General features: G+C 64.4%; 51 protein-coding genes, 3 tRNA genes and 3 rRNA genes (3 of these 57 cut by a window edge). 21 read left to right on the top strand and 36 right to left on the bottom strand.

Going from position 1 to position 56,373, the window contains the following annotated elements; all coding sequences use genetic code 11:
• Nucleotides 1-61: the beginning of a LolA-related protein gene (locus I6J77_RS16900; RefSeq protein ID WP_204109939.1), read on the bottom strand. It extends 596 nt beyond the left edge of the window; only the first 61 of its 657 coding nucleotides appear in the window; it begins with the start codon at nucleotides 59-61; the stop codon falls past the left edge of the window.
• Nucleotides 1-944 carry the 5' portion of an acyltransferase gene (locus tag I6J77_RS16905; RefSeq protein ID WP_204109940.1) on the bottom strand. It extends 13 nt beyond the left edge of the window, so only the first 944 of its 957 coding nucleotides appear in the window; the start codon lies at nucleotides 942-944; the stop codon falls past the left edge of the window. Before I6J77_RS16905 ends, I6J77_RS16900 begins: the two co-directional genes overlap by 74 nt.
• Nucleotides 941-1,246, bottom strand: a complete 306-nt coding sequence (locus I6J77_RS16910) for a hydroxymyristoyl-ACP dehydratase (protein ID WP_204109941.1) — start codon at nucleotides 1,244-1,246, stop codon at nucleotides 941-943. The genes I6J77_RS16905 and I6J77_RS16910 overlap by 4 nt, the downstream gene beginning before the upstream one ends.
• Nucleotides 1,243-1,959: a xanthomonadin biosynthesis protein gene (locus tag I6J77_RS16915; RefSeq protein ID WP_204109942.1), complete on the bottom strand. Its 717-nt coding sequence runs from the start codon at nucleotides 1,957-1,959 to the stop codon at nucleotides 1,243-1,245. The genes I6J77_RS16910 and I6J77_RS16915 overlap by 4 nt, the downstream gene beginning before the upstream one ends.
• Nucleotides 1,960-2,215: 256 nt before the next feature.
• Nucleotides 2,216-2,485: a phosphopantetheine-binding protein gene (locus tag I6J77_RS16920; protein ID WP_056715942.1), complete on the bottom strand. Its 270-nt coding sequence runs from the start codon at nucleotides 2,483-2,485 to the stop codon at nucleotides 2,216-2,218.
• Nucleotides 2,486-2,577: 92 nt separating this feature from the next.
• On the opposite strand from I6J77_RS16920, the gene I6J77_RS16925 reads away from it, so the two are divergent.
• Nucleotides 2,578-3,570, top strand: a complete 993-nt coding sequence (locus I6J77_RS16925) for a pteridine-dependent deoxygenase (RefSeq protein ID WP_204109943.1) — start codon at nucleotides 2,578-2,580, stop codon at nucleotides 3,568-3,570.
• 39 nt (nucleotides 3,571-3,609) lie between these two features.
• Here the strand turns inward: I6J77_RS16925 and glmU are convergent, their stop codons facing one another.
• From glmU to I6J77_RS16995, 14 genes are all read right to left on the bottom strand, one after another.
• Entirely contained in the window at nucleotides 3,610-4,977 is a 1,368-nt protein-coding gene (gene glmU / locus I6J77_RS16930; RefSeq protein ID WP_204109944.1) for a bifunctional UDP-N-acetylglucosamine diphosphorylase/glucosamine-1-phosphate N-acetyltransferase GlmU, read from the bottom strand.
• Between the two features lie 71 nt (nucleotides 4,978-5,048).
• Nucleotides 5,049-5,579, bottom strand: a complete 531-nt coding sequence (locus I6J77_RS16935; protein WP_204109945.1) for a hypothetical protein — start codon at nucleotides 5,577-5,579, stop codon at nucleotides 5,049-5,051.
• Nucleotides 5,580-5,816: 237 nt separating this feature from the next.
• Nucleotides 5,817-6,242, bottom strand: coding sequence for a F0F1 ATP synthase subunit epsilon (locus I6J77_RS16940; protein WP_056715927.1), 426 nt, complete (start codon nucleotides 6,240-6,242; stop codon nucleotides 5,817-5,819).
• 124 nt (nucleotides 6,243-6,366) lie between these two features.
• Nucleotides 6,367-7,779, bottom strand: coding sequence for a F0F1 ATP synthase subunit beta (atpD, locus tag I6J77_RS16945; RefSeq protein ID WP_056715925.1), 1,413 nt, complete (start codon nucleotides 7,777-7,779; stop codon nucleotides 6,367-6,369).
• Between the two features lie 82 nt (nucleotides 7,780-7,861).
• Nucleotides 7,862-8,779 carry a F0F1 ATP synthase subunit gamma gene (gene atpG, locus I6J77_RS16950; RefSeq protein ID WP_056715922.1) on the bottom strand — a complete coding sequence of 306 codons (918 nt, stop codon included), beginning with the start codon at nucleotides 8,777-8,779 and terminating at the stop codon, nucleotides 7,862-7,864.
• Between the two features lie 111 nt (nucleotides 8,780-8,890).
• Nucleotides 8,891-10,441, bottom strand: coding sequence for a F0F1 ATP synthase subunit alpha (gene atpA / locus I6J77_RS16955; RefSeq protein ID WP_204109946.1), 1,551 nt, complete (start codon nucleotides 10,439-10,441; stop codon nucleotides 8,891-8,893).
• 117 nt (nucleotides 10,442-10,558) lie between these two features.
• On the bottom strand, nucleotides 10,559-11,092 hold the full coding sequence (locus tag I6J77_RS16960) for a F0F1 ATP synthase subunit delta (protein ID WP_204109947.1): 534 nt from the start codon (nucleotides 11,090-11,092) through the stop codon (nucleotides 10,559-10,561).
• A gap of 3 nt (nucleotides 11,093-11,095) precedes the next feature.
• Nucleotides 11,096-11,566 (bottom strand): F0F1 ATP synthase subunit B, encoded by a 471-nt coding sequence (locus I6J77_RS16965; RefSeq protein ID WP_056715917.1) that lies wholly within the window; start codon nucleotides 11,564-11,566, stop codon nucleotides 11,096-11,098.
• Nucleotides 11,567-11,670: 104 nt separating this feature from the next.
• Nucleotides 11,671-11,964, bottom strand: a complete 294-nt coding sequence (gene atpE, locus I6J77_RS16970; protein ID WP_007807016.1) for a F0F1 ATP synthase subunit C — start codon at nucleotides 11,962-11,964, stop codon at nucleotides 11,671-11,673.
• 68 nt (nucleotides 11,965-12,032) lie between these two features.
• Nucleotides 12,033-12,851 carry a F0F1 ATP synthase subunit A gene (atpB, locus tag I6J77_RS16975; protein ID WP_056715915.1) on the bottom strand — a complete coding sequence of 273 codons (819 nt, stop codon included), beginning with the start codon at nucleotides 12,849-12,851 and terminating at the stop codon, nucleotides 12,033-12,035.
• A 3-nt stretch (nucleotides 12,852-12,854) separates the two neighbouring features.
• Nucleotides 12,855-13,220 (bottom strand): ATP synthase subunit I, encoded by a 366-nt coding sequence (locus I6J77_RS16980; protein ID WP_056715914.1) that lies wholly within the window; start codon nucleotides 13,218-13,220, stop codon nucleotides 12,855-12,857.
• Between the two features lie 261 nt (nucleotides 13,221-13,481).
• Nucleotides 13,482-13,868, bottom strand: coding sequence for a phasin family protein (locus I6J77_RS16985; protein WP_204109948.1), 387 nt, complete (start codon nucleotides 13,866-13,868; stop codon nucleotides 13,482-13,484).
• Nucleotides 13,869-14,095: 227 nt separating this feature from the next.
• Nucleotides 14,096-14,452 carry a 6-carboxytetrahydropterin synthase QueD gene (gene queD, locus I6J77_RS16990; RefSeq protein WP_204109949.1) on the bottom strand — a complete coding sequence of 119 codons (357 nt, stop codon included), beginning with the start codon at nucleotides 14,450-14,452 and terminating at the stop codon, nucleotides 14,096-14,098.
• Between the two features lie 217 nt (nucleotides 14,453-14,669).
• Nucleotides 14,670-14,746, bottom strand: a tRNA-Met gene (locus I6J77_RS16995).
• 179 nt (nucleotides 14,747-14,925) lie between these two features.
• Here I6J77_RS16995 and I6J77_RS17000 point away from each other — a divergent pair.
• The 9 genes from I6J77_RS17000 to ampE all read left to right on the top strand — a co-directional run bounded on the left by I6J77_RS17000 (nucleotide 14,926) and on the right by ampE (nucleotide 20,755).
• Entirely contained in the window at nucleotides 14,926-15,483 is a 558-nt protein-coding gene (locus I6J77_RS17000) for an RNA pyrophosphohydrolase (protein WP_056715907.1), read from the top strand.
• 90 nt (nucleotides 15,484-15,573) lie between these two features.
• Nucleotides 15,574-15,771: a (2Fe-2S)-binding protein gene (locus tag I6J77_RS17005; protein ID WP_040673053.1), complete on the top strand. Its 198-nt coding sequence runs from the start codon at nucleotides 15,574-15,576 to the stop codon at nucleotides 15,769-15,771.
• A gap of 133 nt (nucleotides 15,772-15,904) precedes the next feature.
• The gene (bfr, locus tag I6J77_RS17010; protein WP_056715904.1) at nucleotides 15,905-16,375 is read left to right on the top strand and encodes a bacterioferritin; all 471 of its coding nucleotides are present in this window, start codon (nucleotides 15,905-15,907) and stop codon (nucleotides 16,373-16,375) included.
• Between the two features lie 100 nt (nucleotides 16,376-16,475).
• On the top strand, nucleotides 16,476-17,231 hold the full coding sequence (locus tag I6J77_RS17015) for a DUF6776 family protein (protein WP_204109950.1): 756 nt from the start codon (nucleotides 16,476-16,478) through the stop codon (nucleotides 17,229-17,231).
• Nucleotides 17,218-17,655: a polymer-forming cytoskeletal protein gene (locus I6J77_RS17020; RefSeq protein WP_204109951.1), complete on the top strand. Its 438-nt coding sequence runs from the start codon at nucleotides 17,218-17,220 to the stop codon at nucleotides 17,653-17,655. Before I6J77_RS17015 ends, I6J77_RS17020 begins: the two co-directional genes overlap by 14 nt.
• Before the next feature lie 46 nt (nucleotides 17,656-17,701).
• Nucleotides 17,702-18,070 (top strand): iron-sulfur cluster insertion protein ErpA, encoded by a 369-nt coding sequence (gene erpA / locus I6J77_RS17025; RefSeq protein WP_007806944.1) that lies wholly within the window; start codon nucleotides 17,702-17,704, stop codon nucleotides 18,068-18,070.
• 11 nt (nucleotides 18,071-18,081) lie between these two features.
• On the top strand, nucleotides 18,082-19,056 hold the full coding sequence (gene nudC, locus I6J77_RS17030) for an NAD(+) diphosphatase (RefSeq protein ID WP_204109952.1): 975 nt from the start codon (nucleotides 18,082-18,084) through the stop codon (nucleotides 19,054-19,056).
• Between the two features lie 66 nt (nucleotides 19,057-19,122).
• Nucleotides 19,123-19,815 carry a hypothetical protein gene (locus tag I6J77_RS17865; protein WP_239309082.1) on the top strand — a complete coding sequence of 231 codons (693 nt, stop codon included), beginning with the start codon at nucleotides 19,123-19,125 and terminating at the stop codon, nucleotides 19,813-19,815.
• 70 nt (nucleotides 19,816-19,885) lie between these two features.
• Complete coding sequence (gene ampE, locus I6J77_RS17040) at nucleotides 19,886-20,755, top strand: regulatory signaling modulator protein AmpE (RefSeq protein ID WP_204109953.1); 870 nt, start codon at nucleotides 19,886-19,888, stop codon at nucleotides 20,753-20,755.
• A 9-nt stretch (nucleotides 20,756-20,764) separates the two neighbouring features.
• On the opposite strand, the gene I6J77_RS17045 is transcribed toward ampE, so the two are convergent.
• On the bottom strand, nucleotides 20,765-22,639 hold the full coding sequence (locus I6J77_RS17045; RefSeq protein WP_204109954.1) for an MFS transporter: 1,875 nt from the start codon (nucleotides 22,637-22,639) through the stop codon (nucleotides 20,765-20,767).
• Nucleotides 22,640-22,888: 249 nt separating this feature from the next.
• The gene (locus tag I6J77_RS17050; protein ID WP_204109955.1) at nucleotides 22,889-25,930 is read right to left on the bottom strand and encodes a TonB-dependent receptor; all 3,042 of its coding nucleotides are present in this window, start codon (nucleotides 25,928-25,930) and stop codon (nucleotides 22,889-22,891) included.
• Between the two features lie 981 nt (nucleotides 25,931-26,911).
• Between I6J77_RS17050 and I6J77_RS17055 the strand changes: the two genes are divergently transcribed.
• Nucleotides 26,912-27,478, top strand: a complete 567-nt coding sequence (locus tag I6J77_RS17055; RefSeq protein ID WP_204109956.1) for a helix-turn-helix transcriptional regulator — start codon at nucleotides 26,912-26,914, stop codon at nucleotides 27,476-27,478.
• A gap of 52 nt (nucleotides 27,479-27,530) precedes the next feature.
• On the opposite strand, the gene glyS is transcribed toward I6J77_RS17055, so the two are convergent.
• Together glyS and glyQ are read right to left on the bottom strand one after the other, a co-directional pair.
• Complete coding sequence (glyS, locus tag I6J77_RS17060) at nucleotides 27,531-29,678, bottom strand: glycine--tRNA ligase subunit beta (RefSeq protein ID WP_204109957.1); 2,148 nt, start codon at nucleotides 29,676-29,678, stop codon at nucleotides 27,531-27,533.
• Nucleotides 29,675-30,598, bottom strand: a complete 924-nt coding sequence (gene glyQ, locus I6J77_RS17065; protein WP_204109958.1) for a glycine--tRNA ligase subunit alpha — start codon at nucleotides 30,596-30,598, stop codon at nucleotides 29,675-29,677. The genes glyS and glyQ overlap by 4 nt, the downstream gene beginning before the upstream one ends.
• 93 nt (nucleotides 30,599-30,691) lie before the next feature.
• Here glyQ and I6J77_RS17070 point away from each other — a divergent pair, with 93 nt between their 5' ends.
• Complete coding sequence (locus tag I6J77_RS17070) at nucleotides 30,692-32,512, top strand: GspE/PulE family protein (protein ID WP_204109959.1); 1,821 nt, start codon at nucleotides 30,692-30,694, stop codon at nucleotides 32,510-32,512.
• Nucleotides 32,513-32,536: 24 nt separating this feature from the next.
• On the top strand, nucleotides 32,537-33,265 hold the full coding sequence (locus tag I6J77_RS17075) for a glutamine amidotransferase (protein ID WP_204109960.1): 729 nt from the start codon (nucleotides 32,537-32,539) through the stop codon (nucleotides 33,263-33,265).
• A gap of 4 nt (nucleotides 33,266-33,269) precedes the next feature.
• Here I6J77_RS17075 and I6J77_RS17080 read toward each other — a convergent pair whose 3' ends face one another.
• The 7 genes from I6J77_RS17080 to tyrS all read right to left on the bottom strand — a co-directional run bounded on the left by I6J77_RS17080 (nucleotide 33,270) and on the right by tyrS (nucleotide 41,209).
• Complete coding sequence (locus I6J77_RS17080) at nucleotides 33,270-33,953, bottom strand: rhomboid family intramembrane serine protease (protein WP_204109961.1); 684 nt, start codon at nucleotides 33,951-33,953, stop codon at nucleotides 33,270-33,272.
• 257 nt (nucleotides 33,954-34,210) lie between these two features.
• A 5S ribosomal RNA gene (gene rrf, locus I6J77_RS17085) occupies nucleotides 34,211-34,324 on the bottom strand.
• 195 nt (nucleotides 34,325-34,519) lie between these two features.
• A 23S ribosomal RNA gene (locus I6J77_RS17090) occupies nucleotides 34,520-37,401 on the bottom strand.
• Nucleotides 37,402-37,612: 211 nt separating this feature from the next.
• Nucleotides 37,613-37,688 (bottom strand) — tRNA-Ala (locus I6J77_RS17095).
• 18 nt (nucleotides 37,689-37,706) lie between these two features.
• A tRNA-Ile gene (locus I6J77_RS17100) sits at nucleotides 37,707-37,783 on the bottom strand.
• A gap of 197 nt (nucleotides 37,784-37,980) precedes the next feature.
• Nucleotides 37,981-39,525, bottom strand: a 16S ribosomal RNA gene (locus tag I6J77_RS17105).
• The 16S, 23S and 5S rRNA genes sit together here with 2 tRNA genes alongside, the layout of an rRNA operon.
• Before the next feature lie 472 nt (nucleotides 39,526-39,997).
• Nucleotides 39,998-41,209 carry a tyrosine--tRNA ligase gene (gene tyrS, locus I6J77_RS17110; RefSeq protein WP_204109962.1) on the bottom strand — a complete coding sequence of 404 codons (1,212 nt, stop codon included), beginning with the start codon at nucleotides 41,207-41,209 and terminating at the stop codon, nucleotides 39,998-40,000.
• Between the two features lie 181 nt (nucleotides 41,210-41,390).
• Between tyrS and I6J77_RS17115 the strand changes: the two genes are divergently transcribed.
• Complete coding sequence (locus tag I6J77_RS17115) at nucleotides 41,391-42,836, top strand: OapA family protein (RefSeq protein ID WP_204109963.1); 1,446 nt, start codon at nucleotides 41,391-41,393, stop codon at nucleotides 42,834-42,836.
• A gap of 11 nt (nucleotides 42,837-42,847) precedes the next feature.
• Nucleotides 42,848-43,981 (top strand): anhydro-N-acetylmuramic acid kinase, encoded by a 1,134-nt coding sequence (locus I6J77_RS17120; protein WP_204109964.1) that lies wholly within the window; start codon nucleotides 42,848-42,850, stop codon nucleotides 43,979-43,981.
• On the opposite strand, the gene I6J77_RS17125 is transcribed toward I6J77_RS17120, so the two are convergent.
• The 3 genes from I6J77_RS17125 to I6J77_RS17135 form a co-directional block, all read right to left on the bottom strand.
• Nucleotides 43,951-44,253, bottom strand: coding sequence for a hypothetical protein (locus I6J77_RS17125; protein ID WP_235577737.1), 303 nt, complete (start codon nucleotides 44,251-44,253; stop codon nucleotides 43,951-43,953). The genes I6J77_RS17120 and I6J77_RS17125 overlap by 31 nt on opposite strands.
• Before the next feature lie 157 nt (nucleotides 44,254-44,410).
• Nucleotides 44,411-45,649 (bottom strand): MFS transporter, encoded by a 1,239-nt coding sequence (locus I6J77_RS17130; protein ID WP_056764552.1) that lies wholly within the window; start codon nucleotides 45,647-45,649, stop codon nucleotides 44,411-44,413.
• A 67-nt stretch (nucleotides 45,650-45,716) separates the two neighbouring features.
• Entirely contained in the window at nucleotides 45,717-46,487 is a 771-nt protein-coding gene (locus I6J77_RS17135) for an exodeoxyribonuclease III (RefSeq protein WP_204109965.1), read from the bottom strand.
• Between the two features lie 152 nt (nucleotides 46,488-46,639).
• Between I6J77_RS17135 and pyrE the strand changes: the two genes are divergently transcribed.
• Both pyrE and I6J77_RS17145 read left to right on the top strand, forming a co-directional pair.
• Nucleotides 46,640-47,287 carry an orotate phosphoribosyltransferase gene (pyrE, locus tag I6J77_RS17140; protein WP_204109966.1) on the top strand — a complete coding sequence of 216 codons (648 nt, stop codon included), beginning with the start codon at nucleotides 46,640-46,642 and terminating at the stop codon, nucleotides 47,285-47,287.
• 126 nt (nucleotides 47,288-47,413) lie between these two features.
• A complete protein-coding gene (locus I6J77_RS17145) occupies nucleotides 47,414-48,058 on the top strand; it encodes a DUF4124 domain-containing protein (RefSeq protein ID WP_204109967.1) in 645 nt (214 codons plus the stop codon).
• A gap of 48 nt (nucleotides 48,059-48,106) precedes the next feature.
• On the opposite strand, the gene I6J77_RS17870 is transcribed toward I6J77_RS17145, so the two are convergent.
• From I6J77_RS17870 to coaBC, 3 genes are read right to left on the bottom strand one after another with little or no spacing between them, the layout of a single operon-like run.
• Nucleotides 48,107-50,452: a phosphomannomutase/phosphoglucomutase gene (locus tag I6J77_RS17870; RefSeq protein ID WP_239309084.1), complete on the bottom strand. Its 2,346-nt coding sequence runs from the start codon at nucleotides 50,450-50,452 to the stop codon at nucleotides 48,107-48,109.
• A 60-nt stretch (nucleotides 50,453-50,512) separates the two neighbouring features.
• Nucleotides 50,513-50,971, bottom strand: coding sequence for a dUTP diphosphatase (gene dut, locus I6J77_RS17155; RefSeq protein ID WP_056715797.1), 459 nt, complete (start codon nucleotides 50,969-50,971; stop codon nucleotides 50,513-50,515).
• Nucleotides 50,968-52,173 carry a bifunctional phosphopantothenoylcysteine decarboxylase/phosphopantothenate--cysteine ligase CoaBC gene (gene coaBC, locus I6J77_RS17160; protein ID WP_204109968.1) on the bottom strand — a complete coding sequence of 402 codons (1,206 nt, stop codon included), beginning with the start codon at nucleotides 52,171-52,173 and terminating at the stop codon, nucleotides 50,968-50,970. Before coaBC ends, dut begins: the two co-directional genes overlap by 4 nt.
• Nucleotides 52,174-52,271: 98 nt before the next feature.
• Here coaBC and radC point away from each other — a divergent pair, with 98 nt between their 5' ends.
• The 4 genes from radC to I6J77_RS17180 all read left to right on the top strand — a co-directional run.
• The gene (radC, locus tag I6J77_RS17165; protein ID WP_204109969.1) at nucleotides 52,272-52,943 is read left to right on the top strand and encodes a DNA repair protein RadC; all 672 of its coding nucleotides are present in this window, start codon (nucleotides 52,272-52,274) and stop codon (nucleotides 52,941-52,943) included.
• Nucleotides 52,944-53,455: 512 nt separating this feature from the next.
• Nucleotides 53,456-55,144, top strand: coding sequence for an arginine--tRNA ligase (gene argS, locus I6J77_RS17170; RefSeq protein WP_204109970.1), 1,689 nt, complete (start codon nucleotides 53,456-53,458; stop codon nucleotides 55,142-55,144).
• Nucleotides 55,144-55,842, top strand: coding sequence for an SPOR domain-containing protein (locus tag I6J77_RS17175; protein ID WP_204109971.1), 699 nt, complete (start codon nucleotides 55,144-55,146; stop codon nucleotides 55,840-55,842). The genes argS and I6J77_RS17175 overlap by 1 nt, the downstream gene beginning before the upstream one ends.
• Before the next feature lie 22 nt (nucleotides 55,843-55,864).
• Nucleotides 55,865-56,373 carry the 5' portion of an SDR family NAD(P)-dependent oxidoreductase gene (locus I6J77_RS17180; RefSeq protein WP_204109972.1) on the top strand. Its footprint extends 247 nt past the window's final position, so only the first 509 of its 756 coding nucleotides appear in the window; it begins with the start codon at nucleotides 55,865-55,867; its stop codon lies off the right edge, out of view.

Raw genomic sequence — 56,373 nt, forward strand, 5'->3', positions numbered from 1 at the left:
CGCTCGCGCACAGCGTCAGCAGCAGGCTCGGCAGCAGGAGGTGCGTCTTGCCAGAAATCATAGAAATTGAACCAGTTGTAGGGAGCGACGTGAATGTAGTGTTCCAGTCGTTTCGCGTAGCGGGCAATCAGCGCATCGAGCGCCGGGCCCCGATCATGCCGCGGAATCTCCACCCGTTCGCTGAATGGCTCGAACACCAGCCGATAGCGGTTGCCGCCCAGATACAGGCCAAAGCACAGTACCACCGGCACCTGCAGCGTATGCGCCAGCAGCCACGGGCTGATCGGGAACGGCGCCGACGAGCCGAGGAACTCGGTACGACGCAGCACCTCATGGCCGCGACCGCGATCGGCCAGCATCGCCACCAGCGCACCGCTGCGGCAGGCTTCGGCCATCGCCAGCGCGATGCTGGTGCCATCCTGCGCCGCATCGATCACGCACTTGCCCACTTCCGGCGCCAGCTCTTCCAGCAGCTCGGTCATCGCCGGCGTCTTCTGCTTGTCCAGCACCACCCGCAACGGCATCCCGGGCCTGCGCGCACCCACCGCGCGCAGGGCTTCGAAACTGCCCTGGTGCGAACCGAACAGCAGCACGCCATGACCGCGCGCGTAGCGCTCGTCGAGCAGCTCCAGGCCTTCGGTCTCGATCTCGAACGGCTGCTCGCCATGCGCGAGCAGGAAGATCCGGTCCAGGATCGTGGCGGCGAAGCAATGGATGTGTTTCAGCACCTGCCATGACGACACCGGGCCGCCCAGCGCGCGCTCCAGGTACTGCCGCGAGGCCAGCCGCTCGGGTCCGCGACGCAGGTAGAAATACAGCGTGATCGGATACAGGCACAACCGACCCAGCCGGCGGCCGCCGTACAGCGCGATGCTGCGGATCAGCCAGATCGCAAAGCGGCCGCCGCCCTCGGGCCGGCTTTGCCAGTGTTCGTTGGTGCTCATGCAGATCCCTCGACCACGCCGCGCGCCAGCAAGCAACCGTCGCGACGGATTTCGAAACGGGCCCGCGAGCCTTCCGGCGCGGCCCCGGTCAGACACAGCGTGGCCGTTTCATCGGGCAGCAACGGTGCCACGAATTTCGCCTCGAGCACCCGCGCCAGACGCTGCCCGCGCCAGCGCCCCAGCGCCAGCGCGACCTGTTCCAGCAAGACCACGCCGGGAACCAGCGGATGGCCGGGGAAGTGCCCCGGCAATGCCGGATGCCCGGCGTCGATGCGCACAGGCTGTTCGAAGCGCCCGCTCATGACGGCATCACCCGCTTGCCGCGCACCAGTTGCGGCCAGTGCAGCGCCAGTTGCAGCATCATGTCGTGCAGGCCCGGATGACTGAGGTGGCGCAGGCGCCAGCGCCGGTAGAGATACTCCAGCAGGAACGCCACGCCCAGCAGCGCGTAGCAACCCAGGTGCAGCCATGCGGCCGCCCAGCGCTCGGGCACCTGCAGCGGCGAGGCGACGCCGAAGCGCTGCAGCAGGCCGCCGTGATCGGCACACAGCAACAGCACGGTCAGCAGCAGCGCCTGCGCGCCGAGCAACAGGGTCCAGAACCAGGTGAGCTGTCGCGCATAGGCCGCGACACCCGGCTGCTGCAACCGCTCGGCCCCTTCGATGGCGATGATGAAGCGTTCCACCAGCGGCTCGGTGGTGGCCAGGGTACGGCCGAACCAGATCGCCAGCAGCACATTGATCAGCACCGGCACCGCTTCCAGCAGCAGGCCGGCGAATCCGCGCATCCAGACCAGCAGCAAGCCGCCCAGCACGGCGCACCACGACAGCCATGCCACCCCTCGTCGCGCCAGCATGGCTGGCAGCAGCAGGACGGTAAGCAGCAGCGCCAGCGCCAGCAGCGCGAAAATCTGTCGATGGCTCAGCGCACCGGCGATCGCCAGCAGGGGATACGCCGGCAGCAGGCACAGCGCAAGACGCCGCGCATGGTCGGGCGATGGAGAGGATGCCGTCATGCCAGGTTCCGCGTGAGCTTCATCCGGATGGCCACCCTGCCATCCCCGCGGGAAGACCGCGTGACGAGACCATGGCGGGTGCGACCGCGGACGTCGGCCAGCCTCAGAGCCTGTGAAGAAAACCGCTTCTTGTGGTGTTCTTCTATCGCACGTCCGGCACATGCCCGGAGGTGCTCACGTGAATCAGTCACTTGCGTGACCGATTCACGTCCGGCCATCCATGGCCGGGCTTCGAGGTTGAAGAAATCACAACCTCTCAGCCGGCGCGATGCTGCTCGACGTGGTCGGACAGGCTGCGCAGGCTGGTGAAGATCTGCCGGTTCTCCGGGTTGTCCGAGCGCAACTGAAAACCGTAGTGCTTGGACACGGCCAGGGCGATCTCCAGCGCGTCGATCGAATCCAGCCCCAGTTCGCCGCCGAACAGCGGTGCATCCGGCTCGATCTGCTCCGCCGTGACGGACTCGAGGTTCAGGCATTCCACCACCAGGGTGGCCAATTCGTGTTGCGCTGCGGTCTGCTCTGCCATGCTCGATTCCGTACGGTGTTTTCATTGCCTCCCCCCGGTGGCAGTGGGCGCGGAGTGTAACATAGCGCCCTTGTCGTCCCCGGTTGTCGAGAATGGTTCAGGGAAGTGAAAACCCGCAAATCGACTCGCTGGCGCGCCGCGCGCCGCGGGTTTCCTATCGCATGGCCGAACCCGCCGCGGTGCTTGCCGAACCCGGCACGCTGGCGGTGTTCGGCTTCGGCGAACACGCCCCGCGCAGCGGGGATCCGCGTTATCTGCAGGTACCGCTGGAAGCGTTCGATGGCCCGGCACCGCTGGAGCTGTGGCAGGTCGATGCGCCGGTGAGCAGCGGTCGCGAGGGTGCGCTGCACTGGGCGGCCGGCGGTGGCTGGCTGTTTGCCTCGATCGAGCTGGACGAGCGCGAGCATGGCGGCGCCACGGCCACCGCGGAGCTGGCCTATCGGCAGCTGCACCAGCTGGTAGCCGCGCGGGCGGAGCATCACGTGCAGCGCGTGTGGAACTACCTCGGGGCCATCAACCACGGTGATGGCGACGCCGAGCACTACAAGCACTTCTGCGATGGCCGCGCCAGCGGCATGGGCGATTTCTTCAGCGAAGGTTTTCCGGCCGCCACCGCGATCGGTCACCACGGCGACGCGCATCGCTTGCAGGTCTACCTGCTGGCCTGCGACCGCCCCGGCCAGAAAGTCGAGAACCCGCGCCAGGTCAGCGCCTGGCGCTACCCCCGCCAGTACGGTCGGACCCCGCCCAGTTTCGCCCGCGCGATGAGCCTGCCGGCCGGTGATGTGCTGGCCATTTCCGGCACGGCCGCCGTGGTCGGCCATGCGTCGGCGCACCAGCACGACCTGGACGCCCAGCTCGCCGAAACCATGGTCAATCTGGACGCCTTGCTGGCCAATGCCGGCATGGCCGGCGGATTCGACAGCCACTCGCCGCTGAAGGCGTATGTTCGCCATCGCGGCGACGCCGCCCGCGTGCGCGAGTTTCTCGGCAGCCGGCTGCCCGGCGTGCCGGTGCTGCTGTTGCACGGCGACATCTGCCGCAGCGAACTGCTGTTCGAGATCGACGGCTGGCGGTACGTCTGAGGAACGGGGAAACGACCAGAACATCCCCGTTCCGACCGACTACCGCTTCACCGGCCGCTTCCAGCCCTCATAAGTCTGCTGCTTGCCGCGCGCCACGGTCAGCTCGCCATCGGGCGCGTCGCGGGTGATCACCGAGCCGGCGCCGATGGTGGCCTGGGCGCCGATCGACACCGGCGCGACCAGCGAACTGTTCGAGCCGATGAAGGCGCCGTCCCCGATCCGCGTGAGGTGCTTGTTCACGCCGTCGTAGTTGCAGGTGATGGTGCCGGCGCCGATGTTGACGCCACGGCCCACCTCGGTGTCGCCGAGATAGGTGAGGTGGTTGGCCTTGCTGCCTTCGCCGAGACGGGTCTTCTTGGTCTCGACGAAATTGCCCACGTGCACGCCGGCATCCAGTTCGGTGCCCGGGCGCAGCCGCGCAAACGGGCCGATCGTGCAGGGACCGCGGGTGACCACGCCATCGAGGTCGCAGTGCGACTGCACCACGGTGCCGGCCGCCAGCTGCACGTTGCGCAAGCGGGTGAAGGCGCCGATGCGCACGTCGTCGCCCAGCGCGACGTCGCCTTCGAGGATCACGTCGATGTCCAGCTCCACGTCGCGCCCGGCCGTGACCACGCCGCGAACGTCGATGCGCAGCGGGTCGGCCAGCCGCACGCCGTCGGCCAGCAGGGCGTGCGCGGCGCGCTGGCGGAAAGCGGCCTCCAGTTCGGTCAGCTGCAGCGGATTGTTGGCGCCGGCGGCCTCGACCGGATCGGCGCACTCCACGCTCAACGCGGGATGGTTCTCCTCGGCCGCCATGCGGAAGATGTCGGTGAGGTAATACTCGCCTTGCGCGTTGTTGCGATCGAGCCGCCCGATCCAGCCGCGCAAGGCGCCGGCCCCGGCGATCAGGATGCCGGTGTTGACCAAGTTCACCGCACGCTGCACGTCGTCGGCGTCCTTTTCCTCGACCACCGCCCGCACGCGGGCATTGCCGTCGCACAGCACCCGGCCGTAGCCGCGCGGCTCGGCCAGCCGCATGGTCAGCAGGCTGAAGCCGCCCTCGGCTTCCACCAGTTGCCGCAGCGTCTCGACGCGGGTCATCGGCACGTCGCCATACAACACCAGCACGCGCGCGTCGTCCGGCACCTCGCCCAGCGCCTGCTCCACCGCGTGGCCGGTGCCCAGGCGCTCGGCCTGCAGTGCCCAGCGCAGGTCGGCCTGGTCGGCGAACGCCGCCTGCACCTGCTCGCCGCAATGACCGTAGACGATGTGCAACGCTGCCGGCTGCAACGCCCGCGCGGCCTCGATGACATGCGCCAGCAACGGCCGGCCGGCCAGCGGCATCAGCACCTTGGGGCGGCTGGATTTCATCCGCGTGCCGGCGCCGGCCGCAAGGATGATGACGTGGAGGGGTGCGTGATTCATGCTGTCGGCCCTGACGTGTTTCGATCGAAAAGCATAGCAGCCGGTTCGGCGCCATTGCCGGCAAGCATGACTCAGGGCTGCGCCGCCGCGGCCGAAACCGTGGACTGGCCCGCGTGGCATTCGAAGCGGAAGACGTAGGTGAGGCTGAATGGCCGCGTGCCGCTGTCCACCACATGGCTGTTGCCCTCGGCATCCGCGGCCCAGCGGCTGATGCTCAGCGGCTGGAACTGCCACTGCCGCGCGGCGGCACGCACCGCATCGATGAAGGCGTGCCGGCTCGCATCGGCCTGCCGCTCGCCGCTCACGCGCACCTCGGCCACCGCGCCCTGGTCATCGATGATCAACAGCGCCGGCACCTCCTGCGGCGGCGGGCAGATGGCCAGCAAGCCCGGCGGATACGCCGGTTTCACGCGCCGGAACGGCGTCGCGCCGCTGGACACCTCGCCCATCGCCAACTGGTAACGCACCGTGCCGGGCGGCGCCACCATCCGCCATGAGGCATCGCCACTGGGCGGCGGCGGCGCAATCCGGGACGTGCTGGCGCAGCCGGCAAGCGATGCGGCCAGAACGGCCAGTGACAACCTGCGCGCGAATCGGATCATGATGAGCTCTTGCCATGGACGAGGCCTCGGAAGCTATCAGATTACACGCGTAATATGTACTGGCGCCACCACGCCGTGGCTGTCCCGGAAACCATCTGTTCCACACGCGAAAACGCCGGCACGAGGCCGGCGTTCGCAGTTCGCAATGTCCATCGAAGCAACCGCTTCATCCGCGGGTGCGGCCATGGACGGGCGCTTCTTGATCCTGGCTCTGCGCTCATGGACGAGCGCACAAACTCAGTGCTTCAGATTCTTGCGCAGACGTTCCAGTGCCTGCAGCTGGGTCATCGCTTCGGCCAGCTTGGCCTGCGCCTCGGCAATTTCCATCGCGTCGGTGCGATTGGCCAGGGCCGCCTCGGCTTCCTGCTTGGCGCGCTGCGCGGAGGCCTCGTCCAGATCGGCGGCGCGGGCCGCGCTGTCGGTCAGCACGGTGACCACCTGCGGCTGCACTTCCAGGATGCCGCCGGAGACCCAGAACTGCTGGCGCTCGCCGCCGTCCAGCAGCACGTCGACGTGACCGGGTTTCAGGCGGGTGATCAGCGGTGCGTGGCGCGGCGTGATGCCGAGCTCACCGAGCTCACCGGTGGCAACGACCATCGTCGCGTCGCCGGAGAAGATCTCGGCTTCGGCACTGACGATGTCGACGCGAATGGTTTGGGTCATGGCTTTTCTCGCTACGCTCGAAGGGAATGGGGGATCGGGAATGGGGAATGGTCAGGAGCGGAAGGAACCGGCGCTTTTGCTTTGCCGATTCCCCGTTCTCTGTTCCCGATTCCCCAAAGCCGCCTCAGGCGGCTTTCTTGGCGCCCATGTCCTCGGCCTTCTTGATCGCCTCGTCGATGCCGCCGACCATGTAGAACGCCTGCTCCGGCAGGTGGTCGACGTCGCCGTCCACGATCATCTTGAAGCCGCGGATGGTTTCCTTCAGCGACACGTACTTGCCCGGCGAGCCGGTGAACACTTCGGCCACGTGGAACGGCTGCGAGAAGAAGCGCTCGCACTTGCGCGCACGCGACACCGCCTGCTTGTCCTCTTCGCTCAGCTCGTCCATGCCGAGGATCGCGATGATGTCCTTCAGTTCCTTGTAGCGCTGCAGCGTGCCCTGCACGCGGCGGGCGACGTTGTAGTGCTCTTCGCCGATCACCAGCGGATCGAGCTGGCGGCTGGTCGAGGCCAGCGGATCCACCGCCGGGTAGATGCCCAGGCTGGCGATGTCGCGCGACAGCGCCACGGTCGAGTCCAGATGCACGAAGGTGGTGGCCGGCGACGGATCGGTGTAGTCATCGGCGGGCACGTAGACGGCCTGGATCGAGGTGATCGAGCCGGTCTTGGTCGAGGTGATGCGCTCCTGCAGCACGCCCATTTCCTCGGCCAGGGTCGGCTGGTAACCCACGGCGGACGGCATGCGGCCCAGCAGCGCGGACACTTCGGTACCGGCCAGCGTGTAGCGGTAGATGTTGTCGACGAACAGCAGCACGTCCTTGCCCTTGCCGGTCTCGTCCTTCTCGTCGCGGAAGTACTCGGCCATGGTCAGGCCGGTCAGCGCGACGCGCAGGCGGTTGCCCGGCGGCTCGTTCATCTGGCCGTACACCATCGCGACCTTGTCCAGAACGTTGGAGTCCTTCATCTCGTGGTAGAAGTCGTTGCCCTCGCGGGTACGCTCGCCCACGCCGGCGAACACGGACAGACCCGAGTGCGCCTTGGCGATGTTGTTGATCAACTCCATCATGTTGACGGTCTTGCCGACGCCGGCGCCGCCGAACAGGCCGACCTTGCCGCCCTTGGCGAACGGGCAGACCAGGTCGATGACCTTGATGCCGGTTTCCAGCAGGTCGGTCGCCGCCGCCTGCTCGTCATAGCTGGGCGCTTCGCGGTGGATGACCCACTGGTCCTGCTCGCCGATCGGGCCGGCTTCGTCGATCGGGTTGCCGAGCACGTCCATGATGCGGCCGAGGGTCGCCTTGCCGACCGGCACCTTGATGCCTTCGCCGGTGTTGCGCGCCTGCAGGCCGCGCTTCAGGCCTTCGGTGGAACCGAGCGCGATCGTGCGCACGATGCCGTCGCCGAGCTGCTGCTGGACTTCCAGCGTGATCTCGGTGCCGTCGATCTTCAGTGCGTCATACACCTGCGGCACCTGATCGCGGGGGAATTCCACGTCGACGACCGCGCCGATGATCTGAACAACTTTGCCCTGGCTCATGCTGATAGCTCCGGATGAATCTCTTTAGGTTTGTTGCGGCGCCGCTTCGCGTCGCCATGAATTTTTTCAAGAGCTGCCGCGGTTACACCGCAGCAGCTCCTCCAACGATTTCGGAAATTTCCTGGGTGATCGCGGCCTGGCGGGCCTTGTTGTAGACCAGCGTCAATTCGCCGATCACCTTGTTCGCGTTGTCCGACGCGCTCTTCATCGCGACCATGCGGGCGGCGTGCTCGCTGGCCAGGTTCTCCAGGGCCGCCTGATACACCACGGACTCGATGTAGCGACCCAGCACGTGCTCCAGCACGGTCTGCGCGTCGGGCTCGTAGATGTAGTCCCAGTCGTGGCTCGCTTCCAGCTTCACGCCAGCGTAAGCCGACTCGCCGGCCGCCTGATGGGCTTCCATTTCCGTGGCCACCAGCGGCAACGGCAGCAGCGCGTCGATGGTCGGCTTCTGCGTCATGGTGTTGACGAAGTCGTTGTAGGCGAGGAACACGCGATCCAGACCGTTGGACGTATAGGCGTCCATCATCACCTTGATCACGCCGACCAGCTGCTCCAGCTTGGGCTTCTCGCCCAGATGGGTCACGCTGCCGATCAGGTTGACGCCCTTGAGCCGACGGAAGAACGCCACCGCCTTCTGGCCCACCGCGACCACGTCGACCTGCACGCCCTGCTTCTGCCACTCGACGATCGCCGGCAGCAGGCGACGGAACAGGTTGGAGTTGAGGCCGCCGCACAGGCCGCGATCGGTCGACACCACGATGAAACCGACCCGCGCCACGTTGTCGCGCTGGGTCAGGAACGGATGGCTGAAATCCGTGCTGGCCTGGGCCACGTGCGCGATCACCTTGCGCATCGAGCGGGCGTACGGACGCGAAGCCTTCATCAGGTCCTGCGCACGACGGATCTTCGCGGCAGAGACCATTTCGAGCGCGCGCGTCACCTTGCGCATGTTCTGCGTGCTCTTGATCTTGGTTTTGATTTCGCGTCCGCTGGCCATGCTTTACTCGCTCGCTTTGCTCACATCGGGGAACGGGGAACGGGGAACGGGAGGATCAGTTGCGGAACGGGCGCGCTCTTGTACCGCGCTCCCTGTTCCCTGTTCCCTGCGTCACCAGCTACCGGTCTTCTTGTACTCGTCCAGCGAGGCCTTGAAGGTGGCTTCGATGTCGCCGTTCCAGTCGCCGGTGGCCACGATCTTCTTCATCAGCTCTTCGTGGTTCTGGTGCATGAAGGCGTGCAGGCCCTTCTCGAACGCCAGCACCTTGTTCACCGGCAGGTCGTCCAGATAGCCCTTCTCGGCCGCGTACACCGACAGAGCCAGCTCGGCGATCGACAGCGGCGCGTACTGCGCCTGCTTCATCAGCTCGGTCACGCGCTGACCACGGTCCAGCTGGGCGCGGGTGGCCGGGTCCAGATCCGAAGCGAACTGCGCAAACGCGGCCAGCTCGCGGAACTGCGCCAGCGCCAGCTTCACACCGCCGGACAGCTTCTTGACGATCTTGGTCTGCGCGGCACCGCCGACGCGGGACACCGAGATACCGGCGTTCACGGCCGGACGGATACCGGCGTTGAACAGGTCGGTTTCCAGGAAGATCTGGCCGTCAGTGATCGAGATCACGTTGGTCGGCACGAACGCCGAAACGTCGCCGCCCTGGGTCTCGATGATCGGCAGCGCGGTCAGCGAACCGGTCTTGCCCTTCACTTCGCCGTTGGTGAACTTCTCGACGTATTCCTCGGACACGCGCGATGCGCGCTCGAGCAGACGCGAGTGGAGATAGAACACGTCGCCCGGATACGCTTCGCGGCCCGGCGGACGCTTCAGCAGCAGCGAGATCTGGCGATACGCCACGGCCTGCTTGGAAAGATCGTCGTACACGATCAGCGCGTCTTCGCCGCGATCACGGAAGTATTCGCCCATCGCGCAACCCGAATACGGCGCCACGTACTGCAGCGCAGCCGACTCGGAGGCCGAGGCGACCACCACGATGGTGTGCGCCAGCGCGCCGTGCGCTTCCAGTTTGCGCACCACGTTGGCCACCGACGAGCGCTTCTGGCCGATCGCCACGTAGATGCACTTAATGCCCGAACCCTTCTGCGCGATGATCGCGTCGATCGCCAGCGCGGTCTTGCCGGTCTGGCGGTCGCCGATGATCAGCTCGCGCTGGCCACGACCGACCGGGATCATCGCGTCGACCGACTTGTAGCCGGTCTGCAGCGGCTGGTCGACCGACTTGCGCCAGATCACGCCCGGCGCGACCTTCTCGACTTCGGCATTGAGCTTGGCGTTGATCGGACCCTTGCCGTCGATCGGGTTGCCCAGCGCGTCGACGACGCGACCGAGCAGCTCGGGGCCAACCGGCACTTCGAGGATGCGGCCGGTGGTCTTGGCGGTGTCGCCTTCGCGCAGGTGCTGGTATTCACCCAGCACCACCGCGCCGACCGAGTCGCGCTCGAGGTTCAGCGCCAGTGCAAACGCGTTGCCCGGCAGTTCGATCATTTCGCCCTGCATCACGTCGGCCAGGCCGTGGATGCGCACGATGCCGTCGGACACGCTGATGATCGTGCCCTCGTTGCGCGCTTCCGCGCCGAGCTTGAACTGCTCGATGCGGCTCTTGATCAGTTCGCTGATCTCGGACGGATTCAGTGTGGTGCTGGACATGGTCATCTATCCCAAAAATCTAGAAATGAGTTAAGAGGAACGAGTGGTGAGCAAGAGCGGCGGCGTGGTCAGGTATATGCCACTCGTTTCTCACTTCTCTCCACTTTATTTCTGCTTTCAATTTGCCAGGGCACCGGCCAGCTGCGCGAGACGTCCGCGCGCCGAACCGTCGATCACTTCCGTGCCGGTATCGATCACCACGCCGGCCAGCAGCGAGGCATCGACCGAAGTTTCCAGTTCGATCTCGCGCTTGAAGCGGCGCTTCAGCGACGCCTTGAGCTGTTCGGACTGCGCCGCATCCAGGGTCATCGCGCTGGTCACCTTGACCAGCAGCTGCGATTCGGACTCGCGCTTCAGCATCTCGAACAACTCGGCCACTTCGGGCAGCAGAACCAGGCGGCGCTGCTCGGCCATCTCGGTCAGGAACTGGCCGAACGGCGCATCGACCGCCATGCCGGCCGGCAGATGCAGCGCCACCAGCTGAGCCGGCAGCACCCGCGGATCATTGCCGAGGCCGGCCACGAGCGCATCGCCCGCCACCGCCGCAGCAAACGCCAGCGACTGCGACCACGAAGCCAGCGTGCCGGACGCGTGCGCCACCTCAAAGGCGGCGCGGGCGTACGGACGGGCGAGGGTGATTGCCTGGGCCATCGATCAGATCTCGGCCGCAAGCTGGTCGAGCAGGGCCTTGTGCGTCGAGGCATCCACCTCGCGCTGCACGATCTTGCTGGCACCCTGCACCGCGAGCGCACCGACCTGCTCACGCAGCTGGTCGCGTGCACGCTGCGCCATCGACGCAATGTCATCCTGCGCCGCGGCCTTCAGACGGTTGATCTCGCTGATCGCTTCGCCACGGGCCTTGTCGATGATCTGATTGGCCTGCTGCTGGGCCTTGTCGATGATCTCCGACGCCTGCAGGCGGGCCTGCTTGATCTCGCCAGCCACCTTCACGTCCGCGCTCTTCAGCTCGGCATGGGCGCGCTCGGCGGCATTCAGCCCTTCGGCGATCTTGACCTGGCGATCTTCGATGGCCTTGTTGATGTGCGGCCAGATGAAGTGGACGCTGAACCAGATCAGGATGGCGAACGAAATCATTTCGCCAATCAAGGTCGCGTTGAAATCCATCGCTGCGTTACCTGTAAATACGGAACAAGACAAACGCGGGAATCAGGGAAACCCGCGCCAGATACGCGATGGCGCCTCGATGGGCGCCATCGCGAGGGTGCTTCTTACTGACCCGCGCCGGCGGCGGACAGCACCTTGCCCAGCAGCGGGTTGGCCACGGCGAAGTACATCGCCAGCGCCACGCCGATCAGGAACGCGGCGTCGATCAGACCAGCCAGCAGGAACATGCGGCCCTGCAGCAGCGGCACCAGCTCCGGCTGACGCGCGGCGGCTTCAAGGAACTTCGAACCCATGATGCCGATACCGATACAGGCGCCGAGCGCACCAAAACCGATGATCAGGCCGAGCGCGATGGCGGTGAAGCCCTGGATTTGTGCAAACTGGACGAGATGTTCCACGGTAGTCTCCTGAGAAATTCAAACTGGAATAGACAAAGCGGTTGCAGCAGATGATTCGAGAACGCCGATCAGTGGTGATCGTGCGCCATCGAGATGTACACGATCGTCAGCACCATGAAGATGAACGCCTGGATCGAGATGATCAGGATGTGGAAGATGCCCCACACCGTGTAGCCGATGATGCCCGCACCATACAGCGCCCAGCCCGCCAGGCCGGCACCGGCGCTGAACAGGCCGGCGATCAGCATGAACACCAGCTCGCCTGCATACATGTTGCCGAACAGTCGCATCGCCAGGCTCACAGGCTTGGAGGCGAGCTCGACCAGGTTCAGCGCGAAATTGGGAATCCACAGCAGCGGGTGCTTGCCGAACGGTGCGGTGAACAGCTCGCTCATGTAGCCGCCGGCGCCCTTGGCCTTGAAGCTGTAGAAGATGATCAGCACGAACACCGTCAGCGACATCGCGAACGTCATGTTGATGTCGGCGGTGGGCACGGCGCGGAAGTGGCCGATGCCGAACTTCTCGGTGATCCACGGCAGCAGGTCGACCGGCAGCAGGTCCATCGCGTTCATCAGGAAGACCCAGACGAACACGGTCAGCGCCAGCGGCCCCAGCACGCGGCGATCGCCGTGGAACACGTCCTTGACCTGGCCATCGACGAACTCGAGGATGATCTCGACAAAGGCTTGGCCCTTGCCCGGCACGCCGGCCGTGGCCTTGCGCGCCTTCAGCCAGAACCACAGGCAGAACAGCACGCCCAGCACCAGCGACACGGTGACCGAGTCGACGTGCACCGCCCAGAACCCGCCCTCGCTGGTATGCGGGGTCAGGTGCTTGAGATGGTGCTGGATGTATTCGGTAAGACCGCCAGTCGGCTCGCTTGCCATGGATCAACCCTTGAATCTGAACGCCAGCAGATAAACCGCGTAAGCCGCCGCCAACCCCGTGATGGCGGCCAGCGGTGGCAACTTGAGTTGGAACAGGATCACGATCAGCCCTCCGACGATCACGATCCATTTCAGGAACACGCCCGTCAGCAACCGGCCCAACGCCTGACCCGCGCCCGTCACGCCGCTGAAGAATCGCGCCGACATCAGCGCGGTACCCAGCGCCACCATCGTCGCGCCCGCAGCAGCCGAAACCGCTTCACGCGGTCCCAATGCGAGAAACACGAGGCCGACCAGCAACGCCACCAGCAACTGCAGCAGGACAATGCGCAGCGCGATGCGTCGACCGGAGGCAAGACTGTTGAGCAACGTAGCTTCTCCGCGCGGCCTGCAGCAGGCGGCACCGATACAGCTGCGGGCCACGATCCAATCCGTAAAAGTATAGCAGTTGAAAAGTTGCCGGGACAAGCCGTGGAAGCTGCGACATCGTGTCCCGCGGCACGCTTAACGCATTGAATTGTGGAGCCCGCGCGGGCCATGCCACAAAATCTTTCGAGACCACATGCAAACAGGGCCGGAACGAAGTCCGGCCCTGTTTGGGTCACGCCGAGCGCAACTGATGCCGCTGGATTACTTGGCGGAAGCCTTCTTGGCGGCGACCGGCGCGGCGACCGCGTCATTGGCAGCCTGACGCTGCTCCTGCACGAGGGCATTCAGCGACTCGGCGGTCTTCTGGGTCACGGCGATCACTTCCTGCGAAACGGCCACGGCGCGCTCGGCATTCTCGCGGCTCAGGCTGCTGCCCTTTTCCCACAGGCTGCGCAGACCATCCATGTCGCGGGTTTCCATCGCCTCGGCGACGAACTGGGCGGAGACCTTGGACTGCTCCTCGAGCGCCTTGAGCTGCAGCTCGGCGACCGTCTCCAGGCCCTTCAAGGCCAGCGACTGCGCCTTGAACGCACTGTCGGTGAACTGCTTGGTGAAAGCGAAAAGCTGGTTGTTGAACTGCTGCGTCATGGCTTGGTCCTCGTTGAGGATGGGGTAGTGGCAGCCATTCTAGCGAAAGATTTTGTGCAGTGCAATATATATTTCCGGACGACAACCAGACCAGCGGGGAAATATTCAGGAAAAACGATCTGTTGGAGTCGCCATGGACCACGTCGCGCCGCGTCAAAGCGATCATCCCGAGCCCAGCCCCGACCGAAGACTGCAGAGCCTGGCGCGGACCCGATGACGGGGTCGGCTCACATGCCCCGGTATCGACATCCCGACGTGCAGGTTTCATGCACCACCACTTCGGAAAGCAGCGGCAGCGCGGGCTTCAGCCGATCCCAGATCCATACCGCCAGCCGCTCGCTGGTCGGATTCTCCAGCCCCTCGATGTCATTGAGATAGTGATGATCGAGCTGATCGTAAATCGGCTGAAACACCGTTTTGACGTCGCCAAAATCCATCACCCAACCCGACTCCACCCCGAGCTCGCCGGTCAGATGCAACTCGACCCGGAACGAATGCCCATGCAGCCGCGCGCACTTGTGCCCCTCCGGCACGTTGGGCAGGCGGTGAGCCGCTTCGAGGGTGAAGACTTTGAAGATGTTCATCGGCGGATTGTACAGCCATGGGAAAGTCGCCCAGCATCAGTAGAAGGACGACATTCCGAACCCGCCTGGCGCTGCCACGGCCTCGCAACCATGCGCCACTTTTCACCAAACAGCATGACTGGTCGGAACGCAGGTAGAACACGCAGGCGCCAGGGAAGTCGGGCACCTTGGCCGTGCAAGGTCTGCGATCGACTTCCGCGGTTTGCAAAGAGGCGTTTGGTGGCTATGGGTGGACTCGAACCACCGACCCCAGCATTATGAGTGCTGTGCTCTAACCAGCTGAGCTACATAGCCTTGAGGAATTCCGCCGGGCTGGATCGGAACGATCACGGGCGGGGCGCGGAAGTGTAGTGGGCCGGGGGCGAAGGTTCAAGCCTGTGGCTTGCCGCTGCTTTGCGGGCTGTGGTTGAATCGGCTTCAGGAATTCGGCGTGGCGTGCAGGAAAACTGCGTCGTTCGGCTCCAGGAGGCGACATGATTGATGTAGATGGCTACCGTCCGAATGTCGGCATCGTGCTGCTGAATGCAGACGGGCAGTTGTTCTGGGCGCGCCGGGTCAATCGTGACGGCTGGCAGTTCCCGCAGGGCGGCATGCGCTCGGACGAGACGCCGCTGGAGGCGATGTATCGCGAACTGGAAGAGGAAACCGGGCTGGCGGCGCATCACGTGGAAGTGATCACCGCCACCCACGGCTGGCTGAAGTACCGCCTGCCGAGTCGCTACGTGCGGCACCACCAGCGGCCGACCTGCATCGGTCAGAAGCAGGTGTGGTTTCTGCTGAAGCTGGTCGGCGGCGAGGAAGCGTTGAAGCTGGATGCCTGCGAAAAGCCGGAGTTCGACATCTGGCGCTGGGTGGATTTCTGGTACCCCGCGGCGCACGTGGTGAACTTCAAGCGCGACGTGTACGCACGGGCGCTGCGCCATTTCGCGCCACTGGTGGAGGACTTGTTCAGCGTGCAGCTGGGCACCCTGCCGCCGCGCGACGAGCCCGACACACCCTCCAGGCCGCAGGGCGGTCGCGCGGTGGCCTGAACCGGTTGAACGGGCGCTCGGCTGAATTCCGGGCAATCGGCGCCGACCCACTTGTTGACAATCGTTCGCATTCGCGTTCTCATACGCGTCATGTATATCTGCATGTGCAATGCCGTCACCGATCACGACATCCGCCGCGAGGCGGCTGCCGGCGTACAGACGTTCGCCGAGTTGCAGGCGCGTACCGGCTGCTCGGACTGCTGCGGCTGCTGCGATGCCGAGGCACGCGCCACGTTCGACCAGGCGCGCTCGCAGGTGATCTGCCAGTTGCCGCTCGTCACGGCCTGATTCCCCCTTCGTTTCATGCGCAACCCGGCCGGAGTCCGCTCCGCACGCCGGGCAAAGGCGTTCCATTCTCATTCCGTCGCCGCCAACGCGGAGTTTGTATAGTCGGGACTGATTTTCGAGAGGAGTGGAAGCCATGAAAGGTGATGCGAAGGTCATCGAATTCCTCAACAAGGTGCTCTACAACGAGCTGACCGCGATCAACCAGTATTTCCTGCATTACCGCATGCTCAAGGACTGGGGCTATGGCGAACTGGCCGCGCATGAATACAAGGAGTCGATCGAGGAGATGAAGCACGCCGATCACCTGATCGAGCGCATCCTGTTCCTCGATGGCCTGCCGAACCTGCAACACCTGGGCAAGCTGCGCATCGGCGAGAACGCGATCGAGTCGATGCAGGGCGACCTGGACCTGGAACTGGCGGCAGTGAAGGACCTGCGCGAGGCCATCGCCTACAGCGAAGGCATCGCCGATTACATCAGCCGCGACCTGTTCAAGGACATCCTGCACGACGAGGAAGAGCACATCGACTGGCTGGAGACCCAGTTCAGCCTGATCAGGGACATCGGCGCGGAGCGTTATCTGCAGAACAAGATGACCAGCTGACGCCGCCACACCGGACGAGCCGCCGCCCGATTCGTGCTGCCGTTCCTTGACGCTTTCATCACGCCGGGGCTATACCTTGGGTTTTCCCCGGAACAGCCGCATGGGTTCACGACCGCCACCACGTTTCGTCGTGCGCCGCCACGACGATACCGGCCATCGCCGACGCTGGTGGTGGCTGGCCCTGGCATGGCTGGCCAGCCTGCTGGTGGTGGGCCTTGTCGTAGCCTTGTTCGGCCGGCACGCCAACGCACCGGCTGTGGTGGACAACCGGCAACAACGCGCCCTGCTCGCCCAGATCGACGACCTGAAGCAGCAGCTGGCCAATCTGCAGCGCTCGGCACAGGTCAATGAAGTGGCCACGCGTTCGCTGCGGGGCACGCTGGCCCAGCGCGAAGAGGAACTCAACGGCCTGCGCGCCGACCTCGGCTTCTACTCGCGGCTGGTCGGCGGCGATGCCCAGCGGCAGGGACTGAAGTTGCAGGAAGTGAAGCTGCAGCCGATCGTCGGTTCACGCGGCTGGAACCTCAGCCTCAGCCTGACCCAGAACGCCAAGCGGGGCGACGAGGTTTCCGGCAATGCCCTGGTCAGCGTGGAAGGCCTGCGCGGCGACAAGGTGACGCGGCTGGACTGGAACGCATTGGGCGACGCCGCGCAAAAGGACGGCATGCCGTTCCGCTTCACCTATTTCCAGCAACTGCACGGCACGATCGTGTTGCCGGCGGATTTCCGCCCGACACGACTGCGCATCAGCGTGAAGCCTGCCGACGGGGAGACGGTGAACCGCGCCGTCGCCTGGGGCGACGCGCTGAGTGGCAACATCACGACCGCACAAGGGGATCACGATGCTCAACCGTAGACGCAGCGACCGCAACGATCGCAACAGCAGCCACAACGAGACCAGCCTGATTGCGCGTGGCACGTCGATCCGCGGCGACGTGCGCTTCAGTGGCGCACTGCACCTGGACGGGCGCATCGAAGGCAGCGTGGTCGGCGATGGCGAGGACGCCATGTTCACCCTCAGCGAGCACGGCCAGGTGCATGGCGAAATCCATGTGCCGCAGGCGGTGATCAACGGCCACGTGACCGGCGACGTGAACGTCAGCGTGCGGCTGGAACTGGCGCCGCAGGCGCGTATCGATGGCGACCTGCGTTACCACACCCTGGAGATGGCCGCCGGCGCCCAGGTCAACGGACGCATCACGCGCCAGGCCGAGGAAGCCCAGCGCAACCTGCCCGCGCCGGCCCAGGATGGCGGCGTGGACGAGGCAGTGCCCGCCTGACGCGCTATGCTTGCGCAGACCCGGCCACGCCCCCACTTCGAAAGCCATGGAAACCATCGTCTCGATCCCCGACTACCAGAGCAGCGGCACGCCGCTGATCTTCACCGCAGCGGCCGCGCACAAGGTGCATGAGCTGATTGCCGAAGAGGGCAATCCGGCGTTGAAGCTGCGCGTCTACATCTCCGGTGGCGGCTGTTCGGGCTTCCAGTACGGCTTTACCTTCGACGAAGCCCAGGCCGAAGACGACCTGGCGGTGGAGCGTGACGGCGTCACCCTGCTGTGCGATCCGCTGTCGCTGCAGTATCTGGGCGGCGCGCAGATCGACTACGCCGAGAACCTCAGCGGCGCGCAGTTCGTGATCAGCAATCCGAACGCGAAAACCACCTGCGGCTGCGGCTCCTCGTTCTCCGCCTGAGGAAGTTGCCGATGGACCGGGCCTGGCTTGCCCCCACCAACACCTTCGCCGGGCTCAGCCTGGTGCTCGACCGGGTCGCCGAGTCGCGCGACGAATCGACGTGGATTGTCGAGCAGGCCCGCTCGCCTGCGGCGCGTTATCTGTTGCTGGATGCCGCGGGCGAAGCCTTCCTGCGCCGCGATGGCGACCGGCTGCGCTGGCTCGACGTCGACGAACGCGAGCGCTGGCTGGGGGACACGCGGGCCAGCCTGCTCGGCGTGGCGTACGAGCGCCCGCATTTCCTGCTGGTGGCGGACGATCCCGGGCGCATCGATGAACTGGAGCGTGCCCTCGACGCACGCCGCGAAAGCCTGCGCAGCGCCGGCCTGCTGCTGGATGCCGACGAAGCCGGACTGTTTGCCTACGCCAAGGGTCTGTCGCACTGGCAACGCGAGACGCGATTCTGTACACACTGCGGCGCGGCGCTGCTGCTGGTGGCCGCCGGTCATCGCGCGCAATGCACCAACGCCGAGTGCGCGCGCCTGCATTTCCCGCGTACCGACGCGGCCGTGATCATGCTGGTCGAGCACGAGGGCGCCTGCCTGCTCGGGCGCCAGGCGGGCTGGCCCGCGGGGCGTTATTCCACGCTGGCCGGCTTCGTCGAGCCGGGCGAGGCGCTGGAGGACGCGGTGCGCCGCGAAGTGGCCGAGGAAGCCGGCGTGATCGTCGACGAGGTCCGCTACCACTCCTCGCAACCGTGGCCGATGCCTGCCTCGCTGATGGTCGGCTTCATCGCCACGGCGCGCTCAAGGCACATCGCTCGGCGCGATCACGAGCTGGAAGATGCCCGCTGGTTCACTCCGCAGCAGATCGTCGATGGCATCGCGGACGGCAGTTTCCTCCCGTCCACGCAGCTGTCGGTGTCCTACCAGTTGCTGACGTACTGGCTGCAATGTCGTGCCGGCCTCGATCTGGCCGCGCTGGTGGAGGCGGCCGCAGCACCTTGAGCCCCCGCCGAGAACTTGGTGACGCGCTGGCGGTCTGATTCGCCGCACCTCATCGGGGAATCGGACATGGCGCATGGAAGCACCCCTCTGCAGGCGCGGGAAACGCCCGCCCGTCGCCCTGACTGGTGGGCGGCGCTTCGGCGCGGTGGCATTCTCGGCCTGGTGATCTCGCTGCATCTTGGTCTGCTGGCGTTGTTGTTCGGGCCGGTCGCGCCACGCCCGCCCCCTCCATACGCGCCGCCCGCAAACCAGGGCGTGCTGCGAATCCGGCTGGTGACGCAGATTCGCGCGCATTCCCCCGCGCGCCCGATGCCGCGGCGCTCGCGCCAGGCGCGGCCGGCCTCGCCACCGCTTGCGCTCACCACGGCCACGCCGGTCCAGGCAACGGAGCCGGCTCCGGCAGTCAGGCTGATCGGGTCGTCAGCGGTTGCGGACGACTATCAGTCGCCGATCCAGAGTGGCCGCAGCGGTACGGGATCGCCGCCCACCCAGGTACGCCTTCCCGGAACGGACATCGCACGCATTCGTGCCATTTCCCTCGACGACAAGCCAGGCCTGCAACAGGTGGTGCGCAGGATGGCCGGAGCCAGCCGCTGCAAGTACGTCCGCATGAAGATGGAGCACAGCACCAACCAGTTCGTCACCGCTCAGTTGATGGACCGCGCGCTGGAGGCTGATGGGTGCGGCCCGCAGGTTCCGCATACGGCCGACGACCACACCGTCGAAGCGATCTCGCATCAGGCGATCTTCGGCGATTGAACGCGACGAGGCACCGAGGCGCGCGGGCAGTCGCATACAATGGCCCCAGTCCCTGCGAAGCTGCTTCCCCATGGCCATTCGTCTGCTTGTCGTCCTGATCGCCCTTGGTCTGCTGCACGTCGCGCCGCAACTGGCGCGCTGGCGCGGTGACGGCTGGTTCCGCCGCTGGATAGCCCAGCTGGGTGACACCAGCGGCGCGGCCCGGGTGGCGGTGGCCCTGTTGCTGCCCGCGGCGCTGTGCGTGCTGGTCGTGTGGATGCTGGGATGGTCGCCGCTGGGCGAACTGTTGCGCTTGCTGTTCGCGCTGGCCGTGCTGCTGTACTGCTTCGGTCCGCGCGAGTTCGAAGCGGATCTGGAGGCGATTCTGCGCGCCCCGGACGACGCCAGCCGCGAGGCAGCGGCACAGGCTCTGGCCGACGATGGCAACCCGGTCGCCTGGAACGCTCCCGCGCTCGGCGAGGCGGTGGCCTACGCCGCGTTGCGCCGGCGTTTCGCGGTGTTGTTCTGGTTTTTCCTGCTCGGGCCCGTGGGCGCCTTGCTCTACCGCTTGGGGCAGACGCTGGGCCGCAGCGACTCGCTGCACCTCGACACGACCACCCGGCGCGTTGCCGACCAGGTCGCCAATGCGCTGGACTGGTTGCCGGCACAGCTGCTTACTTTCACCCTGGCCGTGGTCGGCCATTGGGATGCCGTGATCGACGCGTGGCGCCGCTGGCACAGCCAGGCTGCGCCAACCAGCTGGTACAGCAGCGGCCCAGGCTTTCTGGGCGCTGCAGCCAGGGCCGACGTGGTCACCGACATCGAGGCGGGCGACGGTTACGCCGAGGAACACAGCGATCCGCTGGGCGAACTGCGGCGGCTACAGGGCGCCCTGTTGCGGGCGTTGCTGGCGTGGCTGAGCGTGGTGGCGCTGGTGGTGATCGGCAGCTGGGTGGGTTGAGCGACTCGCTCAGGCCAGGTCGCCGCGCAACTCGCGAACGCGCGCCTCCAGTGCCGCGGCGCCGGCGTTCTCCGGCTGCCGTGGCGCATCAACCACCAGCTCCACTCGTGCGCGGAAACGGCGAGGCAGGCGGGAACGGCCCAGCATCGAGTCACGCCGGCTCCATACGCTGCCCCACAGGCCGCGCAGGGCCATCGGCACCACCGGCACGGGCCGCCTGGCGAGAATCTTCTCCACGCCCGCCCGGAACGGCGCTATCGCGCCATCGCCGGTGAGTCCACCCTCGGGGAAGATGCAGACCACCTCGCCATTGGCCAGTGCGGCGTCGATCGCATCGTAGGCCTCTTGCAGCACGGCAGGGTCTTCCCGGTGACCGGCGATCGGGATCGCCTTGGCCGTACGGAACACGAAGCTGAGCACGGGGATCCGGAAGATCTTGTAATACATCACGAACCGCATGGGGCGGCGCAGATTGGCCATCAGCAGCAGCGGATCCATGAAGCTGACGTGGTTGCACACCAGCAGAACGGGGCCCTCCTCGGGAATCCTTTCACTGCCGTCCACGCGCACCCGGTACAAGGTGTTCACCAGCACCCAGGTAATGAAGCGCATCACGAACTCGGGCACCAGGGTGAAGATGTACCAGGCCACCAGCACGTTGAGCAGCGAGGCCGCCAGGAAGATCTGCGACGCGCCGAAGCCCAGCAAGCCCAGGCCGAGTCCGAAGCCCGACGCCAGCACGATCAGCAGGGCGTTGAGGATGTTGGTGCCGGCGATGATCCGCGACAGCTTCTCGCGCGGCGCGCGCGCCTGCACGTAGGCAAACAGCGGCACCACGTAGAACCCCGCGAACGCGCCGATCAGGGTGAGGTCCAGCGCGATCCGCCAGCTTCCCGCCGAGTGCAGGAAGCCCAGCCAGTCCAGCCCTCGCACCGTGGCCACGCCATGACGCGCGAAGTACAGGTCCACACCAAACGCGGTCAGCCCGAACGCGCCCAGCGGAACCAAGCCGATTTCCACGCGGCGACCCGACATGCGCTCGCACAGCAGCGCCCCGGCGCCAGTGCCGATCGAGAACAGGGTCAGCACCAACGTATTGACCGAACCATCGCCACCCAGCGTCTCGCGCGTATAGATCGGCAGCTGCGCGATCAGGACCGTGCCGAAAAACCAGAACCAGGAAATGCCCAGTATCGCGTTGAACACCGGGCGGTCGGCCCGGGTTATCGCCAGCACGCGGGCCGTTTCGCTGAACATGTTCCAGTTGAACTTCAGCTCCGGCGCGGTCGCCGGCGCAGGCGGAATCCTGCGGCAGACCAGATAGCCCGCCACGGCCACCGCGATGGTCGCGCCCGAGGCCAGCAACGGACCGATACCCGCCACCAGCATCAGCGAGTTGCCGGCGATCATGCCCACCAGCATCGCCATCTGCGTGCCCATCTCGACCAGGCCATTGCCACCGACCAGTTCATCGCGCTTCAGCGCCTGGGGAAGGATCGCGTACTTGATTGGCCCGAACATGGTCGAGTGCATGCCCATCATGAACAGCACCACCAGTAACAACGAAGTGTGGTGCGTGTAGAAGCCATAGGCGGCCAGCACCATCGCGCCGATCTCGAACAGCTTCACGTAACGGATGATCCGCGTCTTCTCGTACTTCTCGGCCAGCTGTCCGGCAGTGGCGGAGAACAGGAAGAACGGAATGATGAACAGCGCCGGCGCAAGATTCGTGTAGATCGAGGCGACGTGCTCGCTCAGGCCCATCTGGTAGGCCACCAGCATCACCAGCGCATTGCGAAACGCATTGTCGTTGAAGGCACCCAGCGCCTGGGTCCAGAAGAACGGCGCGAAGCGGCGCTTGCCCAGCAATGCGAATTGGCTCATGCGTTTCCCTGTCTTGATATGCATCTTGCCAAAGGGCTTTGCCACCCGGGTCGACTCAGATCGAGATTCCACAACCTAGGTCAGCTTTTGAAGCTTACAAGACGAAGGCATCGACGCCAAAAAAAAAGCTGCCGGGAAGCCGGCAGCTTTTCTGAATCACAGCGGTGTATTGCTGACTGGAAATGAACGATCACCCGGATCGACTGCCGGACCATCACTGGTCCGGCAAGCCTTCCCGACTTCAGGACATCAGAAGTCGTAGTTGATGGTGAAACGCACGTAGCGCGGAGCACCGTAGCTGATCACGCGATCACGCGAGGAGTAAACCACGTTCACGCCGCCGTTCTCGCCAATCTCCGTCACGTTCTGCGCAACCTGCTTGTTCAGCACGTTGAACACGTCGACCTTGAACGCCAAGCCCGGAGCCCAGTTCGGCATGTAAGCCGCATTCAGGCTGAGCTGGATGTCCACCGGCGTGCGGCCGTTGGCACCGCGCGGGGTCGCCTGGCCACCACAGTAGTGGTAGTACGGACCGTAGCTCAGGTAAGTCTCCCAGAACTCCTGACCGCTCTGCGTCGTACCGGTACCGTCGGCGTTCGGAGCACCCGGCGGGTTGTAGCCGCCTGCACCCGTGTAGTAACCCAGGCACTGCTTCGGGCGACCGGTACGGGCAACCAGGGCAGCGCCAGCACGCCATTCCGGGTTGATCTGATAGAAGCCGTAAGCCTTCACGACGTGACGACGGTCATTCGGCAGGTTGCCGCCGCCGTATTCCATCAGCTCCTTGTGATCGAACAGCACGGTCTGCGAGACGTCGCCCTGACCGATGTCGGAGTTCAGCTGGCCTTCGTCGTTACCGTAGTTGTGCGACAGGGTGTAGTCGACGCGACCGAACCACTTGCCATCGAACGGATGCTCGAGGAAGAGATCCAGGCCGATGTACTTGCGCTTCAAGTACATCCCCATGTCCTCCTTGGAGTACGGCACGGGGACCAGGTCGGTGCTGCCGGCAGCGTCCGGAATGTCGAGCAACATGACGTTGTTCTCACCCGGGTTGAACAGGCGGCAATCCGGCGAATAGCTGTAGTTCGGGTCGATCGCGATGTTGTTCTCGACCATGTACTTCAGCATCGGCCGGTTGTCGCACTGGTCGTCGATCGCGGACTTCAGCTCGCGGTACTGCAGGCGGGCGCCCCAGTTCCAGTCCGAACCAATGGCCTGCTGCATGCCCAGGATGAATTCGTCCTGGTAATGCGACTTCAGGTTCTGCGCCGCAACGGTGCGCGGATCCGGAGCCTGGCCAAATTCGTTATTGGACGAGTACGGTCCACCGATCAACGCCGTGCCCTGCGGCGCACCCGTCACCGGATCGATACCGGTGAAGGTGTAATACGTTTCGGTGTAGGTGGAGCCGGCAGCGCCACGGACAGCCACGTTCAGCGGCATGGCCAGGAAGTACCGACCAGCGTTGCCGTAGATCTTCAGCGTGGAGTCGCCGTTGACGTCCCAGGTGAAGCCCAGACGCGGCGCCCACTGGTTCTTCTGCTCGACGTAGGCAATGCCATCCGAGTTGTAGTTGGTGAAGCTGTCGTTGCGCACGCCCAGCGACAGCAACCAGCGATCGGTCAACTGCCAGCGATCCTCGGCGTAATAGGCCTTCTGCTCGACCTTGAACTTGCCGCCGTTGGTGAACACGTACTGGTCGACATAGTCGCTGTTCGGCGTGGTGGTGTAGCCGCCCTGCTCGGTGGTGCCGTCATCCGTGTGGTAGTAGATCCAGCTGTAGCCGGGGCCGGTCATCGCCGTGCCGGCCTCCGATTCCGAGTTCGACACGTCGTAGCCGAAGCTCAGGTCGTGATCGCCCAGGTGCCATTCCAGGTCGACGCGATAGCCGTCGGTCTTGTCATAGGCATCCGGGTCGGCAAGCGTGGTGTACGGCTGGAGGCCGGTGACCGGATTGGCGGAGTGGGCCGGACGGGAGTCGGTGACGGCGACATCGTTCGGGTTGTAGCCGAACGGTGCCGAGAAGTGCACCGTGTCCTGCTTGCCGTACATCGCCGACAGGGTCAGGTTGTCGGTCAGGTAGCTGGTGAACTTGCCGATGTAGGTTTCGCCGCCATCCTTGTAGCGGTAGCCGCCGGCCTTGTTGGTACCGTGGGTGCTGTCAGCGAAATTCCACGAGAAGTTGTCGATGTCCTGACCAGTCTTGTCGGAGATCGCGGTGAATTCGAGCATGTTGCTGTCGTTGATGTTCCAGTCGACCTTGGCCAGCCAGCGCGGGCTCTTGTAAGCCGTCTCGGTGTAGCCCTGGGTGGGGCTGCCGCCGCGAACCGAACCCGCGTCGTAATTGCGATCGGTCCACTCGCCGGTGACATAGACGAACAGGCGATCCTTGATCAGCGGACCGGACGCATAGGCGCCATAGGTCAGGCTGTTGTCGCTGATGGTGCCACGATCCGAATACAGCAGGCCGGCACTCGATGCGCCGGTATCGTTGGCGTAATAGATGTCGCGGCGACCTGCGCGAAGGCTTTCCGGGCTCCAAGTGGCCGTAGCGCCGAATTTCCATTCGTTGCTGCCCGACTTGGTCACCACGCTGATCACGCCACCGGTGGAACGGCCGTAACGGGCGCTGTAACCGCCGGTGAGCACCTGTTCCGACTGGATGGCGTCAAACGGCAAGGTGGTGGAACCGATGTTGGTCAGCGCGTTGGTGACCGGATAGCCATTGATGTAGTAGGCGTTTTCGGAAGCAGCTGCGCCACCGAAGGACACCGAGTTGCCGTAGCGCGAGTCCGCCGGGATGACGCTGGGCGCAAGGACAGCGGCCTGGGTGATGTCACGCGCCACCGGAACGTTCCGCAGGATGGTCGCGCTCAGTTCGGTGGAGGTATCTACCCGGCTGACGTCGATCGACGGCAGCTGGTTGGCCGACACCGTCACGGCCCCCAGTTCCTGGGCGACGAAGTCGACTTCGGTACCGCCGGCGGCGCCGACGTAGATGCTACGGCTGCCGCCCGTCTGTTCGCCGTTGTTGCTGGCAGTGACGGTGTAGTTGCCGATCTGCAGCTCGCTCGCGCGGAAACGACCCTTGGCGTCTGCCGTGATCGTACGGGTCTGTCCCGTATCGGTGTTGACGATCTTGATCTGGCTGCCCGCAGCGGCGTCGCCGAAAATGGAGCCAGCGGAGCGTGACTGCGCAACGGCTGAGCCGCCGACCAGGCTCAACGCCAAGCCGATTGCCAAGGCCGAGCGGCGCAGGTGAATACCATTAGTGTTACGAAGTTTCATTTGAATAGTCTCCCCATACTTACCCAAAGAACGGACTGCCAAAAAGTCGGCAATGTTAAAAAATGACCGATCACCGACAAAACGTTTTGATCGTCATGTCGCAAGAAGCTGCTGACACTTTCTCAAGGATTGCTGCTTCGATGCCCTTCGAAACACTTTGCGAAAACCTTGGAGCGGCTCATATCACCGCATCGTTGCCGGGTGCAGCGATACCTCCCGACTACGGACGCTACCTGCGCCCATAACATTTTGTCAACAATTTCTTGTGGCGAAAACTTGCGCGCGCAGAAATTTTCACCCCATACTCTTGCGCACGGACCTGGCGCACGGAGTCGTCTGAAGACGCCTCTTCGGAAGACTTGTAGCGTTTGCCCGACCGAGGAGCGTGGATCTCCCCTCAAAAACGCCTGCCATTCCGCAAAATATCAAGGACTTCAGACACGTTTGGAGGCATCGACCGATGGCGACCTTGCATGAAGCATGGACAGTGGCTGACTGAGGCTGGCAACTACGACTACAACTGAAGTCATCCTCGATATGTGAGCTCGACCACGCACGGGTTCTGCATGCGGGGGACAATCCTCCCCACACGTTTCCAAGGTTGGGGCGAAGCTTGCACCCACGCCATTCCCGCACGCGCTCGTGGGACGTCTGTTCGTCGAAGGCCAGCCGGGGCTGATGCGGGATGTGGGTATCAGCGGCGCCCCGGAGCTGGATCCACGTCGATCATGTCCGTGAAATTTTTGCGTACGATCGCTGTCTGTGATGCATGTACAACCCGAAGGGTTGCTGCACAGAGGCGTTGACCCAGGCATTGTTGAAGCTTCCGCAAGGTTGAAGCTTCTGCAAGCAACGCTCCGGGAGGTGAGCGGCGGAACGGTGAACGTTCGCACTTCCACACGCTTCCACACTAAACTTACCTCGTTGATTTCATAGAAAATAGAAGAAAGACCCTCCCCCCACACCCAAGTCGGGCTTCTCATGAAAACGCAAATCACTGCAATTCAGGCAACCGATACAACAGCCACGTCGTCGTTCTCCGACCGGATCAAATTGCTCATACAACACGTTGGCAGTGCCACGGCGATCGCAAGAATGTGTGGTTTCTCAGAGGGTGTCGTGCGCAGCTGGCGTGATGGCAATACGGATCCCTCTCGCGCACGCTGCGTCACACTGGCACGCACCTTGGGAATCTCGCTGGTCTGGCTGGTGGCTGGCGAGGGCGGCTTGCAGACCGAGGCGAACTCGGCGCCTTATGAAGAACAGCGCAATTCAGAAGGGGTCGTCGCGCACCGGCTGCAGAATCGAACACAGTCTTCTGGTGCCGAGAACAAGGTAGACGCGCAACGGTTGAATACCGCGGTAAGTGTCCTGCAGTCGGAGCTGAGCCTGGCCGATAGCCAGCTTTCGTTGACAGACAATGCCGACCTGCTTACCCAGCTCTATGAAATTCTGGGTCCCAGTGGTTCGCACGTGGATCCTCAAGCCATGGTGGCGTTCAACCAGCAGCTTGGTGAGCGCATCCGCAAGGTTCGCGAGGCGGCCTGATCTTGTAAAAAAGCATGACAGCCCTTGGCTGCCATGCTTTTTTATAGCGCCTTCAAAGCAGCGCGATATCGGCGATCGCGCCGAACTGTGTCTTCAACTGGTTGAGCAGCGCCAGGCGATTGGCGCGCACGGCAGGGTCGTCGGCATTCACCAGCACGCTGTCGAAGAATGCATCGACGGGCGCCTGCAGGTGGGACAGGCGCGCCAGGACAGCGGCATAGTCTCCGGCATCCAGCGCAGCGGCGCTGTCGTGCTGCGCCGAGGCCAGGGCATCGGCCAGCTCGCGTTCCGCGTCGGTTTCGAAGCGGGCCGGATCCACGATCCGCCCGATCGACGGTGCGCCCGCCTCTTCGGCCTGCTTGCGCAGGATGTTGCCAACGCGTTTGTTGGCGGCAGCCAGACTCATCGCCTCGGCGCAGCGGCCGAACTCGGCAACAGCCCGCAGGCGCCGATCGAAGTCGGCCAGGCTGGCAGGCTGCACCGCTAGCACGGCCTCGAACTGGTTATGGTCGAAGCCTTGCTCGGCGTAATAGCCACGCAGCCGATCGAGCACGAAGTCGTACAGTTCATCGAGCAGGATGGCGCGCCGCTGGGCGGCGTTGAGTGTCGGCGGCTTGCCGTCCTTGCCTGGCTTGAGACCTGCAGCGAGGGCTGCATCAGGGATCAACTCCAATGCCTCGATGAAGCTTCCGCGCAAGTCCAGCTCCAGGCCACCTTCGATCAGGGTGCGCGCCAGGCCCAACGCGGCGCGGCGCAGGGCGAACGGATCCTTGTTGCCGCCGGGCTTCATGCCGACGGCAAAGATGCCCGCCAGGGTATCGAACCGTTCGGCCACCGCCAGCACCTGGCCCAGCTTGTCCGCGGCAATGCGATCACCGCCGAAGCGTGGCTGGTAATAGCTGTCCAGCGCCTCGGCCACGACCGCGGGTTCACCGTCGTGGCTGGCGTAGTAGCGCCCCATCACCCCCTGCAATTCGGGGAACTCGCCGACCATGCGGGTCAGCAGGTCGCACTTGGCCAGGCTGGCCGCCCGCGTGGCCGCGCCGGCGTCGACACCGGTCCGGTTGGCGATGATCCGCGCCAGTTCCGCCACGCGCACGCTCTTGTCCCACAGGCTGCCCAGCGCCTGCTGGTAGGTGACTCCCTTGAGCTGCTCCTGGTAGCTGGCCAGCGGAGTCTTCAGGTCCTCATCCCAGAAGAACTTGGCGTCGGCGAAGCGCGGCCGGATCACGCGCTCGTAACCCTTGCGGATCTCGGAAGGGTTCGTGCTTTCGACGTTGGCGATGCCGATGAAATGCTCGGTGAGGTTGCCGCTGGCGTCGAACACCGGGACGAACTTCTGGTTTGCCACCATGGTGGTGACCAGCGCCTCGGGCGGTACGGCGAGGAACTCGCGTTCGAAGGTGCAGGCGATCGCCACCGGCCATTCGGTGAGGTTGGCCAGTTCGTCAAGCAGGGCATCGTCCAGTCGGGGTACCCCGCCGGTGGCGCCCGCCACCTGTTCGATCTGGTCCTGGATGCGCTGGCGTCGCTCGCGAGGATCGGCCAGCACGTTGCAGGCACGCATGGCATCCAGCCAGCCGTCGGCATCGGCCACGTGCACCGGTTGCGGGTGCATGAAGCGATGACCGCGTGACTTGCGCCCGCTGCGCAGCCCCAGAACTTCGCCATCGATGATCTCGGCCCCGTGCAGGATCACCAGCCAATGGGCTGGTCGCACGAAACTGTAATCGTGATCGGCCCAGCGCATCGGGCGCGGGATCGGCAATGCCTTCAGCGCCTCGTCGACGATTTCCGGCAGCAACGCCGCCACCGGCTGGCCCGGCTTCACGCTGCGCCAGACAAACCAGCTGCCCTTGTCCGTTTCAAGTTTCTCCAGCTCGTCCACACCGACGCCGCACGACTGCGCAAACCCCAGCAGGGCCTTCGATGGCTGGCCTTCGGCATCCAGCGCGGCGTTCAGCGCAGGACCCCGGCGCTCGATCGTCTGCTCCGGCTGGGCCACGACCACGGCGGGGATATGGACGGCCAAACGACGTGGCGAGGCGTAGGCTTGCGCCTGGTCAAGCGCGGCGCCGATGCTGCGCCGGGCCAATCCGTCGCAGATCCCGCGCAGGAACGCGGCGGACAATTCGTCGAGCGCCTTCGGCGGCAATTCTTCCGTACCCAGCTCGATCAGCAGTGACTTGGCGGCGCTCATGCAGCCTGCTCCTTGTGGCCCGCAGTGGGAGTCTGCTTCAGACCCGGGAAGCCGAGTTTCTCGCGTTGCGCCACATAGGTTTCGGCGACGCCGCGCGACAACGTGCGTACGCGCAGGATGTAGCGCTGGCGCTCGGTGACGCTGATCGCACGGCGCGCATCGAGAAGATTGAAGGTATGGCTGGCCTTCATCACCTGCTCGTACGCCGGCAAGGGCAGGTTGGCGGCGATCAGCTGGTTGGCGGTGGTCTCGCAGACATCGAACCAGCGCAACAACTCGGGCACGTTGGCGTGTTCGAAGTTGTAGGTGCTCTGCTCGACCTCGTTCTGATGGAACACGTCGCCGTAGGTCACCGTGCCGCGCGGGCCATCGGTCCAGATCAGGTCGTAGACGTTGTCCACGTTCTGCAGATACATGGCCAGCCGTTCCAGGCCGTAGGTGATCTCGCCGGTGACCGGACGACACTCCAGGCCGCCGGCCTGCTGGAAGTAGGTGAACTGGGTCACTTCCATGCCGTTCAACCAGACTTCCCAGCCGAGCCCCCAGGCACCGAGCGTGGGCGACTCCCAGTTGTCCTCGACGAAGCGCAGGTCATGCACCAGCGGATCCAGCCCCAGCTCCCTGAGCGAGCCGATGTACAACTCCAGGATGTTCTCGGGATTGGGCTTCATCACCACCTGATACTGATAGTAGTGCTGCAGGCGATTGGGATTCTGGCCGTAGCGACCATCGGTGGGACGACGCGACGGTTGCACATAGGCGGCCGCCCAGGGTTCCGGACCCAACGCCCGCAGGAAGGTGGCGGGATGGAAGGTGCCGGCGCCGACCTCGGTATCGAGCGGCTGCAACAGCACACAGCCCTGCGCCGCCCAATAGCGGTTGAGGGTCTGGATCACATCCTGGAAGGTACGTGCGGACATGGCTTTCCGTGACCTGGATTAAAGCGCGTTAGTATAGCTGCAGCTTGCTTTCGCACTGGGCTGCGCCCGGAAATGCATGGGGGATACCGCCGGATGGCCGCTTCACCGCAAATCGCTTCACTGCTTGGCCGCCGGGGTCGATTGGAGCTGGACGAACTGCTGGCAGCCCTGGTCGTGGATGGCTACCTGCTGGCCGACGACGCCAAGCAGGTTCGCATCGGCAACCGGGCCGGTCGCAGCACGGTGGAGCTGCATCCGCTGGTGGTGATCGCCAACGCCAAACTGCTCAACCAGCGCGATCCGGGCCGTCCTTTGAGTCTGGAGGGCCTGACCGAATGGTTGGCCGGCCATGCCGGGCTGCCGTATCTGAAGATCGATCCGATGAAGATCAATGTCGCGGCGGCGACCCAGGTGGTCAGCCAGGCCTATGCCAAGCGGCATCGCATCCTGCCGATCGCGGCCGCACCCGGCGAAGTGACGTTCGCCACCTGCGAACCGTTCGAGTCTGGCTGGGCGCCGGACCTGAGCCAGATGCTGCGCCGGGACATCCGGCGGGTGGTGGCCAGTCCCATCGACATCAATCGCTACCTGCAGGAATTCTACGGCGTCCAGCGCTCGATCCAGCTGGCGCAGGATGCCAAGAACGGCAGCGACGCCTCGTCGGCCATCCTCAACTTCGAGCAACTGGTCGAACTGGGCAAGAGCGGCGAAGTCGGTGCGGACGATCGCCACGTGGTGCATATCGTCGACTGGCTGCTGCAATACGCGTTCGAGCAGCGGGCCTCCGACATCCACCTGGAGCCGCGCCGCGAAACGGGCCATATCCGCTTCCGCATCGACGGCATCATGCAGAAGGTTTTCGAGCTGCCCTCGCCGGTGATGACCGCGGTCACCGCCCGCATCAAGATCCTGGCGCGCATGGATGTCGCCGAGAAGCGCCGCCCGCAGGACGGCCGCATCAAGACACGCTCTTCCTCCGGACGCGAGGTCGAGTTGCGCATCTCGAACATGCCCACCGCGTTCGGTGAGAAGGTGGTGATGCGCATCTTCGATCCCGACCTGGTGGTGAAGGACTTCGCGCAACTGGGCTTCTCGCCTGTCGAGGGTGCGAACTGGCGCAGCATGGTCGAGCGGCCGCACGGCATCGTGCTGGTCACCGGTCCGACCGGCTCGGGCAAGACCACCACGCTGTATTCCACGCTGAAGCATCTGGCCACGCCGGAGCTCAACGTGTGCACCGTGGAAGATCCGATCGAGATGGTCTCGCCGGAGTTCAACCAGATGCAGGTGCATGCGGCGATCGACCTGGATTTCGCCGCCGGCGTCAGGACCCTGCTGCGACAGGACCCGGACATCATCATGATCGGCGAGATCCGCGACCTGGAGACGGCCCAGATGGCCGTGCAGGCCTCGCTGACCGGCCATCTGGTGCTGTCCACGCTGCATACCAACGATGCGCCGAGCGCGGTCACCCGCCTGCTCGACCTGGGCGTTCCTCACTATCTGATCCAGTCGACCCTTACCGGCGTGGTGGCGCAGCGACTGGTGCGCACCCTCTGCCCGCATTGCAAACGGGCCAGCGTGCAGGACCCCCACGCCTGGAACGTACTCGTCCATGGCTGGGACTTGCCGCTGCCAGCGCAGGTGTTCCAGCCCGTCGGATGTCTCGAATGCCGCAATACCGGCTTCCTCGGGCGCACCGGCATTTACGAGATGCTGAAACTGTCGCCCCGCCTGCGCGGGATGATTTCGGCCCACTTCGACCTGAGCGGGTTCGGCCAGGCCGCCCTGTCCGAGGGGATGCGTCCGTTGCGCATCTCCGCCGCCGACCAGGTGGCGGCGGGTCTGACCACCGTGCAGGAAATCCTCACTGTGCTGCCGCCGATCGATGCGTTCGAAGACGGGCAGCCCTGACTACAAGCCGAGCCTCATCCCTGCATGAAACCCGTCCTGATCATCCGCACCGGCCGTGCCCCGGATCCCATCCGTGCCCGCCACGGCGACTTTCCGCACTGGTTCCGCCTGAGCGCCGGCCTGCAGCCACGGCAGCTGCAAGTTGTCGATGTCGCCAATGGCGAAGCCCTGCCCCCGCCGAAAGAAATCGCCGGAGCCATCATCACGGGTTCGGCAGCCATGGTCACCGAACGGGCGCACTGGAGCGAGCTCACCGCAGGGTGGATCCGCGCTGCCATGGATGTCAGCCTGCCGCTGTTCGGCGTGTGCTATGGCCATCAGTTGATGGCCCATGCCTTGGGCGGCACGGTGGGTTACCTTCCAGGCGGGCGCGAAATAGGTACCCAGCTCATCGAGCTCACCGACGCCGGCAAGCGCGACTCGCTGGCTCACGGCCTTCCACCACACTTTCGGGCGCATACCACGCACGAACAAAGCGTGCTTGAAGCACCTGCGGAAGCAGCCGTGCTCGCCCGCTCGGCCAGGGACCCGCATCAGTGGCTGCGTTATGGTCCGCACGCGCTGAGTGTGCAGTTCCATCCGGAGTTCAACGCCGAGGTGATGCGCGCCTACATCCGGCGCAAGCACTCCGACATGCATCGCGAAGGCAGCGATCCGAAACGCGTGTTCGGCGAAGTCGGCGCCACGCCGCTCGCTCGGCGCCTGTTGCGCCAGTTCGCCAACACCCATCTGCAGAATGGCGGCGCGTTCTGAAACATCAGCCCCGCAGGCGACGCGCTATGCCTTCGCGTGCGAACAGGGCGGACATCACGCCAAACAGGAATCCGCCAATGTGCGCCCACCACACGTAGGCGCCGTAGCTGGGTCCGGCATAGCTGAACAGCAGTTGCAGCAACACCCAGATGCCGATCAGCAGAAAGGCGGGGACCCGGACAAATTCCAGATAGAGACCCAGTGGCAGCACCAGCCCCAGCCGCGCCCGCGGGAACAGTGCCACGTAGGTGCCGACCACGGCCGAGACGGCTCCGCTGCAGCCGATGATTGGCAGCCGCACGCCGGCGAGCGACAGTGCGCCAATCAGATTCGCCACGATGCCGCCCACCGCGAACAGAAGCAGGAAGCGAAACGATCCCAGTGCGCGCTCTCCAGGCAATCCGAAGATCACCAGGAAGAGCAGGTTGCTCAGCAAGTGCAGCCAGGTGACGTGAATGAACAGCGCGGTGAACAGCCGCAACAGGGCCGGATCAGTCAACTGCGGCAGCAGCGCCTCATGGGGATCGAAGATGTTCGCCGGAATCGTGCCCCATTCAAGCAGCAACGAGATCCGCTGCGCCGGGGGCGTCAACGCCAGAACCACGAAGCACAAGACGCAAAACGAAACCACCAGGAGAGTGGCCCAGTGCCAGCGGGGACGGCGCCGCGTTTCCACATGAATGAACAAGAGCCGCTCCTGGCGTGAGGCGCTGACTGGAGAAGGGTTCATCATAGCGATGGAGTGGCCCGGCAACGGTGGCCCCAATGGCAAAACCATCCTTCAAACGTCTCAAAGACGAAAGCCTCCCCGATGGGGGAGGCCTTGTACGATAAAGCCTCTGGCGGTGACCTGTTGCGGGTCGCGATCTGCGATCGCCACCGCAACTGTTCAAACGCGATAAAGACGAAGGCCTCCCCGATGGGGGAGGCCTTCTAGGATAAAGCCCCTGGCGGTGACCTACTCTTGCATGGCAAAGCCACACTACCATCGGCGCATGCGCGTTTCACTTCTGAGTTCGGGATGGGATCAGGTGGGACCACGCCGCTATGGCCGCCAGGGAAGGGGTTGAAGCAGCGCATGGAGCGCCAGCTTCAATCTCTGGGGCAAGGCCCTTTTGAAGAGTCCGCCATGGATGGCGGGTTTTGCTCTTCGTGAGAGGACCTCACGACAAAAATCGTAAACGAGTGACAAGCGTCGAGGTGAAATTCGAATCAGACAAGCTTCGGGGAACGAACGAAGCGTCTTGGGGTTATATGGTCAAGCCTCACGGCTCATTAGTATCAGTTAGCTCAATGCATTGCTGCACTTCCACACCTGACCTATCAACCACCTAGTCTTGATGGTGCCTTAAGGAGAGTCAAGCTCTCGGGAGATCTCATCTTGGGGCGTGCTTCCCGCTTAGATGCTTTCAGCGGTTATCACTTCCGTTCGTAGCTACCGGGCAATGCCATGGGCATGACAACCCGAACACCAGCGGAACGTCCACTCCGGTCCTCTCGTACTAGGAGCAGCCCCCCTCAAATCTCCAACGCCCACGACAGATAGGGACCGAACTGTCTCACGACGTTCTGAACCCAGCTCGCGTACCACTTTAAATGGCGAACAGCCATACCCTTGGGACCGGCTACAGCCCCAGGATGTGATGAGCCGACATCGAGGTGCCAAACACCGCCGTCGATATGAACTCTTGGGCGGTATCAGCCTGTTATCCCCGGAGTACCTTTTATCCGTTGAGCGATGGCCCTTCCATACAGAACCACCGGATCACTATGACCTACTTTCGTACCTGCTTGATCCGTCGATCTCGCAGTCAAGCACGCTTATGCCATTGCACACAGTGCGCGATGTCCGACCGCGCTGAGCGTACCTTCGTGCTCCTCCGTTACTCTTTGGGAGGAGACCGCCCCAGTCAAACTACCCACCATACACGGTCCCTGACCCGGATTACGGGCCGAGGTTAGAACGTCAAGCACTTCAGGGTGGTATTTCAAGGATGGCTCCATGCAAACTGGCGTCTGCACTTCAAAGCCTCCCACCTATCCTACACAGAAGAACTCAACGTTCAGTGTAAAGCTATAGTAAAGGTTCACGGGGTCTTTCCGTCTTGCCGCGGGAACGCTGCATCTTCACAGCGAATTCAATTTCACTGAGTCTCGGGTGGAGACAGCGCCGCTGTCGTTACGCCATTCGTGCAGGTCGGAACTTACCCGACAAGGAATTTCGCTACCTTAGGACCGTTATAGTTACGGCCGCCGTTTACTGGGGCTTCGATCAAGAGCTTCGCCTTGCGGCTGACCCCATCAATTAACCTTCCAGCACCGGGCAGGCGTCACACCCTATACGTCCACTTTCGTGTTTGCAGAGTGCTGTGTTTTTGATAAACAGTCGCAGCGGCCAGGTTACTGCGACCCTTCAACGCTCAGTCACGCATGTGACCACGTCGAAGGGCGCACCTTCTCCCGAAGTTACGGTGCCATTTTGCCTAGTTCCTTCACCCGAGTTCTCTCAAGCGCCTTGGGATTCTCACCCTGCCTACCAGTGTCGGTTTACGGTACGGTTTTTCTTAAGCTGAAGCTTAGTGGCTTTTCCTGGAAGCGTGGTATCAGTCACTTCGCCCAATAGGGCTCGTCTCGGTGCTCGGCATAAAGGGTCCCGGATTTGCCTAAGACCCATGCCTACCGCCTTTCCCCGGGACAACCAACGCCCGGTAGACCTAACCTTCTCCGTCCCCACATCGCACTTAAGAAAAGTGCAGGAATATTAACCTGCTTCCCATCGACTACGCATTTCTGCCTCGCCTTAGGGGCCGACTCACCCTGCGCCGATGAACGTTGCGCGAGGAAACCTTGGGCTTTCGGCGTGGGGGCTTTTCACCCCCATTATCGTTACTCATGTCAGCATTCGCACTTCCGATACCTCCAGCATGCTTTACAACACACCTTCACAGGCTTACGGAACGCTCCTCTACCGCGTACACATAAATGTGCACACCCCGAGCTTCGGTGCATGGCTTAGCCCCGTTAAATCTTCCGCGCAGACCGACTCGACCAGTGAGCTATTACGCTTTCTTTAAAGGATGGCTGCTTCTAAGCCAACCTCCTGGCTGTCTATGCCTTTCCACATCGTTTTCCACTTAGCCATGACTTTGGGACCTTAGCTGCGGGTCTGGGTTGTTTCCCTTTTCACGACGGACGTTAGCACCCGCCGTGTGTCTCCCGGATAGTCTGTCCTGGTATTCGGAGTTTGCCATGGTTTGGTAAGTCGCGATGACCCCCTAGCCATAACAGTGCTCTACCCCCAGGAAGATTCGTCCGAGGCGCTACCTAAATAGCTTTCGAGGAGAACCAGCTATCTCCGAGTTTGTTTAGCCTTTCACTCCTATCCTCAGCTCATCCCCATCTATTGCAACAGATGTGGGTTCGGTCCTCCAGTGCGTGTTACCGCACCTTCAACCTGGCCAAGGATAGATCACTCGGTTTCGGGTCTACTGCCTGAGACTATGCGCCCTATTCAGACTCGATTTCTCTTCGCCTCCCCTATACGGTTAAGCTTGCCACAGACAGTAAGTCGCTGACCCATTATACAAAAGGTACGCAGTCACCCTTGCGGGCTTCCACTGCTTGTACGTATACGGTTTCAGGGTCTATTTCACTCCCCTCTCCGGGGTTCTTTTCGCCTTTCCCTCACGGTACTAGTTCGCTATCGGTCAGTCAGTAGTATTTAGCCTTGGAGGATGGTCCCCCCATGTTCAGACAAGGTTTCACGTGCCCCGCCTTACTCAATTTCACACAAAATGCCTTTTCGTCGACTGGGCTATCACCATCTATGGCCGGGCTTTCCATCCCGTTTGACTAAAACATAATGTGCTTTTGGGCTAGTCCCCGTTCGCTCGTCGCTACTCAGGGAATCTCGGTTGATTTCTTTTCCTCCGGGTACTTAGATATTTCAGTTCCCCGGGTTCGCCCTGCATGGCTATGTATTCACCATGCAGTACTCCTTGCGGAGTGGGTTTCCCCATTCGGACATTGCCGGATCAAAGCTTGTTGCCAGCTCCCCGACACTTTTCGCAGGCTGCCACGTCCTTCATCGCCTCTGACTGCCAAGGCATCCACCGTATACGCTTAGTCGCTTGACCATATAACCCCAAGTCGCCTCGGGGCATGCACCCTCATCAGGTGCAGCCAAGTTACTTCGTTTTCGTGCCTTAACACTTGCCTCGGTTCGGTTTCGAACCAAGACGCTTGTCACTCGTTTACTTGTTTTCAAAGAACATCACGCCGGCCTCAATGCCGGATGATTTCAACAAATCTTGTGTGTGCTGATACTTCACGCGTCAGATCGAACCTTGGTGGAGCCTGTCGGGATCGAACCGACGACCCCCTGCTTGCAAAGCAGGTGCTCTCCCAGCTGAGCTAAGGCCCCAAGGAAACCTTGGCATAATGGTGGGTCTGGGTGGACTCGAACCACCGGCCTCACCCTTATCAGGGGTGCGCTCTAACCACCTGAGCTACAGACCCATGAAGGATGAACCCCAGAACCCGCGAGCCAAACTACCTGGACAAACCGCCTGGGCCCAGATTCGAAGTCGCTGTTGATGAAGAGTCCGTCCATGGATGGACGGTCTTGATCTACGCTCTTCGCGACAGGATGTCGCGTGAAGTACAGGTGTCTTGTGTGGACGTCTTGCGTGATGACTCACGCCGTCTATTACTTGAAAGGAGGTGATCCAGCCGCACCTTCCGATACGGCTACCTTGTTACGACTTCACCCCAGTCATGGACCACTCCGTGGGCGTCGTCCTCCTTGCGGTTAGACTAACGCCTTCTGGAGCAACCCACTCCCATGGTGTGACGGGCGGTGTGTACAAGGCCCGGGAACGTATTCACCGCGGCATAGCTGATCCGCGATTACTAGCGATTCCGACTTCACGGAGTCGAGTTGCAGACTCCGATCCGGACTGGGATCGGCTTTCTGGGATTGGCTCCACCTCGCGGTATTGCAACCCTCTGTACCGACCATTGTAGTACGTGTGTAGCCCTGGCCGTAAGGGCCATGATGACTTGACGTCATCCCCACCTTCCTCCGGTTTGTCACCGGCAGTCTCCTTAGAGTTCCCGACATTACTCGCTGGCAACTAAGGACAAGGGTTGCGCTCGTTGCGGGACTTAACCCAACATCTCACGACACGAGCTGACGACAGCCATGCAGCACCTGTGTTCCGATTCCCGAAGGCACTCCTCGATCTCTCAAGGATTCCGGACATGTCAAGGCCAGGTAAGGTTCTTCGCGTTGCATCGAATTAAACCACATACTCCACCGCTTGTGCGGGCCCCCGTCAATTCCTTTGAGTTTCAGTCTTGCGACCGTACTCCCCAGGCGGCGAACTTAACGCGTTAGCTTCGACACTGATCTCCGAGTTGAGACCAACATCCAGTTCGCATCGTTTAGGGCGTGGACTACCAGGGTATCTAATCCTGTTTGCTCCCCACGCTTTCGTGCTTCAGCGTCAGTGTTGTCCCAGATGGCCGCCTTCGCCACTGATGTTCCTCCCGATCTCTACGCATTTCACCGCTACACCGGGAATTCCACCATCCTCTGACACACTCTAGCTCGCCAGTATCCATCGCCATTCCCAGGTTGAGCCCGGGGATTTCACGACAGACTTAACGAACCGCCTACGCACCCTTTACGCCCAGTAATTCCGATTAACGCTTGCACCCTTCGTATTACCGCGGCTGCTGGCACGAAGTTAGCCGGTGCTTATTCCTCAGGTACCGTCAGCCCCATAGGGTATTAACCCGTGGTATTTCGTTCCTGATAAAAGTGCTTTACAACCCGAGGGCCTTCTTCACACACGCGGCATTGCTGGATCAGGCTTGCGCCCATTGTCCAATATTCCCCACTGCTGCCTCCCGTAGGAGTCTGGGCCGTGTCTCAGTCCCAGTGTGGCTGATCATCCTCTCAGACCAGCTAGCGATCGTCGCCTTGGTAGGCCATTACCCTACCAACTAGCTAATCGCACATCGGTCCGTCCAACCGCGCAAGGCCCGAAGGTCCCCTGCTTTCTCCCGTAGGACGTATGCGGTATTAGCGTAAGTTTCCCTACGTTATCCCCCACGTCTGGGTAGGTCCCGATGCATTACTCACCCGTCCGCCACTCGCCACCCACAGAGCAAGCTCTGCTGTGCTGCCGTTCGACTTGCATGTGTTAGGCATGCCGCCAGCGTTCAATCTGAGCCAGGATCAAACTCTTCACTTAAGTTTTCGACCATGTCATCACCTTGCAGCGATGGATGATCTATCTTTCTGAAGCGTTGTTCCCAACCAATCAAAACTCATTACTGACTTTTTACTTGGTGGGACGCTTGCATTGCTTGGACAGGTCGTGACCCATTCAACACAAGACGTCCACACAATTCACCTGCGCACACTGTCAAAGATCGTTCGCTTGCACCCCGTTTCCGGTTTGCGCCCCAAGACGTTTCGTCCTAGGTGAGCCGCCCATTCTACATCGCTTTTCCTCTCCGTCAACACCCTCGTGAAAGCTTTTTTCGAGGTCCCGGCGGTCCGTCTTGCGACGTTGGGCGACTGCGGGCTGCGAATAATACGATGTGTTTTCGGTTTGGCAAGCGCTTCTTCAGAGAAACCTTGCGGATGTTGCGCAAACCGCTGAGCCGACGCGAAATTTTATTTTCGCGTCCACCGCACACAGCGCTGGAACGACGCCCCGGTCAGCCCTGGACCAACCGCACGCGGGCGAAATTGCGCTTGCCAACCTGCAGTACGCCTTCGAAGCCCGCATGGAAGACCCGCTGCGCATCCTCGACCACCTCGGCATCGATGCGCACCGCACGCTCTTTCAGTTTCCGGCTCGCTTCGGAGTTGCTCGCCGTCAGTCCGGCCGCAGTGAGCAAAGCCCCGAGGCGCAGACCCTCGCCGGGCACGACGACATCCGTCTGCGGCAACAGCGAGGTGTCGCCCTCGCCACGCACCACCGCATGCCAACCGGCGATCGCGAGTTCGGCGGCCGCCGCGTCGTGGAAGCGCGTGGCCAGCTCGCGGGCCAGACGCAGCTTGGCGTCGCGTGGATTCAGTGCACCGCTGGCGATGTCCCGCTTCATCTGGGAAAGCTCGTCCAGCGACACCTCGAAGCTGAGCAATTCGAACCAGCGCCACATCAACTCGTCGCCGATCTTCATCGTCTTGGTGACGATGTCGATGGCCGGCTCGTTGATGCCGATGTAGTTGCCCAGCGACTTGGACATCTTGTTGACGCCGTCCAGCCCCTCCAGCAAGGGCATGGTCAGCACGACCTGCGGCGGTTGGCCGTGGTGCTCCTGCAGCGCGCGCCCCATCAGCAGATTGAACTTCTGGTCGGTGCCGCCGAGCTCGACGTCGCACTTCAGGGCCACCGAGTCGTAGCCCTGCACCAGCGGATACAGGAACTCGTGGATCGCGATCGGCTGCTGCGCCGCGTAGCGCTTGGTGAAGTCGTCGCGCTCGAGCATGCGCGCCACGGTGTGCTGCGCCGCGAGCTTGATCATGTCGGCCGCGCTCATCTTGCCGAACCATTCGGAGTTGAAGCGCAACTCGGTCTTCTCGCGGTCCAGTACCTTGTAGACCTGTTCCGCATAGGTTTCGGCGTTGGCCAGCACGTCTTCCCGGGTCAACGGCTTGCGGGTGACGTTCTTGCCGGTCGGATCGCCAATCATGCCGGTGAAGTCACCGATCAGGAAAATCACCTGGTGCCCCAGGTCCTGGAACTGGCGCATCTTGTTCAGCAATACGGTGTGCCCGAGATGCAGATCCGGTGCCGTCGGATCGAAACCCGCCTTGATCCGCAGTGGACGGCCGATCTTCAGGCGCTCGGCCAGGTCTTCCCGCTTGATGATTTCGTCGGCGCCACGGGCAATGGTGGCCAGCGCCTGCTCAAGCTCGCTCATGTGTTTTCTTTCTCTTCTGGTGAAAAGTGGGCCGCGGCAGACAATGTGACCGTGCCGTCAACGTTAATTGTGTGTTAACAAGGAATGTGTTGCAAACCCTTGATGGGAAAGGCATTGACGCCCTTTACACATGACCGTTATGGTACGCGCAGTTTGTACTTTGTAACGCGGGCGATACAGCATGGCAGAAGAAAAGCAGGGGGCGCGGCAAAACCGCAAGCAGGCGATCTGCCGCAAGGCACAGCGCCGACACTCCAACTTTTACGAACGCTGTGCACATTGGTCGTTCAATCGCTCCGGCGAAATCGAACCGATCCGCTGGCATCGCGAACGCCTGGTGTTGGCCGGTACCGCCCTGCTGATTACCGCCCTGTCCGGCTTCATCATGCCCGCATGGGCCAGCGCCATGCGGCCGGCACCGACACCGGAAGTCCACGCCTTGCTTCCGCTCGCACTGCCCAAGGCGGTGCCGTCCAGCATCACCAGCCCGACCGTGGACGACTGGCAGGTAGTGCGGGTGCAGCCCGGCCAGACGCTCTCCGACATTTTCAACGCACGCGGCCTTGGCATGACGGACCTGCAACGCGTCATGGACGCTGCCGGTTCGGCGAAGTCCGCATTGCACAGCATCCGTCCGGGGCAGGAGTTCGACTTCCTGCTCGGCAGCGACGGCAGCCTGAAGGGTTTTCGTTTCGACCAGGACCAGGCCAGCCGCGCGATCGTTCGACTCGATGGCGCACAGCCGACGCTGGCGATCCAGCAGCGTGACATGGACCTGCGCGAACAGGTCGCCCATGGTGTCATCCGCAGCAGCCTGTATGCCGCCGGCGACCAGGCGGGCATGGACGCGGCGATGGTGGGCAAGCTTGCCGACCTGTTCAAGTACGACATCGACTTCGTGCAGGACATCCGCGTCGGCGACAGCTTCACGGTGATCTACGACGACATCTACCGCGATGGCGTGCGTTACGGCCAGGGCAACATCATCGCCGCCGAGTTCATCAACCAGGACAAGCGCTACACCGCGTACCGCTTCAAGAAGGCCGACGGCAGCTACGGCTGGTACAGCGAGGACGGCCGGCCGATCCAGAAGTCGTTCCTGCGCATCCCGGTCGACTTCACCCGGATCTCCTCGAAGTTCACCACGGCACGGCTGCACCCGATCCTCGGTCGCATGCGCGCGCACAAAGGCGTCGATTACGCCGCTCCAAGCGGCACGCCGATCCACGCAGCCGGCGATGGCGTCATCAAGTATCACGGCTGGGAGCGCGGCTACGGCAACTTCGTGGTGATCCAGCACGACAAGACCATCAGCACTGCGTACGGCCACATGTCGCGTTTCGTGAAGGGCCAGCACGTGGGTGAGCGCGTGCGCCAGGGCGAAGTGATCGGCTACGTGGGCATGACAGGGTTGGCCACCGGCCCGCACCTGCACTACGAGTTCCGCGTCAACGGCCAGCAGCGCAATCCGCAGACGGTTACCCTGCCGAAGCCCGAGCCCTTGCCCGCCGCGCAAATGGCGCGCTTCAAGGCTGACGTGGTCAAGCCGCAGCTGGCCCGCCTCACCGAACTGGACTCGCGCATCAGGCTGGCTCGCGCCAGCACGCCTGCCAACCACGACAACTGAGCATCCCATCCGTGGATGACGATGCGTCGGCGACTTATCTCGGGCTGATTTCCGGCACCAGCGCAGACAGCATCGACAGCGTGCTGGTCAGCTTCCACCGCGGCATGCCGCAGTTGCTGGCCAGTCACTCGCACCCCTGGCCCGGCGCGTTGCGCGAGCGGATGCTCGCCCTGGCGCAAGGCGAGAGCGCACCGGATCTGGACGCGCTGGGACGACTGGACGTGGAGATCGCCCACGGCTTCGCCGAAGCGGCGCTGGAGCTGCTCGAGCGCAGCGGCACGCCGGCGTCGGCTGTCCGCGCGATCGGCTCCCATGGCCAGACCTTGCGTCATCGGCCCGGCGGCGATTATCCGTTCACCCTGCAGCTGGGCGACCCCAGCGTCATCGCCGAGCGCTGCCGTATCGATGTGGTGGCGGATTTTCGTCGCGCCGACATCGCCGCCGGCGGGCAGGGCGCACCACTGCTGCCTGCCGTGCACGCGATGCTGCTGGCCCGACCGGGACACGCGCGGGTCGTGCTGAATCTGGGCGGCATCGCCAACATCACCGTGCTCGGCGCCGATGGCAGCGTGCTCGGCTTCGACACCGGCCCGGCCAATGGCCTGCTCGACGCGTGGTGCCTGCGCCAGCGCGGCGAGTCGTTCGATCGGGATGGCGGGTATGCGGCCAGCGGCCAAGCCGACGAGGCCCTGCTCGCGCAGCTGCTGGACGACCCCTACTTTGCGCTGGCGCCACCCAAGAGCACCGGCCGCGAATACTTCCACCTGGACTGGCTCGCAACCCATTTGCGGCTGGCGGCGCTGCAACCGGCCGACGTGCAGGCCACCTTGCTGGAGCTGACCGCGCGCAGTGTCGCCGCGGCGATCACGCAACACGCGCCGGATGCCCGCGAAGTCCTGGCCTGCGGCGGCGGCGTCCACAACGGCGCGCTGATGCGGCGGCTGACGGAGCTGCTGGCGCCCCGGGCGCTTCTCAGCACTTCGCGTTACGGCGTCGACCCCGACTTCCTGGAAGCAACCGCCTTCGCCTGGCTGGCGCGACAGCGGCTGCTGGGATTGCCGGGCAACCTTCCGTCGGTCACCGGCGCACGCGGTCCCCGCGTGCTGGGTGCCATCTATTCCGCGCCGGCGGCCGGTTCGTCGTAACGAATCCGCTCCGGAGCCAGCTGGGTCGGCCGGGTATGCGCCAGCGCGCGCAGGGCTTCCTGGAACACGCCCTGTTCGGCATCTTCCCAGTGCCCGTCGAGGCTGCCGAAGGCGTCGGGGTCGCGCTGGCTTTCGCTGAAGTGGTGAGCCACCGAGATGCCCAGTCCGCTGCGCAATGCCTGCAGCATCACGTCGTTGATGGAGCAGTGGCGATGTTTGGCCAACGCCCTGATGCGCTCGGTGAGCAGGCTGTCGACGTGCTGCAAGATCATGTCCGGCACAAGCGTCACTCCATGTTACACATGCCCTGTACCACCGATGTTTGCATAGCCATCAGCGGGCAGGGCGCCGGAAGCAGGAATCCGTGGACTGCTTCGCAGTCCGCTTGTGCGCGTTGTCGCGTACGGGCCCGTGGGACAGGCCTTGTCTTCAGTTGCCCGATTCGTTCGCCAGCCGTTCGCGCTCGGCGCCGCGGAAATACCGCCACAGCCACGCGAACAGCATCATCGACGGCAGCACGGCCAGCACGGTGATCACGAAGTAGCCGCCGTATCCGGTGGCGGTGGCGATGCCGCCGGCGAAGAATCCGAGCAGTTTGCCGGGCAGGTTCACCAACGAACTAAGCAGCGCGTACTGGGTCGCCGTGTGCTGCCGGTTGACCAGGGAGGAGAGGAACGCCACGGTCGGCGGACCCAGCATGCCCAGGGTGAGGTTCTCGCCGGAAATCACCAGGGTCAGCACCAGCAGGTTGCCGGGGTGGGCGATCAACAGCAGGTACAACAGGTTGCTGCAGCCGCACAGCACGATGGTGACGCCCAGCGGCCGCCAGGCGCCCCAGCGGGCTACTGCCGCGCCGCCGAGAAACACGCCGACAATGCCGATCCAGATGCCGTAGATCTTGGTGATCGTGCCGATCTCGGTCTTGGAGAAACCCATGTCGCGGTAGAACGGGCTCATGATGCCGCCGATGGTCGCCTGCTCCGGCATCTTGAACAGCAGCAGGAACAGCAGCGTCACCAGGGCAAGCACCCAGCCGTAGCGGCGGAAGAAATCGGCGAACGGATCGATCACGCTTTCGCGCATGGCATCGCGCCAGCGCGCGGCACGCACCCGCAACACCTCGGGTTCCCGCGCCATCAAGGTTGTCGCCACGGGCACCGCCATCGCCAGCGCCATCAGCGCATAGACCGTCCGCCATGGCAGGTGGTCGGCCAGGATCAGCGCCACCGCACCGGCCAGCAGCAGACCGATCCGGTAACCCAGCGAGTAAGTCGCCACCAGCGCGCCCTGCGCTTCGATCGGAGCGATCTCGATCCGGTAGGCATCCACCGCGATGTCCTGGGTGGCGCCGAAGAAGGCCACCACCAGCGTGGCCACCACGAACAGGGGCAGTTGCGCCGGCGTCAACAGCGCCATGGCGAGCAGCCCGATCACCACGCCCAGTTGCGCGAACAGCAACCAGCCACGGCGCTGCCCTAGCCGGGCGAAGCCGGGAATCCGGCCATGGTCGAGCAGGGGTGCCCAGACAAACTTGAACGCATAGGTCATGCCGGCGCTGGCGATCATCGTGATGTCCGCCAGCTTGATCCCGTTTTCCTTCAGCCAGTACGCCAGCGTGCCGGCCACCAGCAGGAAGGGCAGCCCCGAGGAGAAGCCGAGCAGGAACATCGTCCACGCCGCCGGCTGGGCGAACGCCCGCCAGACCGACGGCTTCGCCGGCTTGGGCGCGCCCGACTCAGTCGGCATAGTCGACGATGTAAGGCGCGTGATCGGAGAAGCGCTGGTCGCGATAGATCGAGCACGCCTGCATGCGCTCGCGCAGCGACGGCGTGCAGACCTGGTAGTCGATCCGCCAACCCACGTTGTTCGCGCGCGCCTGGCCACGGTTCGACCACCAGGTGTATTCGACCGCCTCGGGCTTGATCGCGCGGAAACTGTCGACCCAGCCGCGCTGCTGGAACAGCAGGTCCAGCCACGCGCGCTCCTGCGGCAGGCAGCCGGAGTTCTTCTGGTTGGATGCCCAGTTCTTGATGTCGTTCTTCGTGTGCACGATGTTCCAGTCGCCGCAGATCACGTAGTCGCGGCCGCTCTTCAGCCACTGGTCGAAGATCGGCGTGATCCACTCCATCGCCTTGAACTTGAACTGCTGGCGCTCGTCACCGGAGGAACCGGACGGGAAATACAGCGAGACCACGCTGAGGTTGCCGAAGCGCGCCTCGATGTAGCGGCCCTCGTTGTCGAATTCGTCCCAGCCCAGTTCGGTCAGCACCTGGTCGGGCTCGCGCCTGGCGTAGATCGCCACGCCGCTGTAACCCTTCTTGCTGCTGGCGTCGCGGTAGAAGCAGTGATGGCCGTCCGGGCGGAACATCGGGTCGCTCAGCTGGTTTTCCTGCGCCTTGGTTTCCTGCAGGCAGACCACGTCCGCGTCCTGCGTGCGCAGCCAGTCGAACACGCCCTTGGTGGCGGCCGAGCGGATGCCGTTGGCATTGAGGCTGATGATGCGCATGGATGCTCCCGAAGCGGATGGGCCATCATAACAAGCCTGTCTTCCGGGCTCGCCATCGGCATCACCGGGACACCGGCTGTACCATGGCGCCCGCCACGCGTTCCGCGGCCTGTGGAACACGCTGCATCGAAACCGACCTGGGCGAGACGAACATGCACGATTACCAACGCGACTTCATCGAACTGGCCTTGCAGCGCGAGGTGCTGCGCTTTGGCGAGTTCACCCTGAAGTCCGGACGCCAGAGCCCGTACTTCTTCAACATGGGCCGGATCGATTCCGGGGCCGCGCTGGCCCAGCTCGGCCGCGCCTACGCTGCCGCGCTGGTGAATGCCGACCTGCCGGTGGACATGCTGTTCGGCCCGGCCTACAAGGGCATCGCGCTGGCCGCCGCCACCGCCATCGCGCTGGCCGAGCAGCATCGGCGCGACCTGCCCTGGGCGTACAACCGCAAGGAAGCCAAGGAACACGGCGAGGGCGGCGTGCTGGTCGGCGCCCCGCTCCAGGGTCGCGTGCTGATCGTCGATGACGTGATGACCGCCGGCACCGCGGTGCGCGAATCGCTGGCGCTGATCCGCGCCCACGGCGCCACGCCCGCCGGCGTGCTGATCGCGCTGGACCGGCAGGAACGCGGCCTAGGCCAGCGCTCGGCCGCCCAGGAAGTGGCTGCCGATCACGGCATTCCGGTCATCGCGATCACCAGCCTCGACGACGTGCTGGCCTACGCCGGCGAGCACCCGCAACTGACCGCCGAACACGCCCGATTGCTGGCCTATCGGCAGCAGTACGGGGTTCAGCCTTGAGTTCAGCCCCGGCCCATAGACTGCAACGACACCGGTCACAGTAGTCGCCATTGCCCGCGCATCCCGCCGGGCAGCGGCTAGCCAGTGCGACCGGCGCGGCTATACTGGCCGGCAAGAGGGAAATCCATGCGTAGACCACTGCTCATCATTGCTGCCATCGTGCTGTGCGCGAGCGCTTCGGCGCACGCGCAGAACACCGGCCTTCGCTACAAATGGCACGACGGCCAGGGCCTGGTGCATTTCAGCGACAGCCTCACCACCGAGGCGATGAAGTACGGCTACGAACTGGTCAACGATCGTGGCCTGGTGGTGCAACGGGTGTCGCGCCAGCTGAACGCGCAGGAGCGGGCGGCCGCCAACAAGCTGGCCGCCGAACAGGCCGCGAAGGACCGCGCCATCCAAGAGCGCGCTAACGCCGACGCGCAGATGCTGTCGGCCTATCCCGACGAAGAGTCCTATCAGATCTCGCTGCAGCAGGCGCTGGACACCTACGATCAGCAGATCAACACGACGCGGATCAACCTGCGCAGCCAGGAGAAGGCGCTGACCGACCTGCTCGGCCGCGCCGCCGACATCGAGAACGGCAAGGAAACCGTGCCGAAAGCCCTGGTCGACAACATCGCCAGGCAGCGCAACGTGGTGGCCTCGCTGCGCGATACCCTGCAGCGCCAGCAGGCGGCGCGTGCGCAGTCCGTACGGCAGCAGACCCAGCTGATGGCGCATTACCGCGAGGTCAAGGCCGCCCAGGACAAGGAGCGCTCGGGCGAGTAGGAAGCTCCGGGCCGCACGTTCCACTTCGCGGCATTGCAGCGCCCCGCCCTACGGGAAGGGCAGCTTCAACCTGGGGTCCACCGCGAGCAGCTGCTTGCGGAACACCTGCTCGATGCGAGTCAACGCGGCTGCGTTGTCCGCCTCGAAGCGCAACACCAGCGCCGGCGTGGTGTTCGATGCACGCACCAGACCCCAGCCGTCGGGCCAGTCGGCGCGCACGCCGTCGATCGTGATCAGGGTGGCGTCCTCGAACGTCGCCTGCTGGCGCAGCTTGTCCATAAACCGGTAGTGCTCGCCTTCGGCCAGCTCGACCTTCAGCTCCGGCGTGGAGACGCTCTTGGGCAAGGTCGCGAAGACCTCTGCCGGGCTGCGCCCCTGCAGGTCGCCGGCAAGGATTTCCAGAAGTCGCGCGGCGGCGTAGATGCCGTCGTCGAAGCCGTACCAGCGCTCCTTGAAGAAGAAGTGCCCGCTCATCTCGCCGGCCAGCTCCGCCCCGGTCTCGCGCATCTTCGCCTTGATCAGCGAATGACCGGTGCGCCACATCAGCGGACTGCCGCCGGCGTCGAGCACCTGGCCCTTCAGGTGGCTGGTGCATTTCACGTCGTAGATGACGGTGGCGCCGGGCTGGCGCGACAGCACGTCACGCGCGAACAGCATCAACAGGCGATCCGGATAGATGATCTCGCCGGACTGGGTGACCACGCCGAGGCGGTCGCCGTCACCGTCGAACGCCACGCCAAGATCGGCGCCGGTCTGCCTGACGGCGAGGATGAGATCTTCCAGGTTGGCCGGGTCGGACGGGTCCGGATGATGGTTCGGGAAGCTGCCGTCGACATCGCAGTACAGCGGCACCACCTCGCAGCCGATACCTTCCAGCACCTGCGGCGCGATCGCCCCCGGAATGCCGTTGCCGCAGTCGACGACGATCTTCAGACGACGCTCGGCCAGCACGTCGGAGACGATCTTCTCGATGTAATCCGGCGCCACGTCGACCTGGCGCAGCCCGCCGGAGCCGCCACTGGCCAGCGCGCCACTGGCGATGCGCTGGTACAGGTCCTGGATCGCACCCTCGGACAGGGTCTCGCCACCGACCACGATCTTGAAGCCGTTGTAGTCCGGCGGGTTGTGGCTGCCGGTCACGGCCACGCCGCAACCGGTATTGAAGCGATAGGCCGCGTAATACACCACCGGCGTGGGCACCGCGCCGATGTCGATCACGTCGATGCCGGCGTCGCGCAGGCCGTCGGCCAGCGCAGCGGCGAGCTGCGGACCGGACAACCGGCCATCGCGGCCAACCACGATTTCGCGCAGGCCCTTCTCGTCCATCAGCGTGCCGATCGACTGGCCGAGCAGGCGCGCCACGTCCGCGTTCAAGGTCTTGCCGACCACGCCACGGATGTCATAGGCACGGAAGATGGCGGGGTCCACGCTGGTCGCCGCGGGCACCGGGGCGGCCGCTGGCGGCGGCGACGGAGCTGCCGGCGAAGTGCGGGGCCGCCTCGCCGTTTCCGGGGCGGCAGGCACGGGTGTAGCCAGCGGCAACTCATCCTCCTGCGGCTCTACCAGCACCTGCTGGCGACGCAGACGCAGCCAGCTCAGGTAGCCGCCACCGCCAAGCCCGAGCAGGGCCAGCAGCGCACTCAGGATCACCGAGCGTGGCAATACGATGAACGCCCGGGGAAGACCGACGCCCACGCTGAAGGCGCTGCCGGCGACCGGCTTGCCGGTGGTCTCGATCTCGGCCGAGTTCGAACCGTTGGAAAACAGCTGGATGTAGCCACTGTCGTCGCCCTGGCGCAGCTCCAGCCGGCCACCGGCCGGCGAGATGGCGTCGAAGCGCTGCTTCATCGGCGCGAACGGCAGTTCGACCCACGCCCACGCCTGGGTCTGTTGCGGCAGGCCCAGCGGAATCACCAGGCTCAACCGGCGATCCCCGCTGCCGTAGGAAACACTCTGTGCCGGCGGCAACCCGTCGGCACTCTGCGCCGCCATCAACTGGGCGGCCTTGGCATAACCGAATTCACGGTAGTTCGCGCGCAACACCTCGGCCAGGTCACCGCTGTACAACTCGAGCTTCCGGGCCTGGGGCAACTGCTGGCGCAGCGCGGCGGCGGATTGCGCCGGGTCGCTCATCAGGGTGGTCGGGTCCACCCCGGCCAGCACCTTCTCGATCGAGCGGCGCTGGTTGACGATCTCCTCGGACATCGCCCTGACCGCCTGGTCCTGGGCCTGGTGCACCCGATCGATCGCATCGCCCTCGTCGGCGATCAGCCAGGTCTGCCAGACGCAGAACAGGCCCACCAGCAGCAGCACGGTGGCGCCGACGAGCGGCAACAGGGTCGACCAGTCGACCCTGAGGTTGCTCAAGCGCTCTTTTGCGATGTTCAACGCCATTTCCGCCCCCGCGGCTGAAGCTGCAAGCCGGTTCGGTCCATCCCGAACCGGCTCGTCGATCTATCGGATACCGGTCGAGCCGAAACCGCCCTCGCCACGCTGGCTGGCTGCGAACTCGGTGACCACATGCAGTCGCGCCTGCGCCACCGGCACCAGCAGCAACTGTGCGATGCGGTCGCCCACGGCGATGGTGTAGGACTCGCGCCCGCGATTCCAGCACGAAATCATCAACGGCCCCTGGTAGTCGGCGTCGATCACCCCGACCAGGTTGCCCATCACCAGCCCATGCTTGTGACCCAGGCCCGAGCGCGGCACGATCAGCGCGCACCAGCCGGGGTCATCGATATGGATCGCGATGCCGCTGGGCACCAGCGCGCTTTCGCCCGGCGCCAGGGTCAGCGGCTGCTCCAGCGCGGCGCGCAGGTCCATCCCCGCGCTGCCCGCGGTCGCCGCCTGCGGCAGCGGGATGCTGTCGCCCAGGCGCGGATCGAGGATCTTCATCGCCACATCGATGTTCATGCACGGGTGGCCCGGTAACGCTCCGCCACCCGGGCGACCAGCTGGCGCGCCAGCTCCGTCTTCGCCGCTCGCGGCAACTCGATCGAACCGTCGGCCCAGTAGAGCGTCAACGCATTGTCGGCCGCCTCGAAACCGAGGCCACCGCCCACCTGATTCGCCGCAATCATGTCCAGCCCCTTGTGGCGCAGCTTGCCCTGCGCATACGTGGCCACATCATGCGTCTCCGCGGCAAATCCGACCAGGAACGGGTGCGCGGTTTGCGCCGAAAGGCTGGCCAGGATGTCCGGATTCTCATCGAGATGCAGGACCAGCTCGCCGCCGTCGCGCTTCTTGAGCTTCTGCGCCGACACTTCCTGCGGGCGGTAATCGCCCACCGCGGCCGCACCGATATAGACGTCCGCATGGGTCGCCGCCTCGATCACCGCCGCATGCATCTGCGCCGCGCTGCGCACATCCACCCGCCGATGCACGCCCGCCGGCGTGGCCAGGCTGACCGGTCCGGCCACCAGGGTCACCTCGGCGCCGGCCGCGACTGCGGCGGCAGCCACGGCGAAGCCCATCTGGCCCGAACTGCGATTGCCGATGAAACGCACCGGATCGATGTCTTCATAGGTCGGCCCGGCGCTCACCACCACCTTGAGGCCGGCCAGGCAGCGATCGCCGAACGAGGCCAGCAGGGCATCGCGCAGCTCGTGTGGTTCCAGCATGCGCCCGCTGCCGACGTCGCCGCAGGCCTGGTCGCCCACCGCCGGCCCCAGCATGTGGGCGCCGTGCCGGCGCAAGGTCGCCATGTTCGCCTGCACCGCCGGGTGCGCCCACATCTGCTGGTTCATCGCCGGCGCCAGGTACAGCGGCGCGGCGCTGGCCAGGCACAGCGTGGTCAGCAGGTCGTCGGCCATGCCGTGGGCCAGGCGCGCCAGCAGATCGGCACTGGCCGGCGCCACCAGGATGCGTTCGGCCCAGCGCGCCAGCTCGATGTGGCCCATCGCGGCCTCGGCCTGGGCGTCCCACAGGCTCACCCGCACCGGCTGTCCGGACAGCGCCTGGAAGGTGGTCGGACTGACGAAATGCGTGGCGCCCTCGGTCATCACCACGCGCACCTCGGCGTCGAGGTCACGCAGCCGGCGAACCAGCTCGCAGGACTTGTAGGCGGCGATGCCGCCGGACACTCCCAGCAGGATGCGGCGTTGGGCAAGACTCATATGTAAGGCGGGCCTGACAGTCGGGCAGTGGCCTAGCTTACCGGATTCATCCCCGCCCACCGCTGCCTGCTGCAGGCCTGCTCCGGCAACGTCCGTGCATGAGCATTCGCGACTGGCCCGAGGGCGAACGTCCCCGTGAAAAACTGCTGGCGCGCGGCAGCTCCGCGCTGTCCGATGCCGAGCTGCTGGCGGTGCTGCTGGGCAGCGGCAGCCGCGGCAAGGATGCGCTGGCGCTGGGCCGCGAGCTGCTTGCCAACGCGGGCAGCCTGGGCGCGCTGCTGGCGCGCCCGGAACAGCAGATCCGGGTCGGCGGACTGGGCCCGGCGAAGCGTTCGCGCATCGCCGCGGCGCTGGAACTGGCCCGGCGCAGCCTGGCCGAACAACTGCAGGACAAGCCCAGCTTGGGCAATCCGCGCGACAGCGGCGACTTCCTGCGCGCGCGCCTGCGCCACCTGCCTTACGAGGTGTTCGGCTGCCTCTATCTGGACAACCGCCACCGCGTACTCGCCTTCGAGGAGTTGTTCCGGGGCACGGTCGACGGCGCCAGCGTGCACCCGCGCGAGGTCGTGCGCGCCTGCCTGCAGCACAACGCCTGCGCCGTGATCCTTGCGCACAACCATCCTTCCGGCGTGGCCGAGCCCAGCGCCGCCGATCGGGCCATCACCCATGAATTACGCAACGCGCTGCAACTCGTCGGCGTGCGGGTGCTCGATCACCTGGTGATCGGCAGCGGCGAACCGGTATCGATGGCCGCTCGCGGCCTGATCTGAACGGGCGCGTCTGCCAGGCATCGGTCCACAAAAAGACGGCGTGGCAAGAGCCACGCCGTGAGGCCGATTGGAGAGTGAGGAGAGAGCGGCATCTCCGTTTGCCAGGATCTGGAGGGGAGGTCATCTCATGGCCTGGCCAGTGTCGCAGCGCCGCATGACAGGGCGATGACGATTCCCCGCCGCAAAGGCACCCGCCAAGTGGCCGAAACTTATGCACAAAACGGTGATACCGACCCTTGCCGGGCAGGCTCGCCGATCCACCTGAATTTCATTTGGCAAGTCAATGAAATAAATGGACAAATTCTTGCGATGCCTGTATCGGACAGCGCCTCGGGCAGGCCGCCGGTCCCGCCACGCAGCTTTCCCCACAGACTTATCCACAAGCCGGTTCGCGGCGCCGCAGCAAGACGGGATCAGCAGCCACCGGCTGTCATCGGTGCCCATACGGGCGCGTTTCGCCGCCGTGGCGGTCTGTTAGGATTGGCGGTTCCATCACGAAACCGACCCCACCCGTGAAAGAACAGCTGCGCGAACTGGTGCTGCAGGCGATCACCTCCCTGCAAGCCGATGCCATCCTGCCCAACGATCTCGAATTGCCGGGCTTCGTGATCGAACGTGCACGCAGTCGCGAACATGGCGATTTCGCCTGCAATGTGGCGATGCTGCTGGCCAGGGCCGCGCGCGCCAAGCCGCGCGAACTGGCCGAGAAGCTCGTGGCCGCACTGCCGGCCAACACGCTGGTGGCGAAAGTCGAGATCGCCGGCCCGGGCTTCATCAATTTCTTCGTGGCTGCCGGCGCCTACCACGCCGAAGTGCGTCGGATCATGGCCGAAGGCGATGCCTACGGCCGCAATACCAGCGGTGCCGGCAAGACCGTGGGCGTGGAATTCGTCTCGGCCAACCCGACCGGCCCGCTGCACGTGGGCCACGGCCGCAATGCCGCGATCGGCGATTGCCTGAGCCGCCTGCTCGATGCCAGCGGCTGGGACGTGAAGCGCGAGTTCTACTACAACGACGCGGGCGTGCAGATCGCCAACCTGGCGATCTCGGTGCAGGCGCGCGCGCGCGGCATCACGCCGGAAGACAGCAACTGGCCCGAGAACGGCTATCGCGGCGACTACATCGCCGAAGTGGCGCGCGCCTATCTCGATCGCGAATCGGTGGTGGCCGACGGCGAAACCGTGGTCGGCGCGGGCGACGTGGACGACCTCGACGCGATCCGCCGCTTCGCGGTGGCCAGCCTGCGTCACGAGCAGGACCTGGACCTGCAGGCGTTCGCCGTGGGCTTCGATACGTACTTCCTGGAGTCGTCGCTGTACAGCGACGGCAAGGTCGAGGAGACCGTGCGCGAACTGGTCGCCCACGGCCATACCTACGAGGAGGGCGGCGCGCTGTGGCTGCGCAGCACCGACTACGGTGACGACAAGGACCGCGTGATGCGCAAGTCCGACGGCACCTATACCTATTTCGTGCCCGACGTGGCCTACCACCTGTCGAAGTGGCAGCGCGGCTATGGCAAGGCCATCACCGTGCTGGGCTCGGACCACCACGGTTCGCTGGCGCGGGTGAAGGCCGGCCTGCAGGCGCTCGATTGCGGCATCCCGAAGGGCTACCCCGACTACATGCTGTACCAGATGGTGACGGTGATGAAGGGCGGCCAAGAGGTGAAGCTCGGCAAGCGCGCCGGCAGCTACGTCACCCTGCGCGACCTGATCGACGAGGTCGGCCGCGACGCCACGCGCTACTTCCTGATCTCGCGCAAGAGCGACTCGCAGCTGGTGTTCGACATCGACCTGGCCCGCTCGCAGTCCAACGACAATCCGGTCTACTACATCCAGTACGCGCACGCCCGCGTCTGCAGCGTGCTGCGTCAGGCGCCGGAAAAGGGCTTCAGTTTCGATCTCGCCGATGGCCTGACCCATCTGGATCGGCTGGACAACGAGCATGAGCAGATCCTGCTCACCGAGCTGTCGAAATACCCGGAAATGGTCGAGGCCGCTGCGGCGAACCTGGAGCCGCATCTGGTCGCCGCGTGGCTGCGCGAACTGGCCAACGCGTTCCACACCTACTACAACTCGTATCAGTTCCTGGTCGAGGACGCGGACCTGCGCAACGCGCGCCTGGCGCTGGTGGTGGCGACGCGGCAAGTGTTGAAGAATGGTCTGGATTTGCTGGGCCTCGGTGCCCCGGAGAAGATGTAATGGCAGCACGCAAGGGCAAGAGCCGACAGGCCGTGCGCAATGGCAGCAGTGGCTTCCCGGGATGGGGCTACGCCGTCATCGGCCTGCTGGCCGGGGTGATCCTGATGGCGGTGATGATGCGCGGCAGCCTGCTGACCAGCCTGCGCAAGGCCGACGGTCCGCAGGCGAATCCGCAGGCCACCGCCGAGCGCGGCAGCGCGCCGGGCGTGCTCGAATCCGGCGCCAGCGACACCGCGCCGAAGAAGCCGCAGTTCGACTTCTACTCGGTGCTGTCGGAAAAGGAAGTGCGCATCCCCGACGCCGAGATCAGCGCGCAGGCGCGCGTCGAGCAGCAGCAGAAGCAGGCGGCTCAGCTGCAGGCGCAACAGGCGGCGCAGGCCGCGGCGCAGGCGAATGCACCCCAGGCGGTCACCCAGAACGTCACCGCGGCGCCGGCCAGCGCCGTGGCGCAGCCCGGTGCCGGCAGCGGTTACCTGCTGCAGGTGGGCGCCTTCCCGAACGCCTCCGACGCGGAAACGCTGAAGGCGAAGCTGGCCTTGCAGGGCTTCGTGGCCAACGTGCAGTCGGTCAGCATCGGCGGGCAGACCTATCACCGGGTCCGGCTGGGGCCGTTCCGTTCGGCCACCGACCTGGAATCGACCAAGCAGCGCCTGGCCGGCGCCGGCATCAACGCGATCGCGCTGAAAGAAGGTCGCTGAGCACTCCCTGGAAACACTGCGCATGACAAGCAAGACCGCATGGATCACCGGCGCTAGCTCCGGTTTTGGCGCCGCCGCCGTGGAACGCTTCGTGGCCGGCGGCTGGCGGGTGATTGCCAGCGGCCGCCGCGCCGAGCGCCTGCAGCAGCTGGTGGATCGGCACGGCGCCGACAAGGTGCACGCGGCGGCCTTCGACATGCGCGACGAGAACGCGATGCGCGCGGCACATGCGGCGCTGCCGCCGGCCTTCGCGGCCATCGATCTGCTGCTCAACAACGCGGGACTGGCGCTGGGTACTTCCCCGGCACAGCAGGCGGACCTGGCGCAGTGGAAACAGATGATCGACACCAACGTCACCGCGCTGGTGACGATGACCCACCTGCTGCTGCCGCAGCTGATCGAACGCCGCGGCGCGATCGTCAACATCAGCTCGATCGCGGGCAGCTACGCCTACCGCGGCGGCAACGTGTACGGCGCCAGCAAGGCCTTCGTCACCCAGTTCTCGCAGAACCTGCGCTGCGACCTGCACGG

The organism is Rhodanobacter sp. FDAARGOS 1247, assembly GCF_016889805.1.
Lineage (GTDB): Bacteria > Pseudomonadota > Gammaproteobacteria > Xanthomonadales > Rhodanobacteraceae > Rhodanobacter.

What these genes read in the sequence shown, in the direction of transcription:
- I6J77_RS16910 (WP_204109941.1), bottom strand. Translation starts at nt 1,246, where the DNA reads ATGAGCGGGCGCTTCGAACAGCCTGTGCGCATCGACGCCGGGCATCCG.
- I6J77_RS16915 (WP_204109942.1), bottom strand. Translation starts at nt 1,959, where the DNA reads ATGACGGCATCCTCTCCATCGCCCGACCATGCGCGGCGTCTTGCGCTG.
- I6J77_RS16920 (WP_056715942.1), bottom strand. Translation starts at nt 2,485, where the DNA reads ATGGCAGAGCAGACCGCAGCGCAACACGAATTGGCCACCCTGGTGGTG.
- I6J77_RS16925 (WP_204109943.1), top strand. Translation starts at nt 2,578, where the DNA reads ATGGTTCAGGGAAGTGAAAACCCGCAAATCGACTCGCTGGCGCGCCGC.
- glmU (WP_204109944.1), bottom strand. Translation starts at nt 4,977, where the DNA reads ATGAATCACGCACCCCTCCACGTCATCATCCTTGCGGCCGGCGCCGGC.
- I6J77_RS16935 (WP_204109945.1), bottom strand. Translation starts at nt 5,579, where the DNA reads ATGATCCGATTCGCGCGCAGGTTGTCACTGGCCGTTCTGGCCGCATCG.
- I6J77_RS16940 (WP_056715927.1), bottom strand. Translation starts at nt 6,242, where the DNA reads ATGACCCAAACCATTCGCGTCGACATCGTCAGTGCCGAAGCCGAGATC.
- atpD (WP_056715925.1), bottom strand. Translation starts at nt 7,779, where the DNA reads ATGAGCCAGGGCAAAGTTGTTCAGATCATCGGCGCGGTCGTCGACGTG.
- atpG (WP_056715922.1), bottom strand. Translation starts at nt 8,779, where the DNA reads ATGGCCAGCGGACGCGAAATCAAAACCAAGATCAAGAGCACGCAGAAC.
- atpA (WP_204109946.1), bottom strand. Translation starts at nt 10,441, where the DNA reads ATGTCCAGCACCACACTGAATCCGTCCGAGATCAGCGAACTGATCAAG.
- I6J77_RS16960 (WP_204109947.1), bottom strand. Translation starts at nt 11,092, where the DNA reads ATGGCCCAGGCAATCACCCTCGCCCGTCCGTACGCCCGCGCCGCCTTT.
- I6J77_RS16965 (WP_056715917.1), bottom strand. Translation starts at nt 11,566, where the DNA reads ATGGATTTCAACGCGACCTTGATTGGCGAAATGATTTCGTTCGCCATC.
- atpB (WP_056715915.1), bottom strand. Translation starts at nt 12,851, where the DNA reads ATGGCAAGCGAGCCGACTGGCGGTCTTACCGAATACATCCAGCACCAT.
- I6J77_RS16985 (WP_204109948.1), bottom strand. Translation starts at nt 13,868, where the DNA reads ATGACGCAGCAGTTCAACAACCAGCTTTTCGCTTTCACCAAGCAGTTC.
- queD (WP_204109949.1), bottom strand. Translation starts at nt 14,452, where the DNA reads ATGAACATCTTCAAAGTCTTCACCCTCGAAGCGGCTCACCGCCTGCCC.
- I6J77_RS17000 (WP_056715907.1), top strand. Translation starts at nt 14,926, where the DNA reads ATGATTGATGTAGATGGCTACCGTCCGAATGTCGGCATCGTGCTGCTG.
- I6J77_RS17005 (WP_040673053.1), top strand. Translation starts at nt 15,574, where the DNA reads ATGTATATCTGCATGTGCAATGCCGTCACCGATCACGACATCCGCCGC.
- bfr (WP_056715904.1), top strand. Translation starts at nt 15,905, where the DNA reads ATGAAAGGTGATGCGAAGGTCATCGAATTCCTCAACAAGGTGCTCTAC.
- I6J77_RS17015 (WP_204109950.1), top strand. Translation starts at nt 16,476, where the DNA reads ATGGGTTCACGACCGCCACCACGTTTCGTCGTGCGCCGCCACGACGAT.
- I6J77_RS17020 (WP_204109951.1), top strand. Translation starts at nt 17,218, where the DNA reads ATGCTCAACCGTAGACGCAGCGACCGCAACGATCGCAACAGCAGCCAC.
- erpA (WP_007806944.1), top strand. Translation starts at nt 17,702, where the DNA reads ATGGAAACCATCGTCTCGATCCCCGACTACCAGAGCAGCGGCACGCCG.
- nudC (WP_204109952.1), top strand. Translation starts at nt 18,082, where the DNA reads ATGGACCGGGCCTGGCTTGCCCCCACCAACACCTTCGCCGGGCTCAGC.
- I6J77_RS17865 (WP_239309082.1), top strand. Translation starts at nt 19,123, where the DNA reads ATGGCGCATGGAAGCACCCCTCTGCAGGCGCGGGAAACGCCCGCCCGT.
- ampE (WP_204109953.1), top strand. Translation starts at nt 19,886, where the DNA reads ATGGCCATTCGTCTGCTTGTCGTCCTGATCGCCCTTGGTCTGCTGCAC.
- I6J77_RS17045 (WP_204109954.1), bottom strand. Translation starts at nt 22,639, where the DNA reads ATGAGCCAATTCGCATTGCTGGGCAAGCGCCGCTTCGCGCCGTTCTTC.
- I6J77_RS17050 (WP_204109955.1), bottom strand. Translation starts at nt 25,930, where the DNA reads ATGAAACTTCGTAACACTAATGGTATTCACCTGCGCCGCTCGGCCTTG.
- I6J77_RS17055 (WP_204109956.1), top strand. Translation starts at nt 26,912, where the DNA reads ATGAAAACGCAAATCACTGCAATTCAGGCAACCGATACAACAGCCACG.
- glyS (WP_204109957.1), bottom strand. Translation starts at nt 29,678, where the DNA reads ATGAGCGCCGCCAAGTCACTGCTGATCGAGCTGGGTACGGAAGAATTG.
- glyQ (WP_204109958.1), bottom strand. Translation starts at nt 30,598, where the DNA reads ATGTCCGCACGTACCTTCCAGGATGTGATCCAGACCCTCAACCGCTAT.
- I6J77_RS17070 (WP_204109959.1), top strand. Translation starts at nt 30,692, where the DNA reads ATGGCCGCTTCACCGCAAATCGCTTCACTGCTTGGCCGCCGGGGTCGA.
- I6J77_RS17075 (WP_204109960.1), top strand. Translation starts at nt 32,537, where the DNA reads ATGAAACCCGTCCTGATCATCCGCACCGGCCGTGCCCCGGATCCCATC.
- tyrS (WP_204109962.1), bottom strand. Translation starts at nt 41,209, where the DNA reads ATGAGCGAGCTTGAGCAGGCGCTGGCCACCATTGCCCGTGGCGCCGAC.
- I6J77_RS17115 (WP_204109963.1), top strand. Translation starts at nt 41,391, where the DNA reads ATGGCAGAAGAAAAGCAGGGGGCGCGGCAAAACCGCAAGCAGGCGATC.
- I6J77_RS17125 (WP_235577737.1), bottom strand. Translation starts at nt 44,253, where the DNA reads ATGATCTTGCAGCACGTCGACAGCCTGCTCACCGAGCGCATCAGGGCG.
- I6J77_RS17130 (WP_056764552.1), bottom strand. Translation starts at nt 45,649, where the DNA reads ATGTTCCTGCTCGGCTTCTCCTCGGGGCTGCCCTTCCTGCTGGTGGCC.
- I6J77_RS17135 (WP_204109965.1), bottom strand. Translation starts at nt 46,487, where the DNA reads ATGCGCATCATCAGCCTCAATGCCAACGGCATCCGCTCGGCCGCCACC.
- pyrE (WP_204109966.1), top strand. Translation starts at nt 46,640, where the DNA reads ATGCACGATTACCAACGCGACTTCATCGAACTGGCCTTGCAGCGCGAG.
- I6J77_RS17145 (WP_204109967.1), top strand. Translation starts at nt 47,414, where the DNA reads ATGCGTAGACCACTGCTCATCATTGCTGCCATCGTGCTGTGCGCGAGC.
- I6J77_RS17870 (WP_239309084.1), bottom strand. Translation starts at nt 50,452, where the DNA reads ATGGCGTTGAACATCGCAAAAGAGCGCTTGAGCAACCTCAGGGTCGAC.
- dut (WP_056715797.1), bottom strand. Translation starts at nt 50,971, where the DNA reads ATGAACATCGATGTGGCGATGAAGATCCTCGATCCGCGCCTGGGCGAC.
- coaBC (WP_204109968.1), bottom strand. Translation starts at nt 52,173, where the DNA reads ATGAGTCTTGCCCAACGCCGCATCCTGCTGGGAGTGTCCGGCGGCATC.
- radC (WP_204109969.1), top strand. Translation starts at nt 52,272, where the DNA reads ATGAGCATTCGCGACTGGCCCGAGGGCGAACGTCCCCGTGAAAAACTG.
- I6J77_RS17175 (WP_204109971.1), top strand. Translation starts at nt 55,144, where the DNA reads ATGGCAGCACGCAAGGGCAAGAGCCGACAGGCCGTGCGCAATGGCAGC.